This is a genomic window from Litoreibacter sp., from assembly GCF_058136045.1.
Map to the genome: position 1 here is coordinate 480,521 of NZ_JBYVDD010000003.1, position 56,509 is coordinate 537,029.

Here is a 56,509-nt window from a genome sequence, read left to right on the forward strand (position 1 = left end):
GCGCGCGTTAGAGGATTCCTTAAATACCACCCTTTTTCACCGCCACGCGCGCGGGCTGATTCTCACTGAACAGGGTGAATTGCTGTTCGATGCGACCCGCGCCATGTCCAAGCGACTAGACGCCGCCTCGGCCCGCATTCGTGACAGCGAGGAAGAGGTCTTTGGCGAGTTGCGCGTGACCACCACAATCGGCTTTGGCTCGCTTTGGCTAGCGCCACGCCTGTCCAACTTCTATACGGATTTCCCCGAATTAAATATTGACCTGATGCTGACCGAGCGCGTCCTTGACCTGCCAATGCGTGAGGCCGACGTGGCAATCCGCATGAAAGAGCCGTCACAGGCGGATTTGGTGCGCAAACGGCTGATGTCGGTAAAAATGCGGCTCTATGCGTCGCGGGAATACCTGACAACCCACGAGATGCCGCAAACTATCAAGGATTTGCAGGACCATCGCCTGATCTGCCAAAATTCTTCCTCGGAACAGGTCAGCGCCGGGGCCACGCTGGTGCGTGAATTGATGAGCTATGAGTTGCCAAGCCTGCTGACCGTGAACAACTACTTTGGCTGCCTTCAGGCCGTCCGCCATGGTCTTGGGATCGGCATGTTGCCCGATTATGTGGCGATCGACGATCAAGAAGTGGTGCGGGTACTGCCCGAGGTCGAATCGAACGAGGTTCCGGTGTTCCTCGCCTATCCGGAAGAATTGCGTCAGTCTAAACGCATCTCGGCCTTCCGCGACTTTGTTGTGTCCCAAATAGGTGAGCAGAGAAAACGGGTTAAAATGATTGAAAACGGCTGATTTAGCGGATGTATGCGCCAAATGCATAACGGATATGCTTTAAAAACTGCCTATTTTTCTTGAACCGCGCGGGTCGGATGCCTAAATCCTAATCATCGGGGGACACTGATGTGTCTCCCACCTCCCTGTTGGACTTCGGCCGAGCCTTGTGCTCGGCCTTTTTTTTGCCCGCAGTTTTACGTGATGAGGTGGCCCAGCAGCGTAAATATTAGCACAGTGATGGCGGCACATATACATATGTGCCCCCTAATCATGTCGGGTTGATGCGTTATTTTGAGATGTTCAGCAGTTCAAAATATGTAGTCAATAATAGTTGACAAAAATTGTATGATACTATTTTAGAGACGCGTCGGCAGGCTTTAGCCTGTCGTTTAATACATCAAGGAGAGACCCATGAATGTCAGATCACTGACGCGGGGTCTTTGCTCCGCTACCGCAGCTGCCGCAATTTGTCTTGCGACTGCCACGCTCGCCACCGCAGAGACGATCACCGTAACCGATATCGCCGGCCGTTCGGTCGAAGTTGAGAAAAACCCATCCAAAGTGGTCATCGGCGAAGGCCGCATGATCTATTCCATCGCATTATTGGACAAAGAAAACCCCTTTGCTCGTATCGCCGGTTGGAAAAACGACATGGTGCTTTACGATCCGGATGCTTATCGCAAATACCTCGAAATCTTCCCTGAAGCCGCAGATATTCCAAGCTTTGGCAGCCCGTATTCCGACGAGTGGAACCTAGAGGCCGTTATCTCGTTAGGCACAGAAGTTGTCTTGATGAACCTTGGGAACCTGCTGAAAGCACAGGAAAGCGGTATTATCGAGAAGCTGGAAGAGGCTGGAATCGCGACAGTATTCGTCGACTTCAGGCAAGATCCCACCCAAAATACTGTGCCGAGCCTTCAGCTTTTAGGTCGGATTTTTGACAAACGTGATGAGGCCGATAAATTCTCTGACTATTACCAGTCACAGATGAAATTGATCTATTCGCGGGTCGAGCAAATACCGCTTGAAGATCGCCCTGTCGTATTTATTGAACGCGCCGCAGGCTACAACCCTGCCAAGTGCTGCAATACTTTTGGGGCAGCCAATATGGGGCGGCTGGTTGATTTAGCGGGGGGCCGGAACTGGGGCTCTCAAAAAACACCGGGCTTCTCTGCTGCGGTGAGCCTTGAGGCGATTTTCTCGGATGATCCGGCCATTATCATTGGTACGGGTGCGAATTGGGCCGAGGCCAATCCGGCAACTGAGGCTGTTCTTTTTGGCTATGAAGCCACCGAAGAAGCCGTTCAGGTACGTTTAGCCGCGCTTGCATCTCGTGAAGGTTGGCCAGAGCTTTCGGCTGTCAAAAATGGCCGTTTCCACTCTGTTTACCACCAATTCTACAACAGCCCGTATCACTTTGTGGCCATGCAGGCATTCGCCAAATGGCTACACCCTGATCTGTTTGCAGACTTGGACCCGGATGCAACAATGAAGGAGCTACATGAGACCTTCCTGCCCATCGGGTATTCTGGTGTGTTCTGGGGAACACTAAAATCTGGCGGTTAACCGTAGCTACTATTTAGTCGCGTCTGGGGCATTTTCCCAGACGCGATTGCCGTGGCTTAGGAGGCCCAACTCATGACATCTGAAGTCGACCATGCCGATATGCGGCAAGCCTATTCTATGCAAATTACGCGCCGGTATCTGATGATCGGTATTGTTGCGGCGCTTTTGCTTCTCAGTTTCTTTTTGGATGTTGCAACAGGTCCAGGGAAATATCCGCTCTCAACTGTCTTTGATGTCTTCAAAGAACCAATGTCGCATGGTGTTCGGCTTAAGGTGATAGTCTGGGATTACCGGCTACCTGTCGCCGTCACGGCCATCCTTGTTGGTGCACTTTTGGCTGTTGCTGGCGCGCAAATGCAGACCATTTTGAACAACCCGTTGGCAGAGCCGTTTACCTTGGGTGTTTCTGCCGCCGCAAGTTTCGGAGCCTCGCTTGCCATTGTCCTTGGGTTCAGCGTCATTCCAGCCGTTGGCCCGCTTTTGGTGACGATGAACGCCTTTGTGTTCGCATTGTTAACCTGCGGCTTCATCTTGTTTGCGACCCGCCTCAAGGGCGTTGGCTCTGAAACGATGATCCTTTTTGGGATTGCTATATTCTTCACCTTCTCGGCGCTTTTGTCACTGATGCAATATATGGCATCCGAGGACCAAATTGCCCGAATTGTGTTTTGGATGATGGGGTCTCTTAGTCGCGCGAGTTGGGAGAAAATATCACTTGGCAGCCTGCTTTTGTGTGTCGCTATTCCGTTTAGCCTTTACAGAACCTGGCCGATGACGGCGCTGCGCATGGGCGAAGCGACGGCTGAAAGCATGGGCGTCGATGTTGGCCGTTTGCGTGTCGAGATGTTGATTTGTGTCTCTTTGCTTGCGGCGACGGCGGTGTCATTCGTCGGGACCGTTGGTTTTATCGGGTTGGTTGGCCCCCATATTGCCCGCCTTTTGGTTGGGGAGGATCAAAGGTATTTCGTGCCCCTTTCCGCACTGGTCGGCGCATTGGTCTTATCGCTGACATCGTTGATTTCAAAATCAATCACACCGGGAATCATTTACCCCATCGGGATCATCACGGCCCTTATTGGCGTTCCGGTTTTCATCTCAATTATCCTCAGCACCCGGCGGGAGAAGTTGTCATGACCCTTTCGATTAACAACTTAACGTCAGGCTATAGCGGTCGCGCTATTCTTGAAGACATCAACATTTCGGCGATAGAGGGCGGCTCGTTTGTCGGCCTGATTGGGCCGAACGCATCAGGCAAATCGACGCTGTTTAAGACGTTAGCTGGCCTGATCAAGCCGATGAGTGGCACGCTTCATATTGATGCAGAAGACATCACAGACCTTAAGCGCAAAGACCGTGCCCGACGGGTCGCCTATATGCCGCAAGCCTTCGGGTGCAATGCGTTACTTACGGTGTTTGAAAGCGTGTTGCTGGCGTTGAAGCAGACAAGCGGCTGGCGGGTGAAACCTGAAAATTTGGATCAGGTTTCTGATACGTTGAATGCGTTAGGGCTGTCACATTTGTCCAGCCGTGGCATTGCCGATCTTAGCGGTGGGCAGGCACAAATGGTTGCCGTTGCGCAAACTTTGGTCCGCACGCCCGAGGTTATTTTGCTGGATGAGCCGACGAGTGCCCTCGACCTCCACCATCAACTGTCGATTATGACGTCCATCCAAGCAGAGGTCGGGCGGCGCAAGCCCGTGGTGATGGCCGCTTTGCACGACCTGAATTTGGCGGCAAAGTTTTGTGACAGGCTTGTCTTGCTGCGCGATGGTAAGATTTTGGCGGATGGTTTGCCTGCGGATATTCTTTCACTTCCTGTCATTGGTGAAACATATCGGGTTGAAACTGATCTGGAGAAAACGCAACGCGGGGCGCTTTATGTTGATGCGAGGTTGCCAGCGTGACGGGGAACAGAGGTCCTGGTCAAAACTTTGACCTTAAAGAAGAAATCCGCGCCTACTGGTCCGCTCGTGCAGAAACATTTGACCAGAGCGCATCCCATAAAATCGAAGATCAATTTGGCATGCCGTGTTGGCAAGCCTTGTTCCGAGATGCAAATGGCCTGATGCCAAATGAAGACATGCTTGGTTTAAAGGTGCTGGATCTGGGCTGTGGCACCGGCGAGATCAGCCGGATGCTGTGCAGCCTTGGGGCTGAGGTGACGGGCTTGGATTTTTCCGAGGCGATGCATGCCAAAGCCAAACGCAAGCTGGAGGGCGCGTCGTGGACGCCGCTTTTGTGCGATGCAGAACATTTGGCAGGTTGTCGCGATGAGAGCTTTGATTTTGCAACGACGCGGCATTTGTCTTGGACATTAACCGACCCCAAATCTGCGTATTCGGAATGGTTCCGTGTGCTTAAACCCGGGGGGCGGCTGTTGATAAACGATGGGGATTGGGCGCAGCCGTTTTCCCGCTCCCATCGCTTTAAGCGCTGGCTCTCGGGGCTCATCGCGCCAGAGCCGGAACGCCCCCGAGATGAGCGTGCAAACGATGCCTCCATCCGCAAAAGGCTCCCTTATGCCAATGGGTTGCAGGCCTCAAAGCTGGCCGAAGATGTAACATCGCAAGGGTTCGCCTATCTCGGCTCACTAGATGTCGCGCCACTTTATACGCGGGGCATGCGTGCTGTACCGCTTTTCAAGCGCCTAAGATTGACATCCGAGAACCGTTTCGCACTTTTGTTTGAGAAACCTCTCGGGGACTGACCCGCAAGACCGCCCATAAGTTTACTTAAGCAAAGCATACTTCATCCTAAAGTCGGTTTTGAGTTTCGTGTAAAATGTAAATTTTTGTGCGGCGAGTATAGTATGCGGTTTCTAGCCTTCGATATGAAAGTTGAATATTAGCCTGCACGGCTGGAATCTGAGAGGTTTCCAAAAGAGTGGCCTATGTCGCAATGGGTTACGCCGCAAAGGCCCACATCGTAAAGGCTCGCGTCACAAAGTCGGAAGGGTTAATCTATGTGGCGCAAAGCGATGGGCAATGCGTCGTCACAAAGACTTTAGATGGTCGGGGCGAGAGGATTCGAACCTCCGACCCCCTGTACCCAAAACAGGTGCGCTACCAGGCTGCGCCACGCCCCGACTATCTGTGGGCTTCCTAACGGCAGATTCTCCGATTGAAAAGCCCTAACCGCAGGGCCAGAGCGCTTCTTTTTGCTTGAAGGACGGATGGCGCAATATATCGCCCTCTTTGATGCCGAAATCCGCGGCCAAACCGCCGCCAATTTCCAAAACATGGGTCAAACCGGAGCCGCCAATGATCGAGGTTTCATCTAGGGGAATCGCTTTTGAGTGAATTTTGGCAATCCGCCCGTCTGGCTCGACAAAAATGATATCAAGCGAAATGAGTGTGTTGCGCATCCAGAAGGCAAGACTTTGGGGCTGGTCGTAGATAAACAACATTCCCGCAAGGCGGGCCATGGAGGGGCGGTTCATCAATCCGGTGGCACGCTCGCGCGCATCATCAGCAATCTCAACGCGAAAGTTGATTTGCCCGAAGTCCCCTTTGATGGACACCTGCTCTGGCGCGCATGAACCGGCCCAAGCAGGTCCGCTTTGCGCACTCAGAGAGAGCGCCACCAGCATCGCTAAAACAGTTTTAGCTATTGAGTTGTGAAAAGTCCCAGGCATGAACTTCCGCAGCCATTTGCCCGCGTTCGCCATTGATGACCCGCAGGCAAATGGCTTCGCCCACCAAGAGGTCGGCCAACCCGCAGCGGCGCAAGACTTCGACATGCAGGAATATATCTTTATTCGATCCATAGGCATTGGCAAAACCGAAGCCCTTGCCTTTGTCAAACCATTTCACCCGCGCAGGAACCAATTCGCCGACAACTTCCCCCGAGAGATCAGGCTCAAGAGGGCTAGAAGGTTCTGATGGTGCCGCCGGTGGCGATAAGGCCAAAATTTCGACAGCCTGAAGGCCGCGATCGGTTTCCTGAACGCGCATGTCAATCAGACTGCTGTCTGCCACAGACCCCTGCCCGAAGTTTCGCAACACATTGGCGTGGAGCAAAATGTCTGGGCCACCCTCATCGGCGACGACAAAGCCAAATCCTTTGACTGCGTCAAACCACTTAACATGTCCTGCCACGAACCGGGTCGTGTCTGATATTTCTGTATTCTGTGTCATCCACACCGCGTCGAATTTTTCGACGCCTCCAAGATTTCCCATGGAGCACCCTCAATTAGTATTATTAAAGCGAGGTTCTCACATTGATGCGTTTCAAGATAGGTAAGGGTTTCCTGCCCTTCTCGTGTCTGCGTTTACGTATACGTCAATTGTTGTTCGTTTTGGCCTAGTTACGGGTTTAGCCTAACAATTCGCCAAGGGCTATTTTTATCTTTCCTTCGCCAACAAAAACGATCGTGAAGTCGTGCGGGTCCATCGGCCCAGAACTCAATTTCGAGGGGATGAATTCGATAGCCTCCCCAGTTGGGAGGCCTGCTTGGGTTAAGCCCTTTTGTGGCTGTGACCTGCACAACTTTCGCAATCAGCGCCGCGCGTGACGACAGCGGTTGTGACTGCTTCGACGCCCATGCTCCGAGGCGGCTTTTGAGCGATCGTGACTGGTAATATGCGTCGGCTTGGGGGCCATCTTCGCGTGTGATCAGACCGCGGACCCGTACTTGCCTGCGCAGAGACTTCCAATGCATCACAAATGCTGCTTTTCCTGAGGAATCTAGCTCCTCAGCCTTGGCGCTTTCATAATTTGTATAGAACACAAAGGCATCGTCTTCGACGTCTTTTAGCAAGACCATACGCGCATTGGGCAACCCATCTTTATCCACCGTAGACAATGCAATTGCGTTCGGGTCGTTGGGCTCTGTTTGCTCGGCTTCAGCCATCCATTCGCGGATGATTAGAAACGGGTCATCGCCCGCAAATTTATCAACTCGGTCATTCATTACAATGCGCTCACTTTTTCGTGATCAGGGTTAACCACCTTCAGGGATGGTATCAATAATTACCCTGCGTCGCAAAATTTACCAAACGGGAAAAAATCGACATATTCTCACAATATTTTGATGAAACCGGCAGTGTTGCGGCGCAAGTGCACCCCGTTAGCGGCCCAAATGCTGCACCTTGAAGCAAGGCTTGCTTTCGCCTAAACCAGCTCAACACAAAAAGACTTGGGCTTAGGGGACAACATGTCAAATGGATTGATGGCAGGCAAACGCGGCTTGATCATGGGGGTGGCCAACGACAGGTCCATCGCTTGGGGGATTGCCAAGGCTTGCGCTGATCAGGGTGCGGAAATCGCGTTTTCCTACCAAGGGGATGCATTGTTAAAGCGCGTTAAGCCTTTGGCCGACAGCATTGGCGCCAAACTTGTGCTGCCATGCGATGTCAGTGACGGGGCCTCTATGGACGCCTTGTTTGCGACCTTGAAAGAAGAATGGGGCACGCTGGATTTCATCGTTCACGCGATTGGCTTTTCCGATAAGAACGAGTTGCGTGGCCGATATGTCGACACCACGCCCGACAATTTCCGCATGACGATGGATATTTCAGTTTATTCCTTCACCGCCGTCGCACAGCGCGCCGAGAAGATGATGAACAAAGGTGGCTCCATGCTGACCTTGACCTACTACGGCGCGGAAAAAGTCATGCCGCATTACAATGTCATGGGCGTGGCCAAAGCCGCGCTGGAGGCCTCGGTCAAATATATGGCAGAGGATTTGGGCAAAGACGGCATCCGCGTGAATGCGATCTCGGCAGGCACGATTAAAACGCTGGCCGCTTCGGGCATTGGCGACTTTCGCTATATTATGAAGTGGAACGAATACAATTCACCGCTGCGCCGCACTGTGACCACGCAAGAGGTCGGCAACTCTGCCCTCTATCTTCTGTCTGACCTAAGTTCTGCGGTCACTGGCGAGGTGCTGCATGTGGATGCGGGCTATCATGTTGTTGGCATGAAGGCCGTCGACGCGCCTGATATCGAGAAATGATGGCCCCATGACCTTTACCGCATTCTTTGCGATCTGGCTGCTGCATCTGTTTGCGGCCATCAGCCCCGGACCGTCGGTTTTGATGTCGGCGCGCGTTGGCGTGCTGCAAGGGATGCGCGCCGGAGCCTTTGTGGCCATCGGCATTGGCATCAGTGCGGTTATTTGGGCCTCGGCAGCCCTGTTTGGCTTGGCCATCATCTTCGAGGCCGCGCCCGCCTTACTCTGGGCGTTTAAAATCGTCGGCGGCCTCTATTTGATCTGGATGGGCTGGCAAATGTGGAAAAGCGCCGACACGCCGCTTAGTGAGGCCGACACAGCGCCCCTGCCCCGCAGCGATTGGTCTGCCTTGCGCCTTGGGGTGATCACCCAATTGGCCAACCCAAAACCTGCCATCTTATTTAGCGCGATTTTCCTTGGCACCGTCCCCCAGACCGCCCCGATCTGGGTGTATGGGGTGATTCTTGTCATGGTTTTTGCCAATGATACGATCTGGAACATGGTCGTGGCGCGACTGTTCTCGTTTGACCGAAGCCGCAAAGCCTACCTTGGCCTGAAATCACGACTGGACCGCTGTTTTGGCGGTCTCCTAGCCCTTCTTGGCGTTAAAATCGCCGCCACCTAGCCGCATATAACGGAGCCTCACTGCCATGAGCAACGATGACACAAGCCGCCTGCCCCATGAAAAAGGGTTCCACATCAGCTGGGACCAGATCCACCGTGACAGCCGCGCATTGGCGTGGCGCCTTGATGGGCATGGGCCAGATGACGGTGCATGGCGTGCTGTGGTGGCGATTACACGCGGCGGCATGGCGCCTGCGATGATTGCCGCGCGCGAGTTGGATATTCGCACCGTCGATACCATCTCGGTCAAATCCTACGACAACCAAACACAGGCCGAGGCGGCCGTGCTGAAAAAGCCTGACGCGGAATTGATGGGCGACGGTACTGGCATTTTGATCATCGACGATCTGGTTGATAGCGGAAAGACGCTGGAAATCGTACGCGCCCTGTACCCGAAAGCCCATTTTGCCACGGTCTATGCCAAGCCCAAGGGGCGCGCGCAGGTGGATACATTCATCACCGAAGTGTCTCAAGATACGTGGATTTTCTTTCCGTGGGACATGGCGATGCAATATGTGAAACCCTATCGCGGCGAATAAGACGAATAGAAAGACAACGATATGATCCGGCTCAATCCCAATATGGCGGCGACGTTTTCCCCTCCGGTGATGGAGGCACGGCGCTGGATCGAGGGGATCACCTTCCCCGCTGAGCGCCCTTTGATCAACGTCTCGCAAGCGGCGCCCGTTGACCCGCCACCCACCGCCTTGCGCGAAGCCATGGCGCGCTTTGTGCTCGAGGACGACGCGACCCATCTTTACGGGCCGGTTCTGGGCCTGCCAGAGTTGCGCGCCGAGGTGGCCAGCCAATGGTCCGCAGCCTATGGGGCAAACATCAAAGCGTCTCAGGTGGCGATCACATCGGGCTGCAACCAAGCCTTTGCCGCGATCATCGCCACGCTTTGCGCGCCCGACGATGAGGTCATCATCCCGACACCATGGTATTTCAACCATAAGATGTGGCTGGATATGGCAGGCATTGACGCCGTGGCCTTGCCAACAGACGGTGGGTTATTGCCTTCGGTCAAGGATGCGGCCAAGCTAATCACATCAAGAACGCGCGCTATCACCTTGGTATCACCAAATAATCCGGGTGGCGTTGAGTATCCGTCCGAGCTGCTGGGCGCATTCTTTGATCTCTGCGAGGCCAATAATATTGCGCTGATTGTGGATGAAACCTACCGCGATTTTGACAGCCGTAGCACCGCGCCGCATGATCTGCTTTCCCGCCCGAATTGCTCTGAGACGCTGATCCAGCTCTACTCTTTCTCCAAGGCATACCGCCTAACTGGCCACCGTGTCGGTGCGGTTGTGGCCTCTGAGGCGCGGCTGTCAGAGGCCGAGAAATTCCTCGATACCGTCACCATTTGCCCCAACCAATTGGGCCAGCGCGCCGCGCTTTGGGGGATGCAAAACCTCGGGTCATGGCTGGCCGAACAGCGGGATGAAATCCTATCGCGGAGCGCGGCAATAGCCGAGCATTTCCCCAAACTGGCCGCCAAAGGCTGGACGCTTCAGGGTAACGGCGCCTATTTCGCTTATATGACCCACCCGTTTGACGAGCCGTCGGATGTTTTGGCCCAGCGAATGGTGCGCGAGATCTCGGTCTTGTGCCTGCCCGGTACGATGTTCGTGCCAAAGGGCGACGCATCCGGGGCGCAATCGCTGCGGATTGCCTTTGCCAACATCGACGCCAAAGGCATCGCAGAGCTTTTCACACGCATGGAAACGCTGTGATCCGCTTGCCCCTCTGAGGGCAACGGTCTAACACGTTCCAAACGGGTTTCTTCTAAGGGTGGTAAGACATGGCCAAGTCAGGTAAATCTAGCGCATCGCGCATCGCGGTTTGGGCCATTTTATTGCTGTTGGTGGCAGGGCTTGCGGGCTTTGGCGCGGGCGGTTTGGGCGGCAATATCACGACCATCGGCACGGTTGGCGAAACGCCGATCACCGTCGAGGATTACCAACGCGCTATACAACAAGAACTGGCGTTCGAGAGCCGTCGTCGTGGTCAAAACGTCACCATGCAAGGTGCCTTGCAAGAAGGGCTGGATTTACGCATCCGCGAACGGCTGGTCGCCTCCACCGCCCTGACGGAAGAGGCCCGCGTGATGGGCTTGTCTGTGGGCGACGCCGAAGTGTTAAGCCAGTTGCAACAGGTGCAGGCGTTCCAAGGGCCAAGTGGCACGTTTGAGCGTGGTGCCTATGAGTTTGCGCTAGAGCAAAGCAACCTGCGCCCGGCTGATTTTGAAGATGATTTGCGCCGCACCGCCGCGCGCGAGTTGCTGCAACAATCGGTCACTGGCGGGCTGACATTGAACAAAGATTACGCCGAGGCCCTGTATGGGTTTCTGGGCGAGCAACGCTCGTTCCGCTGGGCCGAGTTGACGCCTGAAGTGTTGGACGGTGCGAACGCCGCACCGACCGATGCGCAATTGCAAAGCCACTATGATGATAACGCCAAATCCTTTGAGACACTGGAAGTTCGCAAGCTCAGCTATGCATGGTTAACGCCGGATATGCTGGTGGACGGCATCACACCGACCACGGAAGAACTACAAGCGCTGTATGAAGAGCACTCCGAGCAATATAACCAGCCCGAGCGCCGGATTGTGGAGCGTCTTAGCTTTGCTGATGCACAAGCTGCTGACGCGGCCAAAGCGGCACTGGATGCAGGCGAGACCACGTTTGAGGCCTTGGTCGAAGATCGCGGCCTGACGCTAGAGGATGTGGACCAAGGCGAGGTGTCGCGTGACGACCTAGATGGGCCGATTGCGGATGCCGTATTTGCCCTGACCGAGCCGGGTATTTCCGCACCAGTCGAGACCTCTCTTGGCCCTGCGCTCTACCGGATCAACGCTGTTTTGGAAGCGCGCTCGACCCCGTTTGAAGATGTACGCACCGAGTTGGTCGCACAGGCCGCTGCCGACCAAGCCCGCCGCGCCGTGCTTGATAAGATGGAAGAAATTGACGATCTTCTGGCCGGTGGCGCGACCCTAGAGGAGCTGGGCAAAGAGACCGACATGACCTTCGCCCAACTTGACTTCACCACCGCAATAACCGACGGCATTGCAGGCTATGACAGCTTTCGCGAGGAAGTCGCCCGCCTGCAAGATGGCGATTTCCCCGAAGTGCGCGAACTGTCTGACGGTGGCATTTTCGCAGTGCGTCTGGACGAGGTTGTCAGCCCAGAGGTGCCTGCTTTGGACGCCATTCGCACTGATGTCGCCGCCGCTTGGGATCGGGCCGAGACAGGCCGCCGTCTGACTGAATTGGCAACAGAAATGAAAGCCAAACTCGACGCGGGCGAAACGATGGAAGCGCTTGGCCTTGAGGGGCATACCGAGACCGATCGCGGGCGCTCCGAGTTCATGGAAGGCACGCCGATTGCGTTGCTTATCACGACATTCGAGTTGGATGAGACCACCGCTACGACCTCTGTGGCCTCAGAGAGCGGCACCATTTTGGTGAAGCTTCTGGACGTCTCGTCGCCTGATCTTGGCACTGACGAGGCGAAGATCTTTCTGGCGCAATTGTCGCAACAAGGCAGCGCTGGATTGGCCGCAGATGTGTTCGAGTTGTATGGCCATGCGGTGCAAGCGCGCCACGGGTTGACCCTCAACCAAACTGCGTTGAATGCCGTCCACGCGTCGATGCCCTAAACGATGGCCCTTTCCCCAGAATATAGTGATTTTGCGCCGCGCTACGACGCGGGCGAAAATCAGGTTGTCTACACGCGATTGGCCGCCGATCTGGACACACCAGTGTCGCTGCTGTTGAAGCTTACGGCGGCGCAGCCCGACAGTTTTGTGCTGGAATCCGTGACCGGTGGCGAAGTCCGTGGACGCTATTCGATTATCGGTATGAAGCCCGATCTCATCTGGCGGTGCCGGGGCGAGACCAGCGAATTGAACCGCTCTGCGCGCTTTGACCGCGAGGCGTTTGAGCCTTGCGCCAGTGATCCGCTAACGGCCCTGCGCGAGGTTCTGGCCGAAAGCCGGATTGACCTGCCAGAAGGGCTTCCTGCTGCCTCGGCCGGTTTGTTTGGCTATCTGGGATACGACATGATCCGGCTGGTCGAACACCTGCCCGATGTGAACCCTGACCCGTTGGGTTTGCCTGATGCGATAATGCAGCGCCCGTCCGTGGTGGTGGTGTTGGACGGCGTCAAAGGCGAGGTGATCGTGGTCAGCCCGGCATGGGCCGCGACCGGCCAATCAGCCAAAGCCGCCTACGCCCAAGCGGCGGAGCGGGTGATGGATGCGGTGCGTGATCTGGAGCGCCCCGTGCCCTCCGAGGCGCGCGATTTTGGCGAGGCCAGCCCCGTGGCTGATCCGGTGTCGAACTTCACCCACTCCGGTTATTTGGAAGCCGTCGAGAAGGCCCGCGACTACATCCGCGCCGGGGACATTTTTCAAGTGGTGCCGTCGCAACGCTGGACGCAGGACTTCCCGTTGCCGCCGTTTTCGCTTTACCGCGCATTGCGCCGCACCAACCCGTCTCCGTTCATGTTTTACTTCAACATGGGCGGATTTCAGATCGTTGGGGCCAGCCCTGAGATTTTGGTGCGCGTGTTCGGCAATGAAGTCACTATTCGCCCGATTGCAGGCACCCGCCCACGCGGTGCGACACCTGATGAGGACCGCGCGCTGGAGGCGGATCTGTTAGCAGATCCTAAAGAATGTGCCGAGCATTTGATGCTGCTTGATCTGGGTCGCAATGACACTGGCAAGGTGTCAAAAATTGGCACTGTGAAGCCGACCGAGAAGTTTATCATCGAGCGCTACAGCCATGTGATGCACATCGTCTCTAACGTCACCGGAGAGCTGGCTGAGGGTCAAGATGCGCTCTCCGCGCTGCTGTCGGGCCTGCCTGCGGGCACGGTTTCCGGCGCCCCAAAAGTGCGCGCGATGGAGATCATCGACGAGTTGGAGCCTGAGAAACGCGGCGTTTATGGCGGCGGGTGTGGCTACTTCTCGGCCAATGGGGACATGGATATTTGCATCGCCCTGCGCACTGGTGTGGTCAAGGATGACAAGCTGTATGTGCAAGCTGGCGGTGGCGTGGTCTATGACAGCGATCCACAGGCCGAGTTTGACGAAACCGTCAACAAATCCAAAGCCTTACGTATGGCAGCGAAAGAGGCCAGCCTGTTCCTGCGCGGCGGGAATAACTAGCCGCTATTAGCCCTGATCCGCGAGCATAATCGCCGAAACCGGAACCACGGCGATGCCAGCTTCCTTCTTCTCCAACGCCCATTCGACGATTGCGCGCACAGTTTCAGGGTAGCTGCGCCCAACGACAACAACGGCCCCATCCCGGGTCGCGTTAAACGCCGCGCGGCTCAGGTAGCGTTTGATCTTTGAACCAGCTTCCAAATCGGCATCCAGTACGCGAAACACCGTGGCCGCTGGAATATCTTCGCGCCGTGCCGCCTGTTGTGCCGTGTTCAGCCCGCGGTTGTAGGTGATCAACCCATGGCCGCTGTCACGGATGGCCCCCAAAACAGGTTGCAATAACGAGCGGTTAGCCTGAATGCGCCCGTCAAGCGGGTCCATCAAGGCTACGGCCTGATCCAGCACGTCGAAATAGGCCGAAATAGCGGTGGCCACATCACCCGGCCCAGCCGCGGTTGGCAAGTCATTTGCCAAAGCGACGACCTCGATGCCCGCCGCGCGGTATTCGCCCATAATCTGTTGTGCGTTGGTGGCCGTGGGATCAATCGCAATGGTAATTGGAATCGTCAACTTGGCCAAATCGGCCCGTGGTATCCCGTCTTCTCCGCTGTCGATCAGGACCACAGAGAAAAGCGCCTTCCCGTCAATATCCTCAACCACCGGGGAGGAAAATTGTGTTAATGCCCCAACATCATCGGGAGTGGCCTCGGGGGCGGGCTCTGGCGTGATTTGTGTCGTTGGTGTGGGTGTCGTGGCCGCGCCGCTTAAGCTGGGCAAACGGTTGGTCACCACGCCGGTATCTATACTTGGTAATGTGATCGGAGTATCGGCGGAGACCGGCTCAACGACCGCCTGTTGGCCCCCGATTGACGGCAAACTAGATGTCCGTGGGGCAGCCTTGGGCGGAGTTTCAACTGTCGGCACCTGTTCAGTCCCAACAACTTTGGGAGAAGGCACCGTCGTCGGTTGAAGTGCCAAAGCGGCCTCTTGGGTCGAGGCTTCGACAGTTGGGGGCGCATCCGGCGTGGGCGCTTGAATGTTGGTTTCGACTTGCGCAAGTGGCGCAGGCTTTGGCTCCGTTGATCCGGTAATCACGCTATCATCTTGTGTGGTTTGAGCAGTCGCTACGGCGGGGCTATCGACGTCTAAGGCGCCCGTGGCTTCCTCGGGGGTAACGGCAGGCTGAACATCCGCAGGCTCAACAGGTGCTACTTCGGGCGCAACCACTGTGGCTGGCGTCTGTGTGCCAAGCTCCACTTGAGGGGAGGCGCTGGTGTCGGTGTTTTGTGGCGTGACGGTCTGCGGCACAGGGTGCTCGGCCTCTAGCTTTGGAGCCGCTTTGAGAGTGTCCTGGCGCAATGGCGCATAGAGCGACAACATCGACAGGACCACAGCCCCGACAATACCACCCGACAAAATGCCTGCGCCTAATCCTTTGCCCATCGTCTTGATCCTCGCACGATCGTTTCTGTTCTAGCCCAGTGGCCGCACATTTCGGGCTTTTCGCCCTGTTGTTTCGAGGGGGACGCGGATAAGCGGCCTTGACCCCGACGCGCAGCTCTGGGCATTTATACCGCGACAGGTAACTCGGTGGAAAGCCCTTTCAGGGCAAAGGGTAAGATGATGCTGCTTCTGATCGATAATTACGACAGTTTCACCTATAATTTGGTGCACTTCTTTGGGGAATTGGGGGCGGATGTAAAGGTCGTGCGTAATGATGCCATTGATGTGCAGGCCGCGATGGCGATGAACCCGCGCGGTATTGTACTTAGCCCCGGCCCCAAGACGCCCTCGGACGCGGGCATTTGTTTGGCACTGACGCAAGCCGCTGCCGAGACCCGCACGCCATTGTTCGGCGTTTGCCTTGGGCATCAAACCATCGGCGAGGCGTTTGGCGGTAAGGTGATACGCCACTCCGAGATCGTACATGGCAAGATGGGGCGCTACACGCATGAGGGAAAAAGCGTCTTCAAAGGCCTGCCCTCGCCGTTCAACGCGACGCGCTACCATTCTTTGGTGGTCGAGCGCGAGACGCTGCCCGAGGCGTTGGAAATCACCGCGCAATTGGACGATGGCACCATTATGGGGCTGCAACACCGCGAATTACCGCTTCATGGTGTGCAGTTTCATCCCGAAAGCATTGCCTCCGAGCATGGCCATCAAATGTTGCAAAACTTCCTTGATATATTGCCCGCCAAAGAGAGGGTATCCGCATGAGCAATTTGTTAAAACCACTGATCGGCACGGCTGCCGACCGTCCCCTGACGCGCGAAGAGGCCGAGGTGGCTTTCGGCGTTCTTTTTGACGGTGCAGCCACGCCTAGCCAGATTGGTGGGTTCTTGATGGCCCTGCGCACCCGTGGCGAAACGGTGGAAGAATATGCCGCCGCCGCCGCCGTGATGCGCGCCAAATGCAACCCGGTAAAAGCCCCCGAGGGCGCGATGGATATCGTCGGTACGGGCGGCGATGGCAAAGGCACGCTGAACATCTCGACCGCGACTGCATTTGTGGTGGCGGGCGCGGGCGTCGTGGTGGCCAAACATGGCAACCGCAACCTGTCGTCAAAATCCGGCGCCGCAGATGCGCTTGGCGCCATGGGGATCAACGTGATGGTTAAGGCCGATGTGGTCGAGCGCGCGATTTCGCAGATCGGCATCGGCTTTATGATGGCCCCGATGCACCATCCCGCGATTGCCCATGTGATGCCGACCCGCGCGGAATTGGGCACCCGCACGATCTTCAATATCCTCGGCCCGCTGACCAACCCTGCCGGGGTAAAGCGCCAACTCACAGGCGCGTTTTCCGCCGATCTGATCCGCCCGATGGCCGAGACGTTACTGGCGCTTGGCTCCGAAAAAGCCTGGTTGGTGCATGGTGGCGACGGCACGGATGAGTTGGCAATTTCTGCGCCCTCAAAGGTTGCCGTGCTGGACAATGGTCGCGTGAGCGAAATGGAGATTGCGCCCGAAGATGCGGGCCTGACACCACATCCGTTCGAGGATATTCTAGGCGGCACACCGGAAGAGAACGCCGTTGCATTTCGCGCCTTGCTGGAGGGCGACCCTTCGGCTTACCGCGACGCTGTTTTGCTGAACTCTGCGGCGGCTTTGGTTGTGGCAGACAAGGCCCCAAACCTGCGAGTGGGCGTCGAGATGGCGCGCGAAAGCATCGACAGCGGTGCCGCTAAATCCAAGGTGCAGGCCTTGGCCAAACTGACCTCGGAGGCCGCATGAGCACCCCAACAATTCTAGAAAAGATCAAAGCCTACAAACTGGAAGAGGTCGCCGCCCGCAAAGCCGAGCGCTCGCTTGAGGCCATCGAGGCCGACGCGGCCAACGCCCCTGCCCCACGCGGCTTTGCCAATGCTCTGAGCGAGGCCGCGCAAACCGGTTATGGGCTGATTGCCGAGATCAAGAAAGCCAGCCCCTCCAAAGGCTTGATCCGCGAAGATTTCGACGTCCCAGCCTTGGCGCAGGCCTATGCTGCGGGCGGTGCCTGTTGCCTTAGCGTGTTGACCGATGCACCTTCTTTTCAAGGCGCAGACGCGTATTTGATGCAGGCGCGCGACGCTTGCGAGCTGCCAGTCCTGCGCAAGGATTTCTTGTATGACCCCTATCAGGTAGTCGAGGCGCGGGCCTTGGGCGCGGACTGTATTTTGATCATCATGGCCTCGGTCGAAGACGCGCTGGCGCATGAGTTGGAAAGCACGGCTTTCGACCTCGGCATGGATGTCTTGATCGAGGTCCATGACGCTGACGAGTTGGAGCGCGCGCTGGCGTTGAAAAGCCCGCTTCTAGGGATCAACAACCGGAATTTGCATAATTTCGAGGTCACGCTTGAGACCACCCGCACCTTGGCGCGCCATGTGCCGGAAGACAAAATGATTGTCTCGGAAAGCGGGTTATTTGAGCCGACAGATCTGTCAGATTTAGCCCGCTACGGCGCGCGGTGTTTCTTGATTGGCGAAAGCCTGATGCGCCAAGAGGATGTGACCTCGGCGACCCGCCACATTCTGAGCGACAAGCCGCAGTCCGGGGGTTTTTAGATGTCCGAGTTGACCCATTTTGATGGCGACGGTCATGCCCATATGGTGGATGTTTCCGATAAGCCAGTAACCTCGCGTGTGGCGGTGGCGCAGGGTTTTGTGAAGATGCTTCCCGACACTTTTGAACTGATCACGCAGGGGCGCGCCAAGAAAGGTGACGTTCTGGGTGTGGCGCGTTTGGCGGGCATTATGGGGGCGAAGAAATGCGCCGAGCTGATCCCGCTGTGCCACCCGTTGCCGATCACCAAAGTGGCGGTGGCGTTGACGCCCGACGCTGATCTGCCGGGCATTCGGATTGAGGCCACGGTGAAGACCACGGGTCAAACTGGCGTGGAGATGGAGGCGTTAACCGCCGTATCCACTGCCGCGTTAACTGTCTTTGATATGGTTAAGGCCGCCGAGAAAACCATGGAAATTGGCGGTATTCGTGTGGTGTTGAAAGATGGCGGAAAATCCGGCTTGTTTCAGGCGTCAGGCTCATGATTTCAGTCGCGGAGGCACTGGAGGCAGTCTTGGCTCTTGGCGCGCCGCTGGACATTGAAACGGTGCCGCTGATCGAGGCCGATGGCCGTGTTTTGGCGCAAGACGTGGCGGCTACGCGCAACCAGCCGCCCTTTTCGGCCTCGGCGATGGATGGCTATGCCATATCTACTGAAATTGCGGCGGAGGGTGACCGGTTTACCGTTATTGGTGAATCTGCGGCAGGGCATCGCTTTGATGGCATGGTGAACGCGGGTCAGGCGTTGCGCATTTTTACTGGCGCGCCCCTTCCCGAGGGGGCCAAGCGCATCATTATCCAAGAAGACACGACACGCGACGGCGATGTGATCACCTTGAGTGGCCCGGTGGATAAGGGGTTTCATATCCGCCCCGCCGGTGGTGATTTCAATGTCGGAGATACCATATCCGCGCCGCGCCGCCTGCGCCCCTCAGATGTGGCATTGCTGGCGTCTATGAATATTGCGCAAGTGCCCGTTCATCGTCGCCCCGTGGTGGCCATCATCGCCACTGGGGACGAATTGGTCGTGGCCGGAGAGGCCCCGCGGGGCGACCAAATTATTGCCTCGAACTCATTGGGGTTGGCGGCCATGTTTCGCCGTGCAGGGGCGGTTGCAAGGTTGCTGCCCATAGCAAAAGACACGCCGTCGTCGCTGAAAATGGCCATAAAATTAGCACAGGGGGCCGACGTGTTGGTCACCATTGGCGGCGCCTCGGTTGGCGATCATGATATTGTCGCGCAAGTGGCGCAAAGCCAAGGCTTAGAGCGCCAATTCTACAAGGTGGCCATGCGCCCTGGGAAGCCGCTGATGGCGGGCCGCATTGGCGGTATGGCCATGATTGGTTTACCGGGAAACCCTGTCTCATCAATGATTTGCGGAGAGATTTTCATCCTCCCTCTCTTGGACAAGTTTTTGGGGCTTCCGGCTGTCGCACGACCTCGCGTCCAACGTGCTCTGGCCGAGCCACTCAGTGCCAACGGCCCGCGCGAACACTTCATGCGCGCGGTACTCAACGACGGTGCTGTGCAGGCCTTCACCCGACAAGATAGCTCGCTGCTGACCGTTCTATCATTGGCCAACGCGCTGATTGCCCGCCCGCCCAATGATCCGGCCCGTCAAACCGATGACCTCGTGGATGTTATCGAGTTGTAGACGCACCTTGTACGTTGACACAAAACGAGAACACGGGTAGAACACTTGTGAACATGGTGCGAAAACGTGCCGTTATCAGGGAGTTCTGAGCCAATGCTGACCAAGAAACAGCTGGATCTGCTAAAATTCATTCACACCCGCATTCAACGCGACGGGGTTCCACCTTCGTTCGACGAAATGAAGGATGAGTTGGACTTGCGGTCCAAATCGGGCATTCACCGATTGGTCACGGCACTAGAAGAGCGGGGCTTTATTCAGCGATTGGCCCATAAAGCGCGGGCCTTGGAAATTTTGAAACTGCCGGATGCGATTAACACCGGTGGCTTTACCCCTCGGGTGATTGAGGGCGACCGACCTGCCCCCAACCCAGCTGCGATGGAACTTGAAGCGGTTCATGCGATGGAGATTCCACTGATGGGTCGCATCGCGGCAGGCACTCCGATTGAAGCCATTAGTGAAGCATCACACAATGTTGCCGTTCCCAGCTCTATGATGAGTGGAAACGCGCATCATTACGCCCTTGAGGTCAAAGGTGACTCGATGATCGAGGCGGGCATTAATGACGGTGATGTTGTGGTTATCCGCGAGCAGGTTACGGCCGAGAATGGCGATATTATTGTGGCTTTGATCGAGGGCCAGGAGGCGACGCTAAAGCGGTTCCGCCGCCACGGGTCTTCTATTGCGCTTGAGCCTGCGAACTCTGCCTATGAAACCCGCGTGTTGCCGGACAATATGGTAAAAGTGCAAGGTCGCCTTGTTGGATTGATCCGCTCTTACTGACGCTTGCGTTTTCGATGCAAAACCCACAACCGGTCGCCTTGACGCGTCCGGCTGTCCTCGTACCTGAGGCCTTGCTCGGAGGTGTAAATAGCGACGGAGCCACCAAAGCTGAAGTCACCCTCGACCCAGCCTACGCATGATTTTGGCAATGGCACCTCTACGCGGGGCAGAACGACTAGATCATTGCTGGCACAGATGGACGCCACATCAATTTTATCCGGGTTTTGCGCATCAAAACCCAGCGTCCCCCCGGCAAGTTCCAAGGTGAATACATTGGGATGCATGTCGCCGCGTGCGGCAGCCTGCGCCTGCGTCACAATATCTGCGTCATTTTCAAGCCAAACCCGCGCCGAGAAGCTATCGCCTTTGGGCTTGTTCAAAATGCGACCCTGATCTTGCAGCACCCCAAGCAGGCGGCCACTTTCTGAGATCAGAACCACTGGGCGCTCGGCCCCGACCCACAAAACCACCGCCGCCGCCAACGGCACCAATCCGGCCATTCGCCCCCTGCCTTGCCATATGCAAATAAACAGCCCACCGAGGGAGACCAGCGGTAAAACCCATGGGCCCGGTGCGATGATGCCACGCGTCGAGCCATCCAGCGTAGCCACGAAATCGGCCACGCCTAATATCCACGCAAGCCCCTGTTCCATGACCCAAAGCCCGACCCATTCCAGTCCCAACGGGGCCAGCAAACCCGCAGCAATTGCGCCCGGCATGACGATCAGCCCCATCACCGGAACCGACAGCAAGTTTGCCAGCAGGCCATATTGCGCCAGTTGATTAAAATGCGCTGCGCCAAAGGGGGCCGTCGCAGCACCCGCAATAAAGGACGAGATTACCAAGGACGCCACGCCCCCCATCCAACCCGGCATGTGCAAGAATAAGCTACGATCACGGATCACCGCAAAGACTGCGACAAGGGCCGTGGTCGCGGCAAAAGACATTTGAAAACCGGGGCCGATCAACGCCTCGGGCGACATGATCAACACCGCGAGGGCAGCAATGGCGACCGCGCGCAGGGACAAGGCGGGGCGGTCGATGCAGATAGCAAAAAGCATGACTGACACCATGATGAATGCCCGCTGCGTGGCGACGCTGGCCCCTGACACGCCGAGGTAGACTAAAGCCGCCGCAAATGCCCCGACCGCGGCGACTTTGCGCGCGTTTAGCCGGGTAGACACTGCGGGGATCAAAGACACAAAAATGCGGATCAGTGCGAAAACGGCCCCGGTCAACAAGCCCATATGAAGGCCGGAAATCGCCAACAGATGGGCCAAATTCGACGCTCGAAGATTGCCCAGAGCCTCCGCGTCGATATCCGTGCGGTCCCCGGTGATGATGGCCGCTGCAAACGGCCCATTGGGCGCCGGCATCCGCGATTTGATTGCCGCAGATAACGACAGGCGAAAACTATAAAGCTGTAACCGCCAACTAAGATCAGCCTTATCCACGCCAGACACCCGCAACAACGGCGTGCGGGTGTAGCCCAATGCCCCAAGTTGTTGAAACCAAAGATGGCGCTGAAAATCAAAGCCCCCCGGCTCGACCGGACCGGACGGCGGTCCCAGATGGCCCGTCACCATCACCACATCACCCGGGCTTAGGGTTTCCAACAGCATCGGGCCATGCAGAGATATACGCACCCGCTTGGGTGTTCTCGCCGGTGCCATGCGGGTCAGGCGCACTTGATCTAGGGTCAGGCGGGTCTTTTGGGACGCGGACTTGTCGATCTTGATCACCCGGCCCTCAATTGGTCCGTAATACCGATAGCCAAGTACCGGTGCCGCCACCCAATGGGCCCGAAAACTGGCCAGCATACTGCCCGCAACAACCAGCGTCATCGCCCAAAGCAGGACCGAGGCCCAACAGCCCCGATGCCTCTCCCGCTCTACCGCCCATAGCCACAAAGCCAATAATGCCAAGACAAGTGGCGCAAAAATAGCGAGGCTTGGCTCCGACATCATGCTGAAATATATGCCGATACCAACCCCAAGGCATATCGGCATCCATACAAACAAATAGCCTTGCTGACGTCCAAAAGCGTCGCTGAGCCTGACCCTCAGGGAATGAGGCTCACTCGGCGCTCCAATTTCTGCTGCCCTTGTCTCCATCTGATCGATTGCCTAAACCTAGCGCCTGAACAGATTGGCGCGCACCCTCGGCGCTGACCCTGCCCGAACATGCTTTCCAAAAGGTAAACATCCGAATGCCCGATCCTTCCTCAAACGCCCCTGTTGTCACCCGTTTCGCCCCCTCTCCGACAGGCTACCTTCATATCGGCGGTGCCCGTACGGCCTTGTTCAACTGGCTTTACGCCCGTGGGCGTGGCGGCAAATTTTTACTGCGGATCGAGGACACGGATCGCGCGCGCTCCACCCCTGAGGCGACACAAGCCATTCTTGATGGGCTGACTTGGCTGGGCTTGGAGTGGGATGGCGAGGCCGTTAGCCAGTTTGACAGTGCCGCCCGCCACGCCGCTGTGGCCGAAGAAATGCTAACCTCGGGTGCGGCATATAAGTGCTTTTCCACGCAAGCCGAGATCGAGAGTTTCCGGGAGGCCGCGCGCGCTGATGGCCGCTCGACCCTGTTTCGCTCGCCTTGGCGCGATGTGGTGAAATCCGAGCACCCAGACCTGCCTTATGTGGTGCGCATCAAGGCCCCGCAAGACGGGGTAGTGACCATCAAGGACGCGGTGCAAGGCGATGTCACCTGGAAGGCCGAGACGCTGGACGATATGGTTTTGCTCCGCTCGGATGGCACTCCTGTTTACATGCTCGCCGTTGTTGTCGATGATCACGATATGGGGGTGACCCATGTTATTCGCGGGGATGATCACCTTGCAAATGCGGCGCGCCAGTCGATGATTTATACTGCCATGGGCTGGCCTCTTCCGACCTATGCCCACATCCCGCTGATCCATGGCCCGGACGGTAAAAAGCTGTCGAAACGCCATGGAGCCTTGGGTGTCGGCGAATATGGCGCAATGGGGTACACGCCCTCGGGCATGCGCAATTATCTGGCCCGTTTGGGCTGGAGCCACGGTGACGACGAGGTGTTTACCACCCAGCAAGCCATAGATTGGTTTGATCTTGGCGGGATCGGAAAAGCACCTGCGCGGCTAGATTTTAAGAAAATGGAAAACATTAACCGTCATCACATCGGAATGAGCGATTCTGATACCATGCTGCGTGATGCACAAAGCTACCTTGCAGCGACAGGGCAGCCGACCTTGTCAGAGGAGAAGGCTCTGGCGTTTGCATCGGCTTTTGGAAAAATGGACGTGACGGATAAGACGGTTGGAAATTTGTTGGAAAAATTCGCATTCGTTTTGGAAGAGTTGCCATTTACCTATGACGAAAAGGCCGCGAAATTACTCGATCCGGTATCCCGTGGTATACTGACGCAATTGACGCCGCAGCTGCAAACTGTTAGCTGGGACCGTGAGCCGCTGGAGCAAACCGTAATGGGTTTCGCCGAAGCGCAAGATCTCAAATTTGGGAAGCTTGCCGGGCCTTTGCGGGCCGCCCTCTCGGGCCGAGCGGTGTCGCCCAGCGTCTTTGACATGATGATGGTCATTGGGCGTGACGAGACCATAAAACGCATAGCCGCAGCAACGGCTTAAAATATCCTACCTTGCCGTTTATCGGCTGGGTGATCACAAAGCAAACATGGCCATAAATGCCATTATTAACAGGGGGTTGCGACCGCGCAAACCCCAGACACACGAAAGGTGAAAATATGTCAAACAAGTCCGCAAAATTAACAATTGGTGATAAGGTAATCGAGTTACCCATCCACTCCCCCACGGTGGGGCCTGACGTATTGGACATCACCAAGCTCTATGCGCAGGGCGATGTATTCACCTATGATCCCGGCTTCACATCAACAGCTGCGTGCGACAGCACCATCACCTTCATTGACGGCATCAAAGGCGAATTGCTGCACCGCGGCTATCCAATCGACCAACTGGCCGAAAAATCTCATTTCCTAGAGGTCTGCTACCTGCTGCTTTATGGTGAGCTGCCATCCGCTACGAAATTGGAAGACTTTGAGACCCGCGTGACCAGCCACACGATGGTGCATGAGCAAATGCACAACTTCTTCCGTGGTTTCCGTCGTGACGCGCCCCCGATGGCCACATTGGTTGGTGTTGTTGGCGCAATGTCGGCGTTCTATCACGACAGCACCGACATCAATGACCCATGGCAGCGCGAAGTTGCGGCCATTCGACTGATTGCAAAGCTGCCGACCATCGCGGCTATGGCTTACAAATACTCCATCGGGCAACCTTTTGTGTACCCGCGCAATGACCTCGATTATGCGTCTAATTTCTTGCACATGTGTTTCTCGGTTCCGGCAGAGAAATACGAGGTTAACCCCGTGTTGGCCCGTGCCATGGACCGAATTTTCACCTTGCACGCCGATCACGAGCAAAACGCGTCGACTTCTACCGTGCGTTTGGCCTCTTCGTCGGGCGCAAACCCGTTCGCATGTATCGCTGCTGGTATCGCCTGCCTATGGGGCCCGGCACATGGTGGCGCAAACCAAGCGTGCCTGGAAATGCTTAAGGAAATCGGCACGGTTGATCGTATTCCTGAGTTCATTGCTCGCGCAAAAGACAAAAACGACACCTACCGCCTGATGGGCTTTGGTCACCGGGTCTATAAAAACTTCGACCCGCGCGCGACTGTCTTAAAACAATCCGCAGACGAAGTTCTTGAGTTGTTGGGCGTTGAAAATAACCCGCTATTGCAGGTCGCGATGGAGCTTGAAAAACAAGCCTTGGCTGATCCGTATTTTGCCGAGAAAAAGTTGTTCCCGAATGTGGACTTCTATTCCGGTATCATTTTGGAAGCGATGGGGTTCCCAACCTCGATGTTTACCCCAATCTTCGCTTTGGCGCGGACTGTGGGCTGGATTTCTCAATGGAAAGAGCAGATTTCTGATCCAAAATTGAAAATCGGGCGCCCTCGTCAACTGTATAAAGGTGAGACGTTCCGTGATTATGTCGACATTGAAAAACGGTAAATCGAACTGACCTAGAACGAATTAAGAAAGGCGCGGCGACATTGCCGCGCCTTTCTTTTATCTGCCTTCGTAATTGGCACGCCGCTTTTCTAGGAAGGCCAGAACGCCCTCTTGGAAATCATAGGTTTTACCGCATTCGCCTTGCAGTTTGGCTTCAAGCAACAACTGCTTTTCCAGATCATTCTCAAAGCTGGATCGAATGATGGTTTTGACCCGCGCATAAGCCTCAGTCGGGCCATTGGCCAGATAGGTGGCGCGGTCGTTCCAGTGTTTCTTAAAGTCGCCGTCTGGGATGGATTCCCAAATCATGCCCATCGCGCTGGCTTCATCGGCGCTCAAAGGTTCGGCAAATAAGGCGGCCCCCATTGCTTTGGCCATACCGACCTGTCGAGGTAAAAAATAACTGCCGCCCGCATCCGGTATCAACCCGATCCGGGTGAATGCCTGCAAAAACACCGCAGATTGCGTGGCGATCACAACGTCGGCAGCTAAAGCCAAATTCGCCCCGGCCCCGGCGGCAGGGCCATTCACCGCAGAAATTGTCGGAATTTTGCAATTGTAAATAGCCATGAGCATCGGCACATATTCGTCACGCAAGGTCCGCTCCAGATCCGTTGTGGCCACTGTCGCGCGATCCCCCAAATCTTGGCCGGAACAAAACGCACGACCCTTTCCCGTTAGAACCAAAACGCGCGCGCTGGTCTCGGCGGCTTTGACGGCATGCAGAATTTCCGCACGCATCTGAGTGTTCAGCGCATTCATCACGTCGTCGCGCGTAAACTCAATCACCGCCACGTTATTGCTGACGTTTAGGCGCAGGGTCTCATAGTGCATCGCAGTTCTCCAAATCCGGTTGCCACCAAGATAGCGAACTGATCAGTTTAGAAAAGCGAAACGCGCCGTCACGTGCAAATTTTATCCCCCTCGCTTGGAACGCCAAGCCTCCAAGGCAGGGTTGGTGGTTGGTTTAGGGCCATTTGGTTTAAGTTGGACAACAGATTTCAGGCCGCGGCTATAATGCAGCTCGCGCGCGCCAAAGTAGAAACTGACAATAGCCCCCAACAGCCACCAAAGCGGATCGGGCACGAAGGCAAGCCCTTGCATTCGCTCAGAAAATGACGTGGGATCAACCATTGCATAGATGAACAATCCCAAAGTTCCAAGTGCGAGCATCGGCCTAGGGAGGCGGTTCAATCCGTTCATCAAGCGATCAAATCTGCCCATGCGCCCAAATTCGAACTCTGCGCCATGTTGTGCCAAAGCGGCAGTGTAGGCCTTATGACCCAACTCCATCTGTCGGGTTGCATTGGGGCGAAAGGCCTCGGCTACATTGACGACGGCAGCTCCGGCCTCGCCAATTCCGCCGCGCAAAATGCTTGAAATCAACCCCATGACGCCACCCGTTGACGGTGCTGCGTTGCGGAAAAATGGTAGTGTGGCGACATAAACTCCTCGGCGCGTTTGATCCAGCCGCCTTTGCCGCCATCACGCCGTCGTGCATATTTTCGCGACGCTGGGCGACGGTCTGCGAGGCGATAATAATAGCTTCGCCGTGCAATTCCATAGGCATCAACCATGTGATCAGGAGCCTCTTTGAGCGCGCCATAAGTCGCGCGAATAGTGTGGGGGCCAAGTTGGCCATCGACAGCAACGTCCTGCCCCATGTCGTTCAACAGCCGTTGCAGCAGTTTGATGGCATTCGACCCAGCATTCACATGCATATCAAAAACTGTGGCCTGAAGCGGCTCTGGCAGACGGTTGATCTGCGGGGCATTGAAGTAATGATCAATAAAAACATCAACGGCCTGGGCGCGGCTTAGCGCCTTCACATCGGACGCATTTACCCGCCCGTCACCGGTCAAATCCAGACCTAATCGACGCATAGTGTGAATGGTCACTCCATAATTGGTGGCCCCGCCCGGATCATCGGGGTCATTCACATAGCCACCTTCACGGCGCACAATATCCTGGGCAATTTCGAGAACGGTTTGCATGGCTGACCCCTGATCTAAAGAGGTCTCAAACCTGCTGCAAAGAAGTTAACCGCGCCTCTAGGTACCGTTCGGTTCTTGGTAAATACCTTGCTCCTTCAAGGCGTCAATCACCTCAACGGGCATATAGTTTTCATCGTGTTTTGCAAGTATTTCAGAGGCTTCAAAGACGCCGTTAATGTATTTTCCCGTCCCCACCATACCTTGACCTTCCTCAAAAAGGTCAGGCAGAATGCCTGTGTAAGTCACCGGAACCACTGCGTTTCCATCCGTGACATTGAACGCGGTTTGCTGCGCTGCATTCACCGTTAAGCTGCCCTCTTCGACCAAGCCGCCGATGCGGAATGTCTCGGTCGGTGTCGGTGGAGCTTCCATGACTTCCGTCGGCGAGCGGAAAAAGTTAATCCCGTCGCGCAAGGCGAAACCGATCAATCCAGTGGACAGGGTCAACGCCACAACCGCGACGGCTATAATTTGAATGCGACGTTTTTTCTTGAGGCCCTTCATGACCAATCCCCTACGGAAATACCGGGGCCATCATCAGCCCCAAAGTCTCATCTAGACCTAACATCAGATTGGCATTTTGCAATGCTTGGCCGGACGAGCCTTTCGTGAGGTTATCCAAGGCTGCGATCACAATCGCGCGCCCTTCAATCCGGTCAGCGGTCACCCCGATGTGGACAAAATTGGACCCACGCACATCATGGCTGGAGGGGGCCTGTCCAAACGGTAAAATCTCGATAAAGGCCTCGCCACTATAGGCCTCGGCCAAGGTGGCATGAATTTCAGCCGCATTCCCGTGTAGGTAAACCGTCGCAAGGATGCCACGGTTCATCGGCAATAAATGCGGCGTGAATTGAACCTGAACAGGGCGCCCGGCAATGGCCGAGAACTCTTGGTCAAACTCGCCAAGATGACGGTGCGTGCCGCCAATGGCGTAAGCGCTTGTTCCCTCCGACAGCTCCGCGTGCAAAAGGTTCTCTTTTAACGAGCGCCCTGCCCCGGACACACCAGATTTCAGGTCAATGATGATGTTATCAAGATCAATCACCCCTGCTTCAATCAGGGGCCGTAAAGCAAATTGCCCGGCGGCCGCATTACAGCCGGTCCCCGCAACCAACCGTGCTTTTGCAATGTCGTCACGGTAGAATTCGGTCAGGCCATAGATTGCTTCTTTTTGCATCTCTTGCGCCGAATGCGCGTTGCCGTACCACTGTTTATAGGCCTCAGTATCGCGAAGCCTAAAGTCGGCAGACAGGTCAACAATCTTCAACGTATCGGGCAGTTTAGAGATAACCTCTTGCGAGGTTTTATGCGGCAAGGCACAAAAACACAGGTCGACATCCGAGAAATCAATCTCGTTAATCTTAACCAGTGTCGGCAATGCCAAATGGCGCAAATGTGGAAAGACATCAGCCATTTCCATGCCTGCTTTGCGATCAGCAGACAGGGCAGTGATCACCATGGTGGGGTGAGTGGAAATGAGCCGACACAGCTCTGCGCCCGTGTAGCCGGACGCACCAAGGATGGCGATATTTTGGGTCATAACAGACTCCATATGAATTTATATGTGGTTTAGTAGAAAGATGCGGTGGCGGCAATCATGCCGCTTCAAACAGGATCTTTCGTCGCAGGAACTGGGTGGCTCGGTCACTAACTTGAGCCGGGCTTCCAGACGTCAGGAACTTGGTTTGCGTCCCTGCCCCGGTCATTGCAGGGTGCCGTTTCAGGTAGTCTCTAAGGCTCGCAGAGACCAAATTGGCCTGAGAATACACCATAACATCGCTGCCAAGCGCGTCTTGAAATGCCTGTTGCATCAAAGGGTAATGGGTGCAGCCCAAGATGGCCGCTTGCGGATTTGGCATCCGCCGCTTTAGGGCATCAACATGGCTGCGCACCAAGGCCTCGGCCAGCATCTCGTCGCCATCTTCAAGCGCATCGACCAAGCCGCCACAGGGCTGCGCCTCGACATCAACGCCAATCGCGCGAAAGGCCAATTCCCGCTGGAAGGCCCGTGAGGCAACGGTCGCGGGAGTTGCGAATAATGCCACGTCCCGCACGCCAACTTCGCGCGGTGGGGAGTTATCGCCCCAATTGCGCTCCGTCAGGGCCTCGATCATCGGAACAAAAACGCCCAACACCCGCTTATCTGTGGGAACCCAGCTCTCCTGCATCCGCCGCAACGCCGCGGCCGAGGCCGTGTTGCAGGCCAAAATCACCAAATCACAGCCCTCATCGAACAGGGCCTGTGTCGCAGTGCAGGTCAGGTTGAAAATGTCATCAGGCGTGCGCACCCCATAAGGCGTGTTGGCGCTGTCAGCGAAATAGCAAACCGGCAACTCCGGCATGTCTTTCGCTATCTGGTCGTAAACGGTCAACCCGCCCAACCCGCTGTCAAAAATTCCTACCGCCATCAGCCCGTGCCATTTCTCTTGGTTTTCCACTTATCCTCGAACTCATACCCATAGTCCAGCGAAGACAAAGGCTTGGGGGCCAGCTCATAGGTGGCGCGGCGTAAAAACTGCATCATCGCCGTGGGGTCTTTGTAATGTGGCTCAAGCAGTGCGGGTGGGATTGGCTTGCCAATGACCACCCGCACAGGGGTATCAACGCGGCGCTTAAACTCGGCGATCAACAGGGCCAAGCGCAGGGTCGGATGGGCATGGCTGGCCAGTTGAAACAGACGGGAATTGCATCCGTCAAAGTAAATAGGAACTACTGAAGCCTTTGATTTAGCTACAAGTTTGGCCGTAAACGTGCGCCATGCAGGGTCCATGGCACGCCCGAATGCCTTGGCTGAGGTAGACACGGTTCCGCCCGGAAAAATGCCCATTGCCCCGCCATTTGCCAGATAGCGAAGCGCCTCTTTGCGGGTTGCAATATTTTGGGCAATGGCCTCTTTGGTTTGGTCAAAACTGATCGGCAATATGTTTTTGTTGATATCGTCAGCTTTGTGAAACACCGTATTGGCAAGGATGCGAAAATCCCCACGGGTGCGGTTGAGGATACGCCCCATCATTAGCCCGTCTAAAATGCCGTAGGGGTGATTTGCGATGGTAATCAACGGCCCTTGTGCTGGAATATCGCCCAATGCCCCACCAACGATCTCCAACGACAGCCCATAGCGCTTTGCCATAACCTCCCAGAAATTCGCGCCGGTGGCGACCTCATGCTCATAGCCTTTTGCGCGCCGGATAAGGCGAAGCCGTCCTGTCGAATTCTCAATAACTCGAATTACGGCGCGTCCCGTGCGGGTGCGCGCTGATTGGGCGTAACTGATCTCTTTTGGCGCGTTTTCCATGGCGCGAAAGCCTTTTTTGCAGCAATTTACGCAGCTACCTATACGGCACCCCGGGTAAAACCGACAGCATTTCGAACATGATATTGGCCGCGGTCAGTGCCGTGTTTCCAGACGGATCATAGGGTGGCGAAACTTCCACCAAGTCACAACCAACGATGGGCAAACCGCGCAGGCCGCGGATCAGCTCCAAAGCTTGCGGCGTGGTTAATCCCCCGATTTCAGGTGTGCCAGTTCCCGGCGCAATTGAAGGATCAAGGCTGTCGATGTCATAGGTGATATAGACAGGTCCCGCGCCCATATCAGCCTTGATTTTAGCCGCCAGAGGCGCGGTGGATTTATGCCAAAGCTCTTGCGCCAAGGTCAGATTGAAGCCCCAGTCGCGCGGCTCGTCAAAGTCTTCGGCGGTGTAGCCTGTGCCACGCAAACCGATCTGATAGACGTCTGTGGGGCGCAGCAACCCTTCCTCATAAGCACGGCGAAACACCGTGCCGTGGGTCTCTCGCTCGCCAAACATCTCGTCATTAACATCGGCATGGGCATCCACATGAACTAACCCAACGGGTCCGTGTTTTTTTGCGATTGCACGCAGTATTGGCAGGGTGATCGTGTGGTCCCCGCCAAGGGTCATCGGGATGACATCGTACTTTAACAACGCATCGTAATACTCTGTAATTATACGAATACTTTCCCGAAGGTTGAATGTGTTGATTGGCACATCCCCCACATCCGCGCAGTGCAAGGCGTCAAAAGGGGCCGCGCCAGTTTGGACGGCATAGGGGCGGATCATCGCGCTCTCACTGCGCACTTGGGCAGGCCCAAACCGCGTGCCAGATCGCCAGCTAGAGCCATGATCCATCGGGATACCAAGGAAGGCCACGTCCAGCCCCTCGGCCGTCGCGGCTTGAGGCAACCGCATGAAGGTTCCCTGCCCTGCGAACCGGGCCAGATCATTGCCTGATGTCGGTTGATTCGGCATTAGCCACGCTCCCGTTTGTTATAGCAATAAAGGCACATCAATTCAGTTGCGACATGGGCACCCGCCACGGCTGTGGCGCTGCCGACATCAAAGGGCGGCGAGACCTCGACCACATCGCCGCCGACCATGTTGATGCCCCTCAAGTCGCGCAAAATATGCAGCGCTTGGGCCGAACTAAGCCCACCAGACACCGGCGTTCCAGTCCCCGGCGCAAAGGCGGGGTCTAGGCAGTCGATATCAAAGGTCAGGTAGGTAAGGTTGTCGCCAAGGATGCTTTTTATCTTTGCCACAACTGCCGCAGTCCCGGATTCGTGGACCTCACGGGCGTCGATAATATTGACGCCCAAATAATCCTCGCAAACCGTTCGAATACCCACCTGCACCGAGCGTTCAGGGATAATCAGCCCCTCCTTCACCGCCTTATAAAACATCGTGCCATGATCCACGCGCGCCATGTCATCATCGGGCCAAGTGTCGGAATGCGCATCAAATTGCAGCAGGGACAGCGGCCCGAATTTCTTCACATAGGCCCGCAGGATCGGGAAGGTAATGTAGTGATCCCCCCCAAGGCACAATGACCCTGACCCAGCATCCAAGATGCCGGATATATGATTTGTTAATGCATTAGGAAAGGCAGGTATATCAGCGTAATCAAATGATAAATCGCCATAATCTGCAATGTTATACTCCAGCATCGGGTCGATATCCCAACCATAGGGCGGATCACAGGCTTGCAAGGTGGAAGCCTCGCGGATGGCGCGTGGGCCAAGGCGCGTTCCGGGCCTGTGGGTGACCGCTTGATCAAACGGCACACCGGTAATGGCCAGATCAACACCCGTGAGATCCTTGGTATAGGTTCGGCGCAAAAAGCTTAGCGCGCCACCAAAGGCGTTCTCGAAACTATGCCCCCGAAACCCGTCTCGCGTTAGGGCATTGTCCACATCATTCGCTGCATCTTTGAGGGCCATTTATCCGATCCTTTCCCCGTCTCGCACCAATTTATCGGTGACCTCGTTAATGGACGCCTCCAGTGTCTCGGTGACGAAATCGACCTGTGATTTGGTGATAACCAACGGCGGAGACATGACATTCAGATGCCCCATTGGGCGGACCATCAATCCGCGCGCCTCGGCCGCGTCCGAGATGAGCTTGCCGACGTTCAATCCATCCGGCAGCAGCTCTTTGGTCTCTTTATTGGCCACGTTTTCCACGCAAATCATCAGTTTGCGACCGCGCACGTCACCGACCAATGGCAAGGCATTCAACGCGCCTATTCGCTCTTCAAAATAACTGCCAACCGACGTGGCCTGCGCCAGTAGGTTTTCTCGCTCGATGATCTCGATATTTTTCAGCGCGGCGGCACAGGCCACCGGATGGCCCGCATAGGTAAAGCCGGATGCATACCAGCGATCCCCCTGCATTGCGTCCCAAATTTTATCCGAGAAAATCATCGCGCCGATCGGCAGGTAGCCGGAACTAAGCCCCTTTGCGCAGCAAATAATATCTGGCTGTGCGCCGAACTCGTCCCATGAGGCGAACCAATGCCCCAAGCGGCCGAACCCTGTCACCACCTCATCCGCAATGAACAAAATATCATGCTTGCGGCAAATGTCGGCCATGCGTTTCAGATAGCCCTGTGGCGGCACCACAACGCCGCCCGACGCCTGAATGGGTTCCGCAAAGAAACCGCCTATTTTGTCGGGGCCAACCTCCATGATTTTCGCTTCGAACTCGGCCACAAGATCATCAGTGAATTCGGCCTCGGACCGGCCCCCAATGGCGCGGTAACAGTCGGGCGCGCTGACGTGGTGAATGCCGCTTTGCTTATACTCGAATTCGGGCATTTTATCGCCCGCGCGTTGACCAATTGATATCGCCGCAAAGGTCGAGCCATGATAGGAACAATCGCGTGCGATCACTTGGGTTTTCTCAGGCCGGCCCGCGCACCGCTGGTAATAGGCCACCATGCGGTAAGCGCTATCAATCGCGGTCGAGCCGCCGGTAGTCAGGTGCACATGGTTCAAATCCCCCGGTGCAAGTTCTGCCAGTTTGGCCGAGAGCAACGCCGCAGGGCCGTTGGTCATATCGACGAAGGTATTGGAAAAAGCCAGCTTTTCGACCTGATCAGCGATGGCTTGCGCCATCTCTTTGCGCCCAAGACCGATGTTGGTGCACCAAAGCCCGCCGACCGCATCAAGGTATTCGCGCCCGTCACTGTCCCACAAGGTACACCCCAGACCGCGCTCGATCACCAATGGCCCGTCGCGCACGAAACTCTCGAAATGGGTCCAGGGATGCAGCGCATGGGCCTTATCTAAAGCCGCAATATCTAGGTTGGTCTCGGTCGTCATGGTAACTCCTCCGGTATGCCCAAAAGCAGCCTGCCCCCGCGCCCTTAACAATGCAAGGCTTGCGAATAGGTCCAAGCGCAGGCAGACAGGCAATGCGCGAACAATCAAAGAGTCTCCCATGCCAAATGCGACATCACCACCGATCCGCGACGCCTTCCTTGATGCGATGAGCCATCTGGTGTCCTCGGTGACGATCGTCACGACGGATGGCATCGCAGGGGCCGCGGGGGCAACGGTTTCGGCCATGACGTCCGTGTCAGCAGATGGGGATGCCCCGACAATGCTGGTGTGCCTGCATCACGAGGCCTCGGCCTCGCCCGCGATTTTGCGCAACCGCTGTTTTTGCATAAATGTACTCAGCGCCGACCAAGAAGACATAGCGAACGTCTTTGCCGGACGCGCCCCGGCCCCCGGTGACGACAAATTCGCGGCTGGTGCGTTCGAGCCAATGGCCACGGGCGCACCAAGCTTGATCTCGGCCCTGGCGCGCTTTGATTGTACTTTATTGTCGGACGAGCGGATCGGCACGCATCACCTGATGATCGGGTCGGTGCGACAGGTGTCACGCCTCAGCGGCCCACCGCTCATGTATGGCAATCGGGCCTATCAAAGACTTGCCTAACGGTCAGTGCACAAGGCTCAAAGCGGTTGGGCGTTTTCCACCAGTTTGACGAAAAATGACGCACCAATCGGGGCCACATCATCGTTAAAATTGTAGTTGGGGTTGTGCAGGCCGGCGCCCTCACCCTGCCCTAGGAACAGGTATGATCCGGGGCGGCTTTCCAACATGTAGGAAAAATCTTCGGCGCCCATTTCACGCCCGCCTTGGTCATTCACACCGGTATCACCGACAATTTCGCGCGCAACACTGGCCGCAAAGGCCGTTTTATCCGCGTCATTGATCGTCGCAGGGTAGCCGCGCTCATAGTCCAGCCGCGCGCTCACACCATAACTCGCCGCCTGCCCCGCCACGATCTCGCCCATGCGCCGCTCAACCATATCCTGCACTTCTGGGTCAAAAGTCCGAACGGTGCCGTTGATATAAGAGGTGTCGGGGATGATATTATCCGCCGAGCCGGTGTGGATTTGCGTGACCGAGACCACCAGATCATCCAGCGGGCGATGGTTGCGCGACACGATGGTCTGTAAGGCGTTACAAATGCCCAAAGTTGCCACCACCGGATCCTTGGTTTCGTGCGGATAAGCCCCATGCCCCCCAACCCCGTCGATATGAATTGTAAACATATCAACGGCGGCCATCAGTGGCCCGGATTTGGTTAAAAAGGTGCCAAAATCCACCCCCGGAGCATTGTGCAACGCATAGACCTGCGCGATGTCAAAGCGGTCCATGATGCCCTCATTAACCATAACGCCCGCGCCACCGCCGTCTTCCTCGGCAGGTTGGAAAATCAACGCCACGCGGCCTTTGAAATTACGGGTCTCTGCCAGATACTTAGCCGCGCCCAGCAGCATAGTTGTGTGGCCATCGTGACCACAGGCGTGCATCTTCCCGTCAACTGTCGAGGCGTACTCCAGCCCCGTGGTTTCTTGCAAAGGCAGCGCATCCATATCGGCGCGCAGGCCAATTGTCGGCCCCTCCCCCTGCCCCTCGATGATGGCGACCACACCGCTTTGCGCGATCCCTTCATGGATGTCTGTGATCCCAAATTCCTTCAGCCGTTCCACGACAAACGCCGCGGTTTCATGGCAGTCGAATTGCAATTCGGGATGTTGGTGCATCCAACGCCGCCAAGCCTTCATATCCTCGGCAAAATCGGCAATGCGGTTCACGGGTGGCATGCGGGCGCTCCTTCTGGTTATCTGCGCCTAAGTTTCACCAAAGCGATAGGCTCCGCAATGCCCGATCTTATCTATGATGCCAGCCAACCCATGCCTCGTCTGATCGAGATCATGCGCCGTTTGCGCGATCCTGATAGCGGATGCCCGTGGGATATTGAGCAGGATTTTGCCTCCATCGCGCCCTACACGATCGAGGAAGCCTACGAGGTCGCCGATGCGATTGAGCGCGGTGATATGGGCGAATTAGAGGGCGAATTGGGTGATTTATTGCTGCAAACGGTCTATCACACCCAAATGGGCAGCGAGGCTGGCGTCTTTGATTTTGCCTCGGTGGCGAATGCTATTTCCGACAAAATGATTGCCCGCCATCCACATGTTTTTGGCGATGAGAGCCGCGATAAATCAGCCGAGCAACAGATTGCGGATTGGGAGCAAATCAAAGCGGCAGAGCGCGCAGGCAAAGCGCAGGGTGGCACTTTGGACGGGGTGGCCATTGGCTTGCCCGCCCTGCTGCGCGCGATGAAGCTGCAAAAACGTGCCGCACGGGTTGGGTTTGACTGGCCGTCCACGGATCAGGTGCTTGATAAAATCGTGGAGGAATCGCGCGAGTTGGTAGAGGCCAAAGAGAGCCTGACGCAGCAAGAGGTTGAAGAAGAATACGGGGATTTATTGTTTGTTATGGCCAACTTAGGTCGGCATTTAAACATTGACCCCGAGGCCGCACTTCGAGCCGCAAATGGTAAGTTTATCCGGCGCTTTGAAGGCGTAGAGGCCAAACTGGCCAGAATTGGCAAGACCCCGGCGGCGTCCAACCTAGAAGAGATGGACGCCTTTTGGGATGCGGTCAAAGCCGACGAGCGCGCCTGAATTTAACGCCCTTTAAACAGGCTCCCCATGATGCCACGCACGATGGCGGTGCCGGCCTTGGTGCCGATCGAGCGCATCATGGATTTGGCAAATGCCTCGCCCACACTATCGCCGCGCCGCTTGCGGGTGGTGGTTTTCTTCGAGGTGGAACGTTTCACGCGGGTGCCGGAATATCGTCGCCCTGTTTGATACTCACGATCACGGACTTCCATTTCCTCTTCTTTGGCCTCGGCCTCCTCGGCAGCTTTGGCTGCCTTATCAGCGCGCGCTTGCAGCATCTCAAAGGCCGAATTGCGGTCCATCGCAGTCTCGTATTTTCCGGCGACTGGCGATGCGGCGATCACCGCGCGGCGCTCCGCCGCTGTGATCGGCCCAAGCTGGGAGGACGGCGGCCGGATCAAGGTTCTCTCGACCATGCCCGGCACGCCTTTCTTTTGCAAAAATGACGTCACGGCTTCGCCGACGCCCACTTCCTTGATCGCGTCCTCTACATCAAAGCGCGGGTTTTCGCGGTAGGTATCCGCCGCCGCGTGCAAGTCTTTTTGGTCCCTGCGGGTGAAGGCGCGCAGGGCGTGTTGTACACGGTTGCCAAGCTGGCCCAGAATATCCTCAGGCACATCGGCAGGTTTTTGAGTGATGAAATAGACCCCGACACCCTTGGAGCGGATCAGGCGCGCGACCTGCTCGACCTTATCAACCAGTGCTTTTGGGGCACCGTCAAACAGCAGGTGCGCCTCGTCAAAGAAGAACACGAAAATCGGCTTATCGGGGTCGCCAATCTCGGGCAGCGTTTCGAATAGTTCTGACAACATCCACAACAAGAAAGTCGCGTAAAGTTTCGGCGCAGACATCAATTTGTTGGCGGCAAGGATATTGATTTGGCCACGACCATCGGGGCCGACCCGGAACATATCCTCCAAATCCAGTGCAGGTTCCCCAAAGAAGTCAGCCGCCCCTTGGTTTTCCAAGACCAATAAGCGTCGCTGGATAGCGCCCACCGATTGCGAGGACACAAACCCGTAACGCAGCGCCAAAGTTTTGGCATTCTGGCCGATCCAGACCAGCAGCGATTGCAAGTCCTTGAGGTCCAGCAGTGGCAAGCCTTCCTCATCAGCCAAGCGAAACGCGATATTGAGGATGCCTTCTTGCGCCTCCGACAGTTCCAGTAAACGCGACAACAACAACGGCCCCATTTCCGAGACCGTGGTGCGAACCGGGTGCCCGCTTTCGCCGTACATATCCCAAAATGTGACGGGAAAAGAGTCGTAGATATAGTCGGAAAAGCCGATCTTCTCGGCACGCTCCATGAAGGGGCCGTGCAGCTTGTGCGTCTCGGTCCCCGCCTTCGCCAACCCCGACAAATCGCCCTTCACATCGGACATGAAAACCGGAACACCCGCGTTCGACAGGCTTTCCGCCAGAATTTGCAAGGTCACAGTTTTACCCGTCCCCGTGGCCCCGGCAATCAGACCGTGACGGTTGGCATATTTCAACAAAAGCCCCTGTGGGTCCGCGTAACCTTCGCCGCCACCACCAACAAATATCGTATCTTTATCAGCCATTTTCGCCCCGTTGTTTGGATCGCTCATTATTTTATTCAGCGTTACAATAGCTTGTTAACATCTTTGTGCCAGAGTGATCCACATGCAGATGCGCCTCATTTTGGGCCTCAATGGCCTGCGTGTTGTCGCGTAGTTGTATAACTTCCTCCCTGTCGACTTGGCCGTGTCTTTAAGACACGGCCTTTTTTTTCACCTAAACGATCCGGGGGTATGTACAGATTGTCGCAGTAACATGTTGACCAAATCGCTAATAAGGCATAAAGTCCGCGCATAAGTCGGCCTAGTCCGACGGGGAGAAGACATTCTATGAAAGGGTCTGCGAAAGCAGGCCCTTTTTTCTCGTCTGGTGGTAAATTTTATACGTTCTTGGCCTCTCCAATCGACATGATACCTTACAAAAACCGCTCAAACTGTGATTTCAGGCCTGACACTCTCAATCACTCATGTTAGTTTTCACCAACTTTAAAAATAAGAAACAGGACCCCCATGTCTGAGTATTTCAAAACCCTGCTAATCGGTGCCGCATTAGGCGCGTTTGTCGCAAGCGGCGCTATCGCACAAACAACAACTGACACCACGGCTGAGGCCACGACCGAAACGCCCGCAGCCGAGGTCGAGGCCCCCGCCACACAAGAGGCTGACGCAACGCGCGATGATGGTCTCAACACTGGCACCGAGGTCGTTGAGGTTGGTAAAACCTACCGCGTTTCCAACCATGGTGACTGGGAGTTGCGCTGTATCAAAGCCCCTGAAGGAACCAAAGATCCGTGCCAGCTTTACCAATTACTGGAAGATCAGCAGGGAAACTCTGTAGCTGAAATCAATCTGTTCAGCTTGCCGAAAGATGACAAGTTGGCCGCGGGTGCGACGATCGTTACGCCCTTGCAAACCTTGCTGACGAAAAATGTTTTGCTGTCCGTTGATGGAGGCAAAGCCAAAGTCTACCCTTTCACCTTTTGCACCACCATTGGTTGCTTCTCGCGGGTTGGTTTCACCTCAGGTGATGTGGCCGCATTTAAAGGTGGTAACGCGGCCAAAATCGTCGTGGTTCCAGCTCAGGCCCCCGACCAAACGGTTGAGTTAACGATGTCGCTGAAAGGCTTCACCGCTGGGCTAAAAGCCGTTCAAGCCGCCGCTGAGTAACATTTAAAAAACTATAAGCCCGCCACGTCTTACCGTGTGGCGGGCTTTATATTTTGTAAGCTGTGATAGCTTAGACAAGCCGCCCTTTACGCCCGCCACGACGTCGGGCAATCGGCTGCTTTACCAAACCTTCGTTAAGAACTGCCGTCATTGGGTGGTCAGACGCATCGCCACTGTAGACTTGTAACAAATGTAGTATGGCCCGGTGATTGTCTTGCCCTTCCGGTAGGTTAAGCGCCCAATCCAGAAAAATAGACCGACATTCCCCCGCAGTAATTCCTACGATGCGGTATGCTTCAAGGATTAACCCTTTGCGGTCGATTGTGTTGAGGTCCATGTGGTCACGCTCCGGTTGTCACAGAAGTTCCCCTTCCTAACACGCAGTAGGGTTTATGCCAGAACCTGTTCCACGACCTCTGCCGCACGTTTGCGACACTCTTGCAGGCGCGTGGCCAACTCCTCCAGCGTATCACATCCGCAATCACGTAAAAGCAACGCTTGCCCGCCGGCCCCCACGGCCTCTGGATCAAGCGGGCGATCGGACAACAGGCGCGCGGCCAATTGGACGTTCCAAAACAAAGTATAGCCCTCGGACAAAATGCTAAGCTGGGCGTCACTTAACAGCCCCGCACCCCGCGCCTCTTGCAACTGAGCGGCGGTCTGGCGCGCCATGCCGCCGCGTGCGATCAAACTCAAAGCCTGTGCGGTCAGCTCTATATCTTGCAGCCCCCCAGCCCCGAGTTTCACATCCCACGGCCTTGCCTTTTCACGCATGGCATCGGCCAATCGAGACCGCATGTCTTGCGTCTCGGATTTAATCCGCCCCGCCTCAAAACTGGCTTTCAAAATAGCGCACCGCACTGCCTCGACACTGGCGGCAAGCCCTTGGTTTCCGGTCACAACCCGCGCCCGCGTCAGCGCTAAATGCTCCCAAACCCACGCGTCATTTGCCTGATAGGTTTTGAATGCACCCAGTGAGGTCGCCACTGGGCCAGATTGGCCGGATGGCCTAAGGCGCAAGTCCACCTCATACAGGCGTCCCTGCGCCATCGGGGCGCTTAAAGCTGTCACGAACGCTTGTGTCAGACGTGAAAAGTAAATGCGTGTATCCAATGGCTTACGCCCATTCGAGGTCTCAACCCCATTCGCATCATAAATCACGATTAGATCCAGATCAGATTGTGCGCTTAAGGCGGCCGCCCCCAACGACCCCATGCCCAAAACCACGGCCCCATGCCCCGGCGCAGCCCCGTGTTTATGCGCAAATTCCTGCGCAACAACGGGCATCAGACCTGCCAATGTTGCCTCCGCCAGTTCTGCATATTGGCGCGCCGCATCCATTGGGTTCAACAGGCCTTGCAAGTGATGGACACCGACGCGGAAGTGCCATTCTTTTTGCCAACGCCGCGCGGCGTCCAGCTTTGCCTCATAATCTGGCGCGGTCTTCATTTGAAGCGATATGCTAGACACCAACGCCTCCACCCCGGGCCAAGGCGCGAAAAATTCCCCGATGATCACAGCATCCAAAACCCCCGAATTTCGCGATAGATATGTCGCCAATGCGGGGGATGTGGCGCAAATATCCACGATGAGCTTGGTCAAAGACGGGTTGGCTTCAAACAAAGAAAACACTTGGACGCCCGCAGGAAGCCCTGCTAAAAATCGCTCGAATTCGACCATTGCCTCAGTCGGGCGTGGGGCCTGCGCCAGTTGCCGCAAAATGCCGGGAAACACACGTTTGAACAAGGCCACGGCCCGCTCCGAGCGCAGCGCCGGAACCCCTCGCCATTGCTCCAAGTAATGATCGGCGCTCTCCAACCCGTCGGTCTGCGGGGCATCTTGTGCATCGTCAGGCGCAAAGAAACTATCGCTAACCTTTGCCACATCTTCCAATCTATTCAAAAGCGTCGCCCGAAGGTTATCTGTGTTTTCCTCCCCCATAAAATGGGCGAGACGGGCAAAACCGTCATCCGTTTTGGGCAGATCATGGGTCTGCGCATCATTAATCATTTGCAACCGGTGCTCGACCTCCCGGTGCGCCACATAAGCCGCCTTTAAGCGCTCCGCGGCCTCAAGCGACACCCACCCAGATGCAACCAGCCGGTCCAACCCCTCGCATGTTCCGCGCACCCGCAAGCTTGGGTCGCGGCCCCCGGCAATAAGCTGGCGCGTTTGGGTGAAAAACTCGATCTCCCGAATGCCCCCGGCGCCCAGTTTCATATTGTGCCCCTCTAGCAGCATTTCACCGCCAAGCCCCTTGTGGCTTCGAATGCGTAGCCGCATGTCGTGGGCATCCTCAATAGCGGCAAAATCCAGATGCTTGCGCCAAATGAACGGGCTGAGGCGGTCCAGCATGTGATGCCCCGCCTCCAGATCACCCGCGCAGGGGCGTGCCTTGATAAAGGCCGCGCGCTCCCATGTGCGCCCGACGCTTTCATAGTAGCGCTCGGCGGCTTCCATCGCGATGCACACGGGCGTCACCGAGGCGTCAGGGCGCAGGCGTAAGTCGGTGCGAAACACATATCCGTCAGCGGTGACTTCCGACATTAACCCCATGAGAGTACGCGTTATTTTGACAAATGTCGCGCGGACTTCCATGTAATCATTCGGGTCGTAGCGGGTCTCGTCGAACAGGCAAATCAGGTCGATGTCGGACGAGTAATTTAACTCATATGCCCCCATTTTCCCCATCGCTAAAATACACATCCCCGCCCCCGACGAGGCATCCGCAGCGGTTTGCCCCGGCAGTTTTCCGCGCGAAATATAAGTGGCGGTCAATTGGGCCAGCCCTTTACTAAGACATCTATCGGCCAATTCGGTGAGGCAGCTTGTCACCGACATGAGCGGCCAAACCCCGGCCAAATCCGCGACAGCCGTCAGCAAGGCAATACGGGCTTTGGCTTGCCTGAAGACAGGCTTGAGGTCCCCGTCGGCAGCCTCGATATCTGCCCAAACGGTGTCGCGTAAATCTTCGGCATCCATGTGGGCCAACTCAGCAATCCAAACGCTCTCGCGCGCCATCAAACCCGCAAGGTAAGGGCTGCACCCCGCCGTGTTTTCCAGCAGGTCACTTAAAACACGCGGCAGCCCCTCAAAACGGGCGCGCGCCTCGGCTCCGCGCTCAAAATTATGGGGCAAAGGACTGCGGGAGATTTTATCTGAAAAAGCCATAGGTCACGATGGAAGGCTACAGGCCCAAGGTCAATACGCGCTTGTGATCGCCGCACCTTCTTCTAAGTTATCTCTCATGAGCAAAAGCCAGAAACGCGTGACCAAAGCCCTAGCCGATGCTGGGTTTGATACTGAAATCATCGAGACAGCTGATCAAACCCGCACCGCCGCCCAAGCCGCCGTGCAAGCAAATTGCGAGGTTGATCAAATAGCCAAATCCATCATCTTTCGCACCGAAAGCACTGGGGTTGCTGTCTTGTTTGTGACCGCCGGTGGCAATCAGGTCGACACAGCCAAAGCCAGCGCGTTAGTCGGTGAGGCCTTGGGAAAAGCCGACGCGGCGCTTATTCGCAAGCAAACGGGGTTCGCCATTGGTGGCGTGTCCCCGGTGGGGCATCTGTCCCCGATTGAAACCTTCATTGACCCTCGCCTTTTGGATTTCAGCATTATCTGGGCCGCCGCAGGCACCCCGCGCCACATCTTTTCGCTTGCGCCATCCGTCTTGCGCGACCTCACTCAAGGCCAGGTCGCAGATTTCACCCAGTAAGTCACCTTGGCTCAATTATTCTCGCCATGGGCCACACGCGCGACCACACGCGCGGCGCGCATCCCCGGAGGCTCATCGCCACGCCCCAAACGCTCCATCGTGATCTCGGCAGCGGCCGCCTGAGCCGATCGCGCAGGTGGCGAGGTCAGCAATTCGCCCAAGGCACGCGCGATGTCCTCGGGTTTACACGCATCGCCCAAAAACTCCGGCACCGTTCGCGTTTCTGACACCAAGTTCACCAAAGTCACCGTGTCGATTTGCAACATCGCCTTGATCATCTTGCGAGACAGCCAATTCATGTCATAGGCAACCACCATTGGCACCGTGTTGGCTGCAAGTTCTAAAGAGACCGTTCCCGACGCGGCCAAGGCGACATCTGCCGCAGCGAAGGCCGCCCGTTTTTCTGCAAGCGCCATGTCCATATTTACCCCGCGCGGGTCGAGTATCACCGGCTGTCCCGGCCAGTTTTTCGTTTGCTGCTGCACCAATGACGCAACCGGAGCCGCCGCAGGGATCACCACGCGGATATCTGGGCGTATTTTCACTAATTTACGCAGGCTTTCCCCGAACACATCGGTTAAACGCGTGACCTCTCCGCGGCGCGATCCGGGCAAAGCCAGCACAATCGGCGCCTCCCCCAATCCGTGGGCCGCGCGAAAATCCGCCGCATCCGCCAGATCCGCCAGCGGCTCGGCCACCACCGGATGCCCGACGAAATCGCAGGGCAATCCCGCTCGCTCCATGTAAGGTGGCTCAAACGGCAGCAATGCCAAAACATGGTCGACAATTCCCACCATGCGGTCGGTGCGTTTCGGACGCCAAGCCCAAACCGAGGGGGCCACGTAATGAACAACCGGAACCTGCGAAAACTTGCGCAGTTTGCGGGCCACTCGAAGGCAAAAATCCGGGCTGTCAATCGTCACAACCACATCAGCGCCAGAGCCGATAATATCTTCAACCACCTGATCGCGGCGCTTAAACAGCCCGCGCAGTTTTGGCAAAACCTCTGCAATCCCCATGACCGACAACTCTTCTATCGGAAACAACGAGCTCATGCCTTGGGCCTCCATCAAGGCCCCGCCAACGCCTTGAAAATTCACAGCCGGATCAAGGTGCTTGAGGCCTTCCATCAAGGCCCCGCCCAACTTGTCGCCCGATGGCTCGCCTGCAATCAGATAGACCTTCATTCGCGCACCCAAAAGAACAGCCCATGGGCATTTGCGCTTTTGATGCAGGCCGCCGCGTCTAAAACCATGACGCCGCCGGCCTCAACCACCACACCACGCAAGCCTACCTGTGCGGCGCGCTCAAAAGTTTGAGGGCCAATCGTCGGCATATCCACGCGGCGATCTTGCCCGGGCTTGCTGGCTTTCACCAATATTCCACCTTCGAGCAAATGGCGCGTGCTCGGCTCATCTGCGGCCATCAGCAATGTGCGCATCATCCAATCCGTGCCGCCAATAGCCTCAATGGCAAGCGCTTGGCCACGCGCAATAATGCACGCCTGCCCGACATCCACCTTGGCCATTGCCTCGATAATCTCAACGCCTCGAAGGGCATCAGCGCGGTCTTGCTTGGCGGGCTGTACTTCGCCCAACACCCCAGCCTCAGGCATCAAATCAGGTGAAATTTCATGGGCGGCCCTCACGCCAATTCCTGCCTCCTCAAAGAAGCTCAATACCACCCGAAGCGCGCCATCATCCCCGTTCTGCAAGGCCGCCATCATCCGAGGTACCAAGGGCATAGTCGCGACATCAATGGCGGAGGGGTCCAGTTTCGGGCGTGCGACCCTGCCTGCAAAACAGACATCACTCACCCCCAAACGCTTTAACTCGGCGATGAAACTTCCCAGTGTTTCAATGCGAAATGTCAGGGCAGGTTGATCACTTTGCACCTCGGATGGGTGCCCGTCCAATTCGCACAGCAAAACCTGCGTTCCTGCATCGCGTAATTGTCGCAGCAAGATGCCCGGCAACGCGCCTTCCCCTGCGACCAACGCCAACATCAGCGTGGCGTCAGGAACGACCGATCACTGTCGCCCAACACAAAATCAACGACTTCACGCACATAATCGCTGTCGGTCTCGTCTGACAAACGGCGCGCACGATCTTGGAATGCCCCATCACCCTGGCGCAACATCTGATAGGCCGCCCGCAGCGCCGTCAAATCCGCACGCGCCACGCCTGCACGCTTCAGGCCAACATAATTCAACCCGTCCAGCTCGCCGCGCGGCGACTGAACCAAACCGTACGGAATGACATCATTTGTCACCATGGTCACCGCGCCAATAATAGCCCCGCGCCCGATCCGTACAAACTGGTGAATGCCCGCCAGCCCGCCGATGATAACCCTATCCTCAATGATGCAATGCCCTGCCAAAGCCGCTTGGTTGGCCATAATAACGCCGTCGCCAACGATCGCATCATGACCGACATGAGAGCCGGTCATAAACAGGCAATCGTCGCCCACACGGGTCAGCCCGCCGCCGCCGGATGTGCCTGTGTTCATGGTCACGCCTTCGCGGATACGGTTACGCGCACCGATCTCTAGGCGGGTATGCTCGCCGTCAAATTTCAGGTCTTGGGGGATTTCGCCGATCACCGCGAAAGGGAAAACAACCGTGTCTTCCCCAATCGAGGTTTTACCAGTCACCACCACATGGCTTTTCAATTCCACGCCACGCGCCAGCGACACATTTGGCCCAACCGTGCAAAATGGCCCGACGATTGCCCCGTCGGCAATGCTCGCGCCCTCTTCGATAAAAGCGCTTGGGTGAATGGTGGCGCTCACTTTGGCAGGTCCATCATGGCGGTAAATTCGGCTTGTGCTGCCATTTCGCCGTCCACTGTCGCCACGCCTTTAAATTTCCAGACTTTTGCGCCAGCTTTACCGCGGGTCACCGTGACATCCAAATGAAGCACATCGCTTGGCACGACTTTGCGGCGGAATTTACAGCCGTCAATTGCCATGAAATACACCAGTAAATCCTTGTCGGCCATGTCCATGGTAACCCCGACCATTACGGCTGCGGTTTGCGCCATTGCCTCGATAATCGTCACACCCGGCATGATCGGAGCACCCGGGAAGTGGCCTTGAAAATGAGGCTCGTTGAAGGTGACATTCTTGATGCCGCGCGCGCTTTCGCCGGCTTTGATATCCACAACTTTGTCGATCAGCAAAAACGGGTAGCGGTGCGGGATGATCCGTTGGATGAGGTCAATATCAGCGGTCGTTGGCGTCATGGGTTCGTCCTTTGGCCTTTGGCTATTTTTGGTATCATCGGCTCTGTAATCGAGCAAGCCGCGTGGTCTAATTGTCGGTCTGGATAGGCTCTGTCACATCGGCGGCGGAACCTATATCGGGGCGTTGTACGGGAAGTTTTCCCGGGTCAATCGGTCCGGGTGATGCCCCGATTGCCGCGTCAATCCGGGCGATAGCGGCATCGGTAATGTCAATTTGGCGAACCGAGAAAATAATTGCAGAGTTATTCAGGATTGCAATCGCGCCAGTTTCTTCAACCAGTTGCAAGAGTATAGGAAAGGCCGCCTCAAAGAAGCGCACCCGTTCTGCTTCGGCCTGACGGCGGATACTATCTGACTTGGCGGACTGCGCCTGACGGATGCCTATGACCCGCTGATCAAAATCGGTAGCCAGAGTTTGAAAAGCATCCGCATCCATGCCCGATCTGTCATCGGTGAGCCTGCGTTCTTCTTCTTCTAATGCGGCTTCAATTTTACGGTTCTCATGCGCTAATTCGGTGGAGTCTGCGGTCAGATCATCCTGCACCCGCTTCCCAAACAAAGACGCAGAGTACATCCGGTCCTGATCCAGCGTCAGCACCGGACTTGGTTGCACGGCCTCTTGTGCAAAAGCGGGCGCGATGAAAGCGGCACTTGCCGCCATCACCCCCGCTGCAACTCGGGACATCATACTCAGAACTGCGTCGAGACAGTTAAGTCGAAGGAACGCTCTTGGTCATAAGATTCCTTCCTCAGCGCTTTGGAGAAGTTAAAGCGCAACGGGCCAATCTGTGTCTTCCAAAGAACTGAAACCCCAATAACCGAGCGCAGATGGAAGCCGTCATCGACAGCCGCACCGGGGATAGCAACGGTTCCGGTATTCACGTCATCAAGGCCCCATAGAGACCCCACATCGAAGAAAACCCCGCCGCGAATGCCATATTCTTCGGGCAGCCCAAGGGGGAAATCAGCCTCAAGGCGGGCAACGGCATAATAGTTGCCGCCCAATGCGTCTTGATTGGCGCTTGTCAGGTCGCGTGGACCAAGCCCTGCCCCGTCAAACCCGCGCATCTTGTTGGAATTCAGGAAAAACCGTTCCGTGATACGGCTGTTGCCGGTCAGGCGCGTGTTTACCCCGAACTCGAACTGAGCGCGCAAAGTTATTTCCTCGCGGGCGACTTTGGTCTCGGCGGAAATCAACCCGCTGGTTTGGACATAGCGCAGCCCGCCACCAACACCGGCAAATTGCTGGCCGAAACGCAGCAACACACCGCTGTTCGGGTTCAAACCTGTCCGGCGCGAATCGTATGAATATAAGTAGCCCAAGGCCGAGGTGAAAGCCGAGCTCTCATCGCGACGAATGATATTGGACACAGTGTTCTTGACGTTTTTCACCGCGTCTTTCGATATCCGGTAGTTCAAGCGCAGACGGCCATTCTCGGACACGGGAAATTCGATGCTTGGCTCGAAGCCTACGTTTTGTGTGTCATAATCAGAGAACTGGCTGTCAGTTGTCCGGTAATAAGCGTTCAGCCCCAAGGCCAGATCACGGCCCAAAAAGGCGGGCTCGATAAAGTTAATCGACGTATTTTGGTTGTCAGATCCGGTGTCAAAAGAGAGCCCAAGTGTTTGGCCACGGCCAAGGAAATTGCGCTCCTTAAAGCTCACATTCAGCGAGGCACCGGAATCGGCGCCGTAACTAACACCAAAGCCCAATGAGCCGGTTGTGGTTTCCTCGACGTCCACGTCCACGACGACCTGCTCGGGCCCACTGCCCTCACGCGTGTTGACATCTGCCGTGGAAAAATAGCCAAGCGCGCGAATGCGTTCCGCCGCATCGCGAATTTCACGCGGGTTGAACGGGTCACCTTCGACGGTCTTGAATTGGCGGCGTACAACGCGGTCCAGCGTGGTTGCGTTGCCCTCGATATCAATGCGCTCCACAAAGACGCGCGGCCCGCGGATGATTGCAAATTCCACGTCCAACGTCACATCCGCATCATTGCGGTTGATGCGTGGCTCAACCCGAATGAAGTTGAGACCTTTCTTCAGGGCAAGACGTTCCATGCGCGTAATTGTGTTCTCGATCTTGGACGGCGAGTAGATTTCGCCGTCTTTCAGCTTTGCCACCTTATGGAATTCGTCCGCATCAATCTCCGGCAGATCTGAATAGGTCGACACTGCTCCCACATGGAACTGCTGCCCTTCACGGACTTTGAAACTGACAAAATACCCGTCGCGTTGGCGCGTTAGCTCCGGTGTCGAGGAGAGGACCTGAAAATCGACATAGCCGCGCGACAGATAGAAATCACGCAACAATTGGCGGTCAAATGCAATGCGATCGGCCACGAAAGTGTCCGACTGAATGACGGACCGCAAGATGCCAGCCTGTTTTGAGTCAATGACCCGGCGCAAGCGGCGATCCGAATAGGACCGGTTCCCAGTGAAGCTGATCCGCTCCACCTCAACCACATCGCCCTCGGACACTTCGAACACCAGATCAACACGGTTGTTCGAGCGTGCAATGATGCGCGGTGTTACTGAGGCGGCGATCCGCCCTGCCTGATTGTAGCCCTCGGCCAGCAGTGCCGCATCGGCCTCGGCGGTGGCAGGGCTATAGACCCGGCGTGATTTTGATTGCAGCAAAGGCAGCAGGTCATCGTCCTTGAGGCGCTTGTTGCCCTCAATATTGACCCGGTTGATGGTCGGATACTCTTTCACCGTTACAACCAACCGGTTGCCTGCGGGAACAATATCGACAGTCTCGAACAGGCCCGAGCGTTGCAATCGTTGCAAAGCATCATTGAGCTTGGCCGCAGATGTGCGCTCGCCACGCTTTAGGCGCAGATAGTTGAGGATCGTGGCATCTTCGATGCGCTGATTGCCCTCAATTTCGACACTACTAACCTGAATACTCTGCGCCCAGACCGGCGCCAGTGGCACCGTGCTGCTGATGGCGGCGATGGCCAAGCCGGATAAGGCAGCCCTAACGCACTGAATCTTAATGAATTGACGTGCGTTCTGCGTCGCTGATGCGATCTTCATGTGTTTGGGTCCCGCTCTGACACTCTATGTTGTGTGTTCGGTCTAGACCGAGTCTGCACAGTTGTCAAAACGAAGACCAAAAAAGGCGCCCAGAAAACAAGCGCCTTTTCACCGAAATTGTTTCAAAGGTTTCGCAGGCCTATAACCCGGCCAAAAGTCCAGCCGTTGTGAGCGCCGCAATGATGGCCACGGGCCAGATCAGGCGGTCCCAGTTAATGCGCACAAGCAGGCTCAAGCCTTGGTAGCTGTTTTGAATATGGGTCATATGTCCCGTCCCTCATAGAAGTCCGGTCCTAAATGCCCCTCAAATGTGTCGCAAATGCGGCAAGATCAGGGGCAAAGGAAGTCATTTAGCGAGGCAAACACCATTAATGACAGGAGTAAAAACAGGCCCCCCGTCATCAAATAGCCCATCACTTTGTCATTTGGCGGACGGCGGAAAACGGCCTCATAGGCGTAGAATACCAAGTGACCGCCATCCAAGACAGGGATCGGAAACAGGTTCATAAAGCCAATCGCTGTCGATAACAGCCCGATAAAGCTAATGAATTCAATGACCCCAAGGGACGCCATATCACCGGATGCTTTGGCAAGCCCAACCGGGCCTTGAATATTACACGAGCTAATGGCCCCCGTTGCCATGTTTTTCAGGCCCGACAGGCTCGAAGTGATAACAAACCAGGTTTGGCGAACACCGCCCATGAGCGCGTCACCAAGGCTCAAATCTTCTATGGGTGCGTCGAAGAAAACCCCGCCCGAGAAGCCGATCAACCAGCGTTTCTCGAAGCCATCCGCGGTTGGAATATCGCGTGGACGTGGCTCCAGCGTTTTCTCCAGCGTTGCCCCGTCACGCCAAATCGACAGCGCCAAAGGTTTCCCTTCGCTGGCTTGCACAATATCAGCCAGTTGTCCGAAGGCATAAATATCCACGCCATCAACGGCTTGAATCACGTCGCCAACCAGCAAGCCACCGTCTATCGCCGCCGACCTTGGGCGGATGCTGCCAATTTTTGCAGGATAGGGATAAATGCTTTCAAAGCTGAGTGTTTCGCCGTCGCGCAGCACCTCATAGGTGACTGTCGGCGCGGGTTCCGTCGCCTTTGCCGCCGTATAGAAGCTGGTCATGTCGGTAATTTCGACGTCCCCTAACCGCGTGATCTGATCCCCGACTTGAAACATCTCCACAGGCCCGGGCAATGGGGGCAATGTGCCAATCACCGGCTTGTCGGAGGCGACGCCAGAGTAAAAGAACACCCCAGCAAACACGAAAATGGACAAGATGAAGTTAAACACCGGCCCTGCTGCGACCGTTGCCGTACGTCTCCAAAGGTCTGCCCCGTGCATCGTGCGCTTCAGCTCAGCGTCAGACAGGCTGGACATAACCTCGCCATCCTTGGCCGATGCGGCGCTCGCGTCGCCCATAAACTTGACGTAGCCACCAAAGGGAATCGCCGCCAACTGCCAGCGCGTGCCGCGTTTATCTACGCGCGAATACAGCACCGGCCCAAAGCCCAGCGAGAAGACCTCGGCATGGATGCCGCACCAACGCCCCACGATGTAGTGGCCATATTCATGGATCGCGACAATGATGCTAAGGGCGACCACAAAGGCCACCAGCGCGCCAAAAAAGCCGCCAAACGAGGGTAGCATCCCCAAGATATCCATAAACTGCCCTCTCAAAATTTCGATTGCGGCGTTATAGCCGCGTTAGACTGCCTGCCGCGTCATGTGCTCTCTGACGTGCCTGATGGTCAGTTTCAAGCACCTTATCAAGGGTGAGTATGTCGCAACTAAGACCGTTTTCACGCTGAAAGCCATTCAAAACCACGTCAACGACCCGCGCCATATCCTGGAAGCCGATTTTGCCCGCAATAAACTCATCAAGCGCCGCCTCTTTGGCCGCGTTGAAAACGGCACCGGCAAGCCCGCCCGTTTCCATCACAATGCGCGCCAAAGCCAGCGCCGGATAGCGCTCTGTGCTTGCCGCTCGAAAGTTCAAACAGGCTATTTTAGCCAGATCAAGCCGCTCAACCGGCACATGCCCGCGGTCGGGCCAATGCAGCGCATAGCCGATGGCATGGCGCATATCGGGCGGCCCAAGATGCGCCATCAGCGCCCCGTCGTTGAACCCAACCAGCGCGTGGATCAGGCTTTCGGGATGAATAATTGTCTCTATTTGATTTGGTTTTACGCCGAAAAATTCTTTAGTTTCAATTAGCTCCATGGCTTTGTTAAACATAGAGGCGCTATCAATAGTGATCCGTTGGCCCATATCCCAGTTCGGGTGTGCCGAGGCCTCGGCCAGCGTCGCGGTTTCAAGTTTTCCTATCGGCCAGTCGCGAAATGCCCCGCCAGAGGCCGTGATGATAACGCGCTCGACGGCGGCCATATCCTCGCCAACCAAAGCCTGAAACACGGCCGAGTGTTCACTATCAACGGGCAGGATTGTTGCCCCGTGGCGCGCGGCCTCTGCCAACAAATACGGGCCTGCGGTTACCAGCGATTCCTTGTTGGCCAGCGCCAAGGTCGTGCCATGGCGCAACGCACGCAGCCCCGGCACCAAGCCCGCCGCGCCAACAATCGCCGACATGAACCAATCGGCCTTGCGGTCCGCCGCCTCTGCCACCGCCTGCGCCCCGGCGGCGACCTCGATACCGCTGCCGGACAAAGCCGCTTTCAAGTCGGCATAGCACTCCTCAAAGGCTGTCACGGCCAACTCGGCGTTCACTGCAATCGCCTGCTCCGCCAGCCGCGCGACATTGCGCCCGCCGGTTAAAGCCACCACATCATAGCGGTCCGGCGCACGGGCGATCAGGTCTAACGTGCTCTCTCCGATCGAGCCGGTCGAGCCAAATATTGTGACCTTGCGCATCAATTGAGAATTGGCGGAAAGCCCGCCAAAAGCATGATTGGCAGCAGTATAACTGCCGCCCCTAGCATCCCGTCAAAGCGATCAAAAAAGCCGCCATGGCCGGGGATCAAGTTCGAGGAATCTTTGACGCCCATCTTGCGTTTCAACGCGCTTTCCGCGACATCACCTGCCTGAGAAGCTATTGATATCAAAATGGAAAACAGCACGACCTCTGCGCCAGCGCCCCTTGTTCCGATAAAAACCATCCCGACAATTGCCGCCGCAACCCAGCCCGCCGAAGTGCCGGACCATGTTTTCTTTGGGCTGACTGCCGGCCAGAATTTCGGTCCACCGATAATGCGCCCTGCAAAGTAGCCCAACACGTCCGTGGCGATGACCACCAGTGCCAGCCATAGCATCCAGATAAAGCCATCAGCCCGAAGCAAAACAAGGGTGAAACAGGCGACCATGATCAGCACGGCAAAGCCCGCATGTAGCGCGCGATGCTTGTTTACCAAAGCAACCCCAACGAGCGCAGGGACCACCAAAACCAAAAGCGCCATCCCGAGTGGCAGCATTTTCGCGGCAACCAGCGATCCTGCGGCAATCGCCCCCAATAATATGGCTCTCTTTTGGCAACACACGCCCAACATCCGGGCCAACTCCCACATCAAGGCCGCACAAATCAGTGCCACTAGGGCCAGAAACAAAAAGCCCCCGATCCACAGTGCGCCAATTCCCACCACGGCCATAACCGCGGCCGAGGTCATACGAGCTGTCAGGTCAGAAAATTTGTCAGATGCCATGGTCTTGGGCCCCTCTTCTTACTGCTGAGCGGGGCATCGGCCCTTGCATCATGTTAATTACGCCTTAAGCGGTGGCGCCCCCGAAACGGCGATCCCGGCTGCTATAGCGTGCGACAACTGAGGCAAAGACCTCCGGCGTGAAATCAGGCCAATGCGTATCGATAAATTCGTACTCTGCATAGGCCGACTGCCACAACAAGAAATTCGAGATCCGCGCCTCGCCGGAGGTTCGAATCACAAGGTCGGGGTCTGGCAATACATATGTGTCCAAAAAGGACGCCAAGACTTCCGAATTCACCTGATCAGGGCGTAGGCGTTTTTCTGCTATTTCCACCGCCAACCTTTGCGTGGCGCGTGTCACCTCGTCGCGCGCACCGTAGTTCAGCGCAATTGTCAGGTGGGTTGTGTCATTATTTTCGGTCAGTTTTTCCAGATAATCCATTAACGCCTGAAGCTTTTTATCCAGCTTTTCGCGGTCGCCAATAAAGCGGACCCGCGTGCCCAAGCGGTGCAAGTAGTTGGCTTCGCGTTGAATATAGCGGCGAAACAGCGCCATCAATCCCGAGACCTCAGATTGGGTGCGTTTCCAGTTTTCAGTGGAAAATGCGAACATTGTCAGATACTTAACGCCCAGACTTGGGCAAGTTTCAACCGCTTGGCGCACCCGCTTTGCACCGGCTTGATGCCCAAAAAGGCGCGGCCGATTGCGATGTGTCGCCCACCGCCCGTTGCCATCCATAATAATGGCCACGTGTTTTGGCCCATTAGGGTTAATATCCACCACGCTCACAATGCCACCTCGAGTTATTATTATTTCTTAAAATTTAGCACACAACATATCCCGTAGTCAGGGGGAAATCCCAAGACGTCAACGCCAGCACTTTCTCAGGCCAGATAATTTCTTAAACCTGCATGATTTCTTCTTGTTTGTTCTCCAGCGCCTTGTCGACCAACTTAATCTGCGCATCAATCATTTCTTGAACTTCGGTTTCCCAAAATTTCTGATCATCTTCGCCCAAGCCATCAGATTTGGCTTTTTTGATCTGATCCATCGCATCGCGGCGAATATTGCGTACAGAGACGCGGGCGTGCTCGGCATATTGCCCCGCAACCTTGGTTAATTCGCGGCGGCGCTCCTCGTTCAGCTCTGGAATTGGCAGCATGATTATCGTGCCGTTCAGTTGAGGATTGATCCCTAAGCCACTCTCTCGAATGGCTTTTTCAACTTTACTCACCAAACCCTTATCCCAAACATTGATCGTAACCATCCGTGGTTCTGGCACATTGACCGTGCCCACTTGGTTGATCGGCGTCATGGAGCCATAGGCGTCAACCATCACTGGCTCCAACATGGAGCCAGAGGCGCGCCCTGTCCGCAAAGAGCCAAATTCGGTCCGCAACGAGCTCATCGCCCCGTCCATGCGGCGTTGAATGTCGTCGGTGTCTAGCATGAAGTCGTCTGACATGATGTGTGCTCGTCCCGTTATGTCGATTTTTGCGATGTATATCTGGAATTCATCCGGCGAGCTAGCCGATTTGAAACCCAGCGGAAAATCTGTGACCCTTAATCAAGGTCAGTCTCTTACAACCGTGTAAGTCCCCTCGCCCGCCAATATGCCTTTGAAGCCGCCCGGCTCGTCCAACGAGAACACAATTATTGGCAGATCATTGTCGCGCGCCAAGGCGATGGCCGAGGCGTCCATAACGCCTAGACGCTTCATCAAGACGTCATCGAAGCTGATCTCATCATAGCGCACGGCGTCATCAAATTTGGCCGGGTCTTTGTCATATACGCCGTCAACTTTAGTGCCTTTAAAGATCGCCTCGCAAGACATCTCGCTGGCGCGCAGTGTCGCGGCGGTATCGGTGGTGAAATAGGGGTTGCCGGTGCCCGCGGCAAAAATGCAGACCCGCTTTTTCTCTAGGTGGCGCACGGCGCGGCGGCGGATATAGGGCTCGGCCACCTCGTTCATCGTAATCGCCGAGATCACCCGTGTGTGAATTTTCAACGCCTCCAGTGCGCCTTGCATCGCCAGTGCATTCATCACCGTGGCCAGCATGCCCATGTAGTCGGCGGTGGTGCGCTCCATCCCTTGGGCCGAGCCTTGCAGCCCGCGGAAAATATTGCCGCCACCAATCACCATGCAAATCTCAACGCCCATGTCGTGTACGGTCTTAACCTCGCGCGCGATCCGCTCCACGGTGGGCGGATGAAGGCCAAATCCCTGATCCCCCATCAGCGCCTCACCCGAGATTTTCAGCATCACGCGTTTGTAGGTCGTTTGTGGGGCATGGGACATAATGGGGCAGCCTTTCAGGCGTGATGGCAGGGGTGATGGGTTGTACAGTTGCAACTGCTGGGCAAAATGTAGGAAAACGCGGCGAGTTTCAACGGCGAAGCGCGTCAATATCGGCCCAAACGCCATAAAGTGGAAATAGTTCGAGCCAATGCAGCATTTCCTTCAGAATTTAGCGCCGGAACAGCCGGTTTTAATCGCCGGGCCGACGGCATCGGGCAAGTCGTCCCTAGCTTTGCACATCGCCACCCATCACGGCGGCACTGTGATCAATGCCGATGCGTTGCAGGTGTTTGATTGCTGGCAATTGCTATCTGCGCGCCCTGACGCGTCAGAGTTAGGCCAAGCCCCCCATGCGCTTTATGGCCATGTGCCGTACCGCGAGACCTATTCTACCGGCCATTGGTTGCGCGACGTGAGCAAGCTGTTGGGCACAGGAAACCGAGCTATTATTGTTGGCGGCACCGGTCTTAATTTTGCCGCCCTCACCCAAGGGTTGGCCGACATTCCACCCGTCCCCGCGCAGGTGCGCGACATCGCACAAGCCATGTCGCGCGAGGCTATGCTGGGTGAGTTGGACCCCGAGACCTGCACCCGCATCGACGTGATGAACCGCGCACGGGTGCAGCGCGCTTGGGAAGTGGCGCGCACCACCGGACGCTCGATCAGCGCGTGGCAGGACGAGACCCCGCCCCCGACGCTGCGCCTTGAAGACTGCGCCGCTTTTGTGTTGAACGCTCCGGTGCCATGGCTGGACGCACGCATCACCCGCCGCTTTGACCAAATGCTGGATCAGGGCGCGTTGGACGAGGTGCGCGCGCTGCAAAATGACTGGGATCCGCAACGCCCGTCGGCAAGGGCCATCGGCGGACCTGAGCTTATGGCGCATCTAAATGGCAAAATCTCGCTGTCAGAGGCGCGCACGCTGGCCATAACCGCCTCGCGCCAATA

The 56,509-nt window shown here is 56.2% G+C and carries 56 protein-coding genes and 1 tRNA gene (2 of these 57 cut by a window edge); 24 read left to right on the forward strand and 33 right to left on the reverse strand.

Annotation, left to right across the window (positions count from 1 at the left end):
• The 5 genes from AC3Y7R_RS03690 to AC3Y7R_RS03710 all read left to right on the forward strand — a co-directional run.
• Positions 1-799: the 3' portion of a LysR family transcriptional regulator gene (locus tag AC3Y7R_RS03690; RefSeq protein ID WP_490040655.1), read on the forward strand. 107 nt of this gene lie to the left of the window's left edge; only the last 799 of its 906 coding nucleotides appear in the window; the start codon falls outside the window, past its left edge; its stop codon occupies positions 797-799.
• A 393-nt stretch (positions 800-1,192) separates the two neighbouring features.
• On the forward strand, positions 1,193-2,347 hold the full coding sequence (locus AC3Y7R_RS03695) for an ABC transporter substrate-binding protein (RefSeq protein ID WP_490040656.1): 1,155 nt from the start codon (positions 1,193-1,195) through the stop codon (positions 2,345-2,347).
• Positions 2,348-2,419: 72 nt separating this feature from the next.
• Positions 2,420-3,481: a FecCD family ABC transporter permease gene (locus AC3Y7R_RS03700; protein WP_490040657.1), complete on the forward strand. Its 1,062-nt coding sequence runs from the start codon at positions 2,420-2,422 to the stop codon at positions 3,479-3,481.
• On the forward strand, positions 3,478-4,251 hold the full coding sequence (locus AC3Y7R_RS03705; protein ID WP_490040658.1) for an ABC transporter ATP-binding protein: 774 nt from the start codon (positions 3,478-3,480) through the stop codon (positions 4,249-4,251). Before AC3Y7R_RS03700 ends, AC3Y7R_RS03705 begins: the two co-directional genes overlap by 4 nt.
• The gene (locus AC3Y7R_RS03710; protein WP_490040659.1) at positions 4,248-5,054 is read left to right on the forward strand and encodes a class I SAM-dependent methyltransferase; all 807 of its coding nucleotides are present in this window, start codon (positions 4,248-4,250) and stop codon (positions 5,052-5,054) included. Before AC3Y7R_RS03705 ends, AC3Y7R_RS03710 begins: the two co-directional genes overlap by 4 nt.
• Positions 5,055-5,355: 301 nt before the next feature.
• Here AC3Y7R_RS03710 and AC3Y7R_RS03715 read toward each other — a convergent pair.
• The 4 genes from AC3Y7R_RS03715 to pdxH all read right to left on the reverse strand — a co-directional run bounded on the left by AC3Y7R_RS03715 (position 5,356) and on the right by pdxH (position 7,259).
• A tRNA-Pro gene (locus AC3Y7R_RS03715) sits at positions 5,356-5,432 on the reverse strand.
• Positions 5,433-5,477: 45 nt separating this feature from the next.
• Positions 5,478-5,981: a DUF192 domain-containing protein gene (locus AC3Y7R_RS03720; protein WP_490040660.1), complete on the reverse strand. Its 504-nt coding sequence runs from the start codon at positions 5,979-5,981 to the stop codon at positions 5,478-5,480.
• Positions 5,950-6,483, reverse strand: a complete 534-nt coding sequence (locus AC3Y7R_RS03725; protein ID WP_490040976.1) for a cold-shock protein — start codon at positions 6,481-6,483, stop codon at positions 5,950-5,952. Before AC3Y7R_RS03725 ends, AC3Y7R_RS03720 begins: the two co-directional genes overlap by 32 nt.
• 170 nt (positions 6,484-6,653) lie before the next feature.
• Positions 6,654-7,259, reverse strand: a complete 606-nt coding sequence (gene pdxH / locus AC3Y7R_RS03730) for a pyridoxamine 5'-phosphate oxidase (protein ID WP_490040661.1) — start codon at positions 7,257-7,259, stop codon at positions 6,654-6,656.
• A 243-nt stretch (positions 7,260-7,502) separates the two neighbouring features.
• On the opposite strand from pdxH, the gene fabI reads away from it, so the two are divergent.
• From fabI to trpE, 6 genes are all read left to right on the forward strand, one after another.
• Positions 7,503-8,306, forward strand: coding sequence for an enoyl-ACP reductase FabI (gene fabI / locus AC3Y7R_RS03735; RefSeq protein WP_490040662.1), 804 nt, complete (start codon positions 7,503-7,505; stop codon positions 8,304-8,306).
• Positions 8,307-8,313: 7 nt separating this feature from the next.
• The gene (locus AC3Y7R_RS03740) at positions 8,314-8,928 is read left to right on the forward strand and encodes a LysE family translocator (protein ID WP_490040663.1); all 615 of its coding nucleotides are present in this window, start codon (positions 8,314-8,316) and stop codon (positions 8,926-8,928) included.
• Between the two features lie 25 nt (positions 8,929-8,953).
• Positions 8,954-9,466, forward strand: a complete 513-nt coding sequence (gene gpt, locus AC3Y7R_RS03745) for a xanthine phosphoribosyltransferase (protein WP_490040664.1) — start codon at positions 8,954-8,956, stop codon at positions 9,464-9,466.
• Positions 9,467-9,487: 21 nt separating this feature from the next.
• Positions 9,488-10,663: an aminotransferase gene (locus AC3Y7R_RS03750; RefSeq protein ID WP_490040665.1), complete on the forward strand. Its 1,176-nt coding sequence runs from the start codon at positions 9,488-9,490 to the stop codon at positions 10,661-10,663.
• Positions 10,664-10,731: 68 nt separating this feature from the next.
• Positions 10,732-12,588 carry a peptidylprolyl isomerase gene (locus AC3Y7R_RS03755; protein ID WP_490040666.1) on the forward strand — a complete coding sequence of 619 codons (1,857 nt, stop codon included), beginning with the start codon at positions 10,732-10,734 and terminating at the stop codon, positions 12,586-12,588.
• Positions 12,589-12,591: 3 nt separating this feature from the next.
• Complete coding sequence (gene trpE / locus AC3Y7R_RS03760; protein WP_490040667.1) at positions 12,592-14,103, forward strand: anthranilate synthase component I; 1,512 nt, start codon at positions 12,592-12,594, stop codon at positions 14,101-14,103.
• 6 nt (positions 14,104-14,109) lie between these two features.
• Here trpE and AC3Y7R_RS03765 read toward each other — a convergent pair whose 3' ends face one another.
• Positions 14,110-15,546 (reverse strand): divergent polysaccharide deacetylase family protein, encoded by a 1,437-nt coding sequence (locus AC3Y7R_RS03765; RefSeq protein WP_490040668.1) that lies wholly within the window; start codon positions 15,544-15,546, stop codon positions 14,110-14,112.
• Between the two features lie 180 nt (positions 15,547-15,726).
• On the opposite strand from AC3Y7R_RS03765, the gene AC3Y7R_RS03770 reads away from it, so the two are divergent.
• From AC3Y7R_RS03770 to lexA, 6 genes are all read left to right on the forward strand, one after another.
• A complete protein-coding gene (locus AC3Y7R_RS03770) occupies positions 15,727-16,320 on the forward strand; it encodes an anthranilate synthase component II (protein ID WP_490040669.1) in 594 nt (197 codons plus the stop codon).
• Positions 16,317-17,336, forward strand: a complete 1,020-nt coding sequence (gene trpD / locus AC3Y7R_RS03775; RefSeq protein ID WP_490040670.1) for an anthranilate phosphoribosyltransferase — start codon at positions 16,317-16,319, stop codon at positions 17,334-17,336. Before AC3Y7R_RS03770 ends, trpD begins: the two co-directional genes overlap by 4 nt.
• Entirely contained in the window at positions 17,333-18,148 is an 816-nt protein-coding gene (gene trpC, locus AC3Y7R_RS03780; RefSeq protein ID WP_490040671.1) for an indole-3-glycerol phosphate synthase TrpC, read from the forward strand. Before trpD ends, trpC begins: the two co-directional genes overlap by 4 nt.
• Positions 18,149-18,631: a cyclic pyranopterin monophosphate synthase MoaC gene (moaC, locus tag AC3Y7R_RS03785; protein ID WP_490040672.1), complete on the forward strand. Its 483-nt coding sequence runs from the start codon at positions 18,149-18,151 to the stop codon at positions 18,629-18,631.
• The gene (locus AC3Y7R_RS03790; RefSeq protein WP_490040673.1) at positions 18,628-19,800 is read left to right on the forward strand and encodes a molybdopterin molybdotransferase MoeA; all 1,173 of its coding nucleotides are present in this window, start codon (positions 18,628-18,630) and stop codon (positions 19,798-19,800) included. Before moaC ends, AC3Y7R_RS03790 begins: the two co-directional genes overlap by 4 nt.
• 93 nt (positions 19,801-19,893) lie before the next feature.
• Entirely contained in the window at positions 19,894-20,580 is a 687-nt protein-coding gene (gene lexA, locus AC3Y7R_RS03795) for a transcriptional repressor LexA (protein ID WP_490040674.1), read from the forward strand.
• Here lexA and AC3Y7R_RS03800 read toward each other — a convergent pair.
• Entirely contained in the window at positions 20,574-22,694 is a 2,121-nt protein-coding gene (locus tag AC3Y7R_RS03800) for a ComEC/Rec2 family competence protein (protein ID WP_490040675.1), read from the reverse strand. The two genes, lexA and AC3Y7R_RS03800, sit on opposite strands and share 7 nt — an antisense overlap.
• 95 nt (positions 22,695-22,789) lie before the next feature.
• On the opposite strand from AC3Y7R_RS03800, the gene gltX reads away from it, so the two are divergent.
• Together gltX and gltA are read left to right on the forward strand one after the other, a co-directional pair.
• A complete protein-coding gene (gene gltX / locus AC3Y7R_RS03805; protein WP_490040676.1) occupies positions 22,790-24,205 on the forward strand; it encodes a glutamate--tRNA ligase in 1,416 nt (471 codons plus the stop codon).
• Between the two features lie 116 nt (positions 24,206-24,321).
• Positions 24,322-25,611, forward strand: a complete 1,290-nt coding sequence (gltA, locus tag AC3Y7R_RS03810) for a citrate synthase (protein ID WP_490040677.1) — start codon at positions 24,322-24,324, stop codon at positions 25,609-25,611.
• 57 nt (positions 25,612-25,668) lie between these two features.
• On the opposite strand, the gene AC3Y7R_RS03815 is transcribed toward gltA, so the two are convergent.
• The 10 genes from AC3Y7R_RS03815 to AC3Y7R_RS03860 form a co-directional block, all read right to left on the reverse strand.
• The gene (locus tag AC3Y7R_RS03815; protein WP_490040678.1) at positions 25,669-26,445 is read right to left on the reverse strand and encodes an enoyl-CoA hydratase-related protein; all 777 of its coding nucleotides are present in this window, start codon (positions 26,443-26,445) and stop codon (positions 25,669-25,671) included.
• 81 nt (positions 26,446-26,526) lie between these two features.
• Positions 26,527-27,003 (reverse strand): holin family protein, encoded by a 477-nt coding sequence (locus tag AC3Y7R_RS03820; RefSeq protein ID WP_490040679.1) that lies wholly within the window; start codon positions 27,001-27,003, stop codon positions 26,527-26,529.
• Positions 26,994-27,605 carry a holin-associated N-acetylmuramidase gene (locus AC3Y7R_RS03825; RefSeq protein WP_490040680.1) on the reverse strand — a complete coding sequence of 204 codons (612 nt, stop codon included), beginning with the start codon at positions 27,603-27,605 and terminating at the stop codon, positions 26,994-26,996. The genes AC3Y7R_RS03820 and AC3Y7R_RS03825 overlap by 10 nt, the downstream gene beginning before the upstream one ends.
• 57 nt (positions 27,606-27,662) lie before the next feature.
• The gene (gene ccmE / locus AC3Y7R_RS03830) at positions 27,663-28,109 is read right to left on the reverse strand and encodes a cytochrome c maturation protein CcmE (protein ID WP_490040681.1); all 447 of its coding nucleotides are present in this window, start codon (positions 28,107-28,109) and stop codon (positions 27,663-27,665) included.
• Positions 28,110-28,119: 10 nt separating this feature from the next.
• A complete protein-coding gene (argC, locus tag AC3Y7R_RS03835; protein WP_490040682.1) occupies positions 28,120-29,148 on the reverse strand; it encodes an N-acetyl-gamma-glutamyl-phosphate reductase in 1,029 nt (342 codons plus the stop codon).
• Between the two features lie 55 nt (positions 29,149-29,203).
• Entirely contained in the window at positions 29,204-30,016 is an 813-nt protein-coding gene (locus tag AC3Y7R_RS03840) for a glutamate racemase (RefSeq protein WP_490040683.1), read from the reverse strand.
• Positions 30,016-30,903, reverse strand: a complete 888-nt coding sequence (locus AC3Y7R_RS03845) for a lysophospholipid acyltransferase family protein (protein ID WP_490040684.1) — start codon at positions 30,901-30,903, stop codon at positions 30,016-30,018. The genes AC3Y7R_RS03840 and AC3Y7R_RS03845 overlap by 1 nt, the downstream gene beginning before the upstream one ends.
• Before the next feature lie 34 nt (positions 30,904-30,937).
• The gene (gene speB, locus AC3Y7R_RS03850; RefSeq protein ID WP_490040685.1) at positions 30,938-31,879 is read right to left on the reverse strand and encodes an agmatinase; all 942 of its coding nucleotides are present in this window, start codon (positions 31,877-31,879) and stop codon (positions 30,938-30,940) included.
• The gene (gene speB / locus AC3Y7R_RS03855) at positions 31,879-32,847 is read right to left on the reverse strand and encodes an agmatinase (protein ID WP_490040686.1); all 969 of its coding nucleotides are present in this window, start codon (positions 32,845-32,847) and stop codon (positions 31,879-31,881) included. The genes speB (AC3Y7R_RS03850) and speB (AC3Y7R_RS03855) overlap by 1 nt, the downstream gene beginning before the upstream one ends.
• The gene (locus tag AC3Y7R_RS03860; protein ID WP_490040687.1) at positions 32,848-34,230 is read right to left on the reverse strand and encodes an aminotransferase; all 1,383 of its coding nucleotides are present in this window, start codon (positions 34,228-34,230) and stop codon (positions 32,848-32,850) included.
• Between the two features lie 118 nt (positions 34,231-34,348).
• On the opposite strand from AC3Y7R_RS03860, the gene AC3Y7R_RS03865 reads away from it, so the two are divergent.
• Positions 34,349-34,852, forward strand: coding sequence for a flavin reductase family protein (locus AC3Y7R_RS03865; RefSeq protein WP_490040688.1), 504 nt, complete (start codon positions 34,349-34,351; stop codon positions 34,850-34,852).
• Positions 34,853-34,869: 17 nt separating this feature from the next.
• Here the strand turns inward: AC3Y7R_RS03865 and AC3Y7R_RS03870 are convergent, their stop codons facing one another.
• Positions 34,870-36,030 (reverse strand): M20 aminoacylase family protein, encoded by a 1,161-nt coding sequence (locus tag AC3Y7R_RS03870; RefSeq protein WP_490040689.1) that lies wholly within the window; start codon positions 36,028-36,030, stop codon positions 34,870-34,872.
• Between the two features lie 57 nt (positions 36,031-36,087).
• Here AC3Y7R_RS03870 and mazG point away from each other — a divergent pair, with 57 nt between their 5' ends.
• Entirely contained in the window at positions 36,088-36,897 is an 810-nt protein-coding gene (gene mazG, locus AC3Y7R_RS03875; RefSeq protein ID WP_490040690.1) for a nucleoside triphosphate pyrophosphohydrolase, read from the forward strand.
• Between the two features lie 2 nt (positions 36,898-36,899).
• On the opposite strand, the gene AC3Y7R_RS03880 is transcribed toward mazG, so the two are convergent.
• Positions 36,900-38,459, reverse strand: coding sequence for a helicase HerA-like domain-containing protein (locus tag AC3Y7R_RS03880; protein ID WP_490040691.1), 1,560 nt, complete (start codon positions 38,457-38,459; stop codon positions 36,900-36,902).
• A gap of 486 nt (positions 38,460-38,945) precedes the next feature.
• Here AC3Y7R_RS03880 and AC3Y7R_RS03885 point away from each other — a divergent pair, with 486 nt between their 5' ends.
• Positions 38,946-39,602, forward strand: coding sequence for an invasion associated locus B family protein (locus tag AC3Y7R_RS03885; RefSeq protein ID WP_490040692.1), 657 nt, complete (start codon positions 38,946-38,948; stop codon positions 39,600-39,602).
• Positions 39,603-39,672: 70 nt separating this feature from the next.
• Here the strand turns inward: AC3Y7R_RS03885 and AC3Y7R_RS03890 are convergent, their stop codons facing one another.
• Together AC3Y7R_RS03890 and AC3Y7R_RS03895 are read right to left on the reverse strand one after the other, a co-directional pair.
• Positions 39,673-39,939 (reverse strand): hypothetical protein, encoded by a 267-nt coding sequence (locus AC3Y7R_RS03890; RefSeq protein WP_490040693.1) that lies wholly within the window; start codon positions 39,937-39,939, stop codon positions 39,673-39,675.
• A 53-nt stretch (positions 39,940-39,992) separates the two neighbouring features.
• Complete coding sequence (locus AC3Y7R_RS03895) at positions 39,993-42,773, reverse strand: bifunctional [glutamine synthetase] adenylyltransferase/[glutamine synthetase]-adenylyl-L-tyrosine phosphorylase (protein WP_490040694.1); 2,781 nt, start codon at positions 42,771-42,773, stop codon at positions 39,993-39,995.
• Positions 42,774-42,849: 76 nt separating this feature from the next.
• Here AC3Y7R_RS03895 and AC3Y7R_RS03900 point away from each other — a divergent pair, with 76 nt between their 5' ends.
• Complete coding sequence (locus AC3Y7R_RS03900) at positions 42,850-43,320, forward strand: YbaK/EbsC family protein (protein WP_490040695.1); 471 nt, start codon at positions 42,850-42,852, stop codon at positions 43,318-43,320.
• 11 nt (positions 43,321-43,331) lie between these two features.
• Here the strand turns inward: AC3Y7R_RS03900 and lpxB are convergent, their stop codons facing one another.
• The 13 genes from lpxB to pyrH all read right to left on the reverse strand — a co-directional run bounded on the left by lpxB (position 43,332) and on the right by pyrH (position 55,561).
• Positions 43,332-44,507: a lipid-A-disaccharide synthase gene (gene lpxB, locus AC3Y7R_RS03905; RefSeq protein WP_490040696.1), complete on the reverse strand. Its 1,176-nt coding sequence runs from the start codon at positions 44,505-44,507 to the stop codon at positions 43,332-43,334.
• Positions 44,504-45,325, reverse strand: a complete 822-nt coding sequence (locus AC3Y7R_RS03910; protein WP_490040697.1) for an LpxI family protein — start codon at positions 45,323-45,325, stop codon at positions 44,504-44,506. The genes lpxB and AC3Y7R_RS03910 overlap by 4 nt, the downstream gene beginning before the upstream one ends.
• On the reverse strand, positions 45,325-46,110 hold the full coding sequence (gene lpxA, locus AC3Y7R_RS03915; protein WP_490040698.1) for an acyl-ACP--UDP-N-acetylglucosamine O-acyltransferase: 786 nt from the start codon (positions 46,108-46,110) through the stop codon (positions 45,325-45,327). The genes AC3Y7R_RS03910 and lpxA overlap by 1 nt, the downstream gene beginning before the upstream one ends.
• Positions 46,107-46,562, reverse strand: a complete 456-nt coding sequence (fabZ, locus tag AC3Y7R_RS03920) for a 3-hydroxyacyl-ACP dehydratase FabZ (RefSeq protein WP_490040699.1) — start codon at positions 46,560-46,562, stop codon at positions 46,107-46,109. The genes lpxA and fabZ overlap by 4 nt, the downstream gene beginning before the upstream one ends.
• A gap of 67 nt (positions 46,563-46,629) precedes the next feature.
• A complete protein-coding gene (locus AC3Y7R_RS03925; RefSeq protein WP_490040700.1) occupies positions 46,630-47,247 on the reverse strand; it encodes an OmpH/Skp family outer membrane protein in 618 nt (205 codons plus the stop codon).
• Positions 47,248-47,252: 5 nt separating this feature from the next.
• Positions 47,253-49,604: an outer membrane protein assembly factor BamA gene (gene bamA, locus AC3Y7R_RS03930; RefSeq protein ID WP_490040701.1), complete on the reverse strand. Its 2,352-nt coding sequence runs from the start codon at positions 49,602-49,604 to the stop codon at positions 47,253-47,255.
• A gap of 139 nt (positions 49,605-49,743) precedes the next feature.
• Positions 49,744-49,869, reverse strand: coding sequence for a hypothetical protein (locus AC3Y7R_RS03935; RefSeq protein ID WP_490040702.1), 126 nt, complete (start codon positions 49,867-49,869; stop codon positions 49,744-49,746).
• A gap of 65 nt (positions 49,870-49,934) precedes the next feature.
• Entirely contained in the window at positions 49,935-51,269 is a 1,335-nt protein-coding gene (rseP, locus tag AC3Y7R_RS03940; protein ID WP_490040703.1) for an RIP metalloprotease RseP, read from the reverse strand.
• Positions 51,270-51,300: 31 nt separating this feature from the next.
• A complete protein-coding gene (gene dxr / locus AC3Y7R_RS03945; RefSeq protein WP_490040704.1) occupies positions 51,301-52,476 on the reverse strand; it encodes a 1-deoxy-D-xylulose-5-phosphate reductoisomerase in 1,176 nt (391 codons plus the stop codon).
• A complete protein-coding gene (locus AC3Y7R_RS03950; RefSeq protein WP_490040705.1) occupies positions 52,476-53,261 on the reverse strand; it encodes a phosphatidate cytidylyltransferase in 786 nt (261 codons plus the stop codon). The genes dxr and AC3Y7R_RS03950 overlap by 1 nt, the downstream gene beginning before the upstream one ends.
• 64 nt (positions 53,262-53,325) lie before the next feature.
• A complete protein-coding gene (gene uppS / locus AC3Y7R_RS03955; protein ID WP_490040977.1) occupies positions 53,326-54,069 on the reverse strand; it encodes a polyprenyl diphosphate synthase in 744 nt (247 codons plus the stop codon).
• A 94-nt stretch (positions 54,070-54,163) separates the two neighbouring features.
• Positions 54,164-54,727: a ribosome recycling factor gene (frr, locus tag AC3Y7R_RS03960; RefSeq protein ID WP_490040706.1), complete on the reverse strand. Its 564-nt coding sequence runs from the start codon at positions 54,725-54,727 to the stop codon at positions 54,164-54,166.
• A 108-nt stretch (positions 54,728-54,835) separates the two neighbouring features.
• Positions 54,836-55,561 (reverse strand): UMP kinase, encoded by a 726-nt coding sequence (pyrH, locus tag AC3Y7R_RS03965; protein WP_490040707.1) that lies wholly within the window; start codon positions 55,559-55,561, stop codon positions 54,836-54,838.
• 148 nt (positions 55,562-55,709) lie between these two features.
• Between pyrH and miaA the strand changes: the two genes are divergently transcribed.
• Positions 55,710-56,509, forward strand: partial view of a tRNA (adenosine(37)-N6)-dimethylallyltransferase MiaA gene (gene miaA, locus AC3Y7R_RS03970; RefSeq protein WP_490040708.1) — the 5' portion only. The gene runs 91 nt beyond the window's last position; 800 of the gene's 891 nt are visible here — the first part of the coding sequence; it begins with the start codon at positions 55,710-55,712; its stop codon lies off the right edge, out of view.

Excerpts from the sequence above, each read along its gene's own strand:
- AC3Y7R_RS03695 (WP_490040656.1), top strand. The coding sequence starts at position 1,193 with ATGAATGTCAGATCACTGACGCGGGGTCTTTGCTCCGCTACCGCAGCT.
- AC3Y7R_RS03700 (WP_490040657.1), top strand. The coding sequence starts at position 2,420 with ATGACATCTGAAGTCGACCATGCCGATATGCGGCAAGCCTATTCTATG.
- AC3Y7R_RS03705 (WP_490040658.1), top strand. The coding sequence starts at position 3,478 with ATGACCCTTTCGATTAACAACTTAACGTCAGGCTATAGCGGTCGCGCT.
- AC3Y7R_RS03720 (WP_490040660.1), bottom strand. The coding sequence starts at position 5,981 with ATGCCTGGGACTTTTCACAACTCAATAGCTAAAACTGTTTTAGCGATG.
- AC3Y7R_RS03725 (WP_490040976.1), bottom strand. The coding sequence starts at position 6,483 with ATGACACAGAATACAGAAATATCAGACACGACCCGGTTCGTGGCAGGA.
- pdxH (WP_490040661.1), bottom strand. The coding sequence starts at position 7,259 with ATGAATGACCGAGTTGATAAATTTGCGGGCGATGACCCGTTTCTAATC.
- fabI (WP_490040662.1), top strand. The coding sequence starts at position 7,503 with ATGTCAAATGGATTGATGGCAGGCAAACGCGGCTTGATCATGGGGGTG.
- AC3Y7R_RS03740 (WP_490040663.1), top strand. The coding sequence starts at position 8,314 with ATGACCTTTACCGCATTCTTTGCGATCTGGCTGCTGCATCTGTTTGCG.
- gpt (WP_490040664.1), top strand. The coding sequence starts at position 8,954 with ATGAGCAACGATGACACAAGCCGCCTGCCCCATGAAAAAGGGTTCCAC.
- AC3Y7R_RS03750 (WP_490040665.1), top strand. The coding sequence starts at position 9,488 with ATGATCCGGCTCAATCCCAATATGGCGGCGACGTTTTCCCCTCCGGTG.
- AC3Y7R_RS03755 (WP_490040666.1), top strand. The coding sequence starts at position 10,732 with ATGGCCAAGTCAGGTAAATCTAGCGCATCGCGCATCGCGGTTTGGGCC.
- trpE (WP_490040667.1), top strand. The coding sequence starts at position 12,592 with ATGGCCCTTTCCCCAGAATATAGTGATTTTGCGCCGCGCTACGACGCG.
- AC3Y7R_RS03765 (WP_490040668.1), bottom strand. The coding sequence starts at position 15,546 with ATGGGCAAAGGATTAGGCGCAGGCATTTTGTCGGGTGGTATTGTCGGG.
- AC3Y7R_RS03770 (WP_490040669.1), top strand. The coding sequence starts at position 15,727 with ATGCTGCTTCTGATCGATAATTACGACAGTTTCACCTATAATTTGGTG.
- trpD (WP_490040670.1), top strand. The coding sequence starts at position 16,317 with ATGAGCAATTTGTTAAAACCACTGATCGGCACGGCTGCCGACCGTCCC.
- trpC (WP_490040671.1), top strand. The coding sequence starts at position 17,333 with ATGAGCACCCCAACAATTCTAGAAAAGATCAAAGCCTACAAACTGGAA.
- moaC (WP_490040672.1), top strand. The coding sequence starts at position 18,149 with ATGTCCGAGTTGACCCATTTTGATGGCGACGGTCATGCCCATATGGTG.
- AC3Y7R_RS03790 (WP_490040673.1), top strand. The coding sequence starts at position 18,628 with ATGATTTCAGTCGCGGAGGCACTGGAGGCAGTCTTGGCTCTTGGCGCG.
- lexA (WP_490040674.1), top strand. The coding sequence starts at position 19,894 with ATGCTGACCAAGAAACAGCTGGATCTGCTAAAATTCATTCACACCCGC.
- AC3Y7R_RS03800 (WP_490040675.1), bottom strand. The coding sequence starts at position 22,694 with ATGGAGACAAGGGCAGCAGAAATTGGAGCGCCGAGTGAGCCTCATTCC.
- gltX (WP_490040676.1), top strand. The coding sequence starts at position 22,790 with ATGCCCGATCCTTCCTCAAACGCCCCTGTTGTCACCCGTTTCGCCCCC.
- gltA (WP_490040677.1), top strand. The coding sequence starts at position 24,322 with ATGTCAAACAAGTCCGCAAAATTAACAATTGGTGATAAGGTAATCGAG.
- AC3Y7R_RS03815 (WP_490040678.1), bottom strand. The coding sequence starts at position 26,445 with ATGCACTATGAGACCCTGCGCCTAAACGTCAGCAATAACGTGGCGGTG.
- AC3Y7R_RS03820 (WP_490040679.1), bottom strand. The coding sequence starts at position 27,003 with ATGGGGTTGATTTCAAGCATTTTGCGCGGCGGAATTGGCGAGGCCGGA.
- AC3Y7R_RS03825 (WP_490040680.1), bottom strand. The coding sequence starts at position 27,605 with ATGCAAACCGTTCTCGAAATTGCCCAGGATATTGTGCGCCGTGAAGGT.
- ccmE (WP_490040681.1), bottom strand. The coding sequence starts at position 28,109 with ATGAAGGGCCTCAAGAAAAAACGTCGCATTCAAATTATAGCCGTCGCG.
- argC (WP_490040682.1), bottom strand. The coding sequence starts at position 29,148 with ATGACCCAAAATATCGCCATCCTTGGTGCGTCCGGCTACACGGGCGCA.
- AC3Y7R_RS03840 (WP_490040683.1), bottom strand. The coding sequence starts at position 30,016 with ATGGCGGTAGGAATTTTTGACAGCGGGTTGGGCGGGTTGACCGTTTAC.
- AC3Y7R_RS03845 (WP_490040684.1), bottom strand. The coding sequence starts at position 30,903 with ATGGAAAACGCGCCAAAAGAGATCAGTTACGCCCAATCAGCGCGCACC.
- speB (WP_490040685.1), bottom strand. The coding sequence starts at position 31,879 with ATGCCGAATCAACCGACATCAGGCAATGATCTGGCCCGGTTCGCAGGG.
- speB (WP_490040686.1), bottom strand. The coding sequence starts at position 32,847 with ATGGCCCTCAAAGATGCAGCGAATGATGTGGACAATGCCCTAACGCGA.
- AC3Y7R_RS03860 (WP_490040687.1), bottom strand. The coding sequence starts at position 34,230 with ATGACGACCGAGACCAACCTAGATATTGCGGCTTTAGATAAGGCCCAT.
- AC3Y7R_RS03865 (WP_490040688.1), top strand. The coding sequence starts at position 34,349 with ATGCCAAATGCGACATCACCACCGATCCGCGACGCCTTCCTTGATGCG.
- AC3Y7R_RS03870 (WP_490040689.1), bottom strand. The coding sequence starts at position 36,030 with ATGCCACCCGTGAACCGCATTGCCGATTTTGCCGAGGATATGAAGGCT.
- mazG (WP_490040690.1), top strand. The coding sequence starts at position 36,088 with ATGCCCGATCTTATCTATGATGCCAGCCAACCCATGCCTCGTCTGATC.
- AC3Y7R_RS03880 (WP_490040691.1), bottom strand. The coding sequence starts at position 38,459 with ATGGCTGATAAAGATACGATATTTGTTGGTGGTGGCGGCGAAGGTTAC.
- AC3Y7R_RS03885 (WP_490040692.1), top strand. The coding sequence starts at position 38,946 with ATGTCTGAGTATTTCAAAACCCTGCTAATCGGTGCCGCATTAGGCGCG.
- AC3Y7R_RS03890 (WP_490040693.1), bottom strand. The coding sequence starts at position 39,939 with ATGGACCTCAACACAATCGACCGCAAAGGGTTAATCCTTGAAGCATAC.
- AC3Y7R_RS03895 (WP_490040694.1), bottom strand. The coding sequence starts at position 42,773 with ATGGCTTTTTCAGATAAAATCTCCCGCAGTCCTTTGCCCCATAATTTT.
- AC3Y7R_RS03900 (WP_490040695.1), top strand. The coding sequence starts at position 42,850 with ATGAGCAAAAGCCAGAAACGCGTGACCAAAGCCCTAGCCGATGCTGGG.
- lpxB (WP_490040696.1), bottom strand. The coding sequence starts at position 44,507 with ATGAAGGTCTATCTGATTGCAGGCGAGCCATCGGGCGACAAGTTGGGC.
- AC3Y7R_RS03910 (WP_490040697.1), bottom strand. The coding sequence starts at position 45,325 with ATGTTGGCGTTGGTCGCAGGGGAAGGCGCGTTGCCGGGCATCTTGCTG.
- fabZ (WP_490040699.1), bottom strand. The coding sequence starts at position 46,562 with ATGACGCCAACGACCGCTGATATTGACCTCATCCAACGGATCATCCCG.
- AC3Y7R_RS03925 (WP_490040700.1), bottom strand. The coding sequence starts at position 47,247 with ATGTCCCGAGTTGCAGCGGGGGTGATGGCGGCAAGTGCCGCTTTCATC.
- bamA (WP_490040701.1), bottom strand. The coding sequence starts at position 49,604 with ATGAAGATCGCATCAGCGACGCAGAACGCACGTCAATTCATTAAGATT.
- AC3Y7R_RS03935 (WP_490040702.1), bottom strand. The coding sequence starts at position 49,869 with ATGACCCATATTCAAAACAGCTACCAAGGCTTGAGCCTGCTTGTGCGC.
- rseP (WP_490040703.1), bottom strand. The coding sequence starts at position 51,269 with ATGGATATCTTGGGGATGCTACCCTCGTTTGGCGGCTTTTTTGGCGCG.
- dxr (WP_490040704.1), bottom strand. The coding sequence starts at position 52,476 with ATGCGCAAGGTCACAATATTTGGCTCGACCGGCTCGATCGGAGAGAGC.
- AC3Y7R_RS03950 (WP_490040705.1), bottom strand. The coding sequence starts at position 53,261 with ATGGCATCTGACAAATTTTCTGACCTGACAGCTCGTATGACCTCGGCC.
- frr (WP_490040706.1), bottom strand. The coding sequence starts at position 54,727 with ATGTCAGACGACTTCATGCTAGACACCGACGACATTCAACGCCGCATG.
- pyrH (WP_490040707.1), bottom strand. The coding sequence starts at position 55,561 with ATGTCCCATGCCCCACAAACGACCTACAAACGCGTGATGCTGAAAATC.